Genomic DNA, 57,671 nt, shown 5'->3' on the forward strand with positions numbered 1-57,671 from the left:
AGGCGTTTTTTATTTTTTAGTATTCATCTTCATTGAAGAAGAAATCGTCTTTTGTTGGATAGTCGGGCCAAATTTCTTCGATATTTTCATATGGCTCGCCATCATCCTCAAGAGATTGTAAGTTTTCAATCACCTCAACAGGTGCACCCGAACGAATAGCGTAATCGATTAATTCATCTTTTGTTGCTGGCCACGGTGCATCTTCTAGATGCGAAGCTAATTCTAATGTCCAATACATATAAAAACAATTTAAGTTCTCTATTTTCGCAAAACTATGATTTAATTTAACTTAAGCAAGTAAATTGCATGTTATTTTTGAGGTTTTAATGTAAGTTGTTGATTTATAGTTTTATAATATTTTTAAATATTCTCGAAATCACTTCCCTTTTCATTTAAAGCATTCAATCTTGGGGACACTGATTTAATATCGGGGTTAGGATAATCATTTTCAATCAGCCCATCCCGCATACGTACAATACGGTGTGCATGTAACGCGATATCTTCTTCGTGTGTGACTAGAATGATGGTATTACCTCTAGAATGAATTTCTTCAAGTAGGCCCATAATTTCAATGGACGTTTTGGTGTCGAGGTTTCCTGTTGGCTCATCGGCAAGAATAATGGATGGATCGTTAATTAGTGCTCTTGCAACAGCAACACGTTGTCGTTGTCCTCCCGAAAGTTCATTGGGCCTATGGTCCATACGATGTCCTAAGCCCACGCTTTCTAGTGCAGCAGTGGCTTTTTCTTCCCGCTTAACCTTAGTATACCCCGCATAAATAAGCGGGAGAGCTACGTTTTCAAGTGCTGTATTCTTAGGTAAAAGATTAAATGTTTGAAAGACAAAACCAATTTCTTTATTTCTTACTTCCGCAAGTTCATCGTCAGTCATCTCGCTAACATTAATTCCATTGAGGATGTAATCTCCCCGGCTTGGTGTATCCAAGCAGCCAAGAATATTCATTAACGTGGATTTTCCTGAGCCCGAGGGCCCCATTAAGGCGACAAATTCTCCTTTATGGATATTGAGCGTTACAGAGCTTAAGGCATGAATTGTTTCAGCGCCAATCTGGTATTCTCTGGCAATATCCTTGATTTCGATTAAGATCTTTCCTGACATATTTTTTGGAGATTCTCTAGGTTATGAAAATACGATTTATTCTTCATAATCCAATGGGATTGCATTTTCTCATAGACCACTTTCTCCAATTCTGCTGCATTATCATCGTTAAAATCTTTGGTCTCTATCGGATTGAACACATGTATTTTAACAATTCCTGGTCGAGATCCCCTTTTCGAACCGTCATCGAAGAAGATATCCCAGGCATTTTCGATAATAATTGGAACTGTGGGTACATCGTTCTGAATCGCGATACGAAAGGCACCAGATTTAAATTTGTGTATCTGAGGTGGAAAACTATCGTCAATTTTTCCTTCTGGAAAGATAACGACACTTCGGCCATTTTGCACAAGTTCATTGGCGCGCTGGAATGCCTTGAATGACGATACTTTACTTCTTCTAGTGACGGGGATGTCTATTGTTTTGAAAAAAATTCGTGTCACCGGATTTTTAAGTAGTGAAGCTTTTCCGATAAATGAAAAAGGGGCGGGGCACAAATAGGTGAGGGCTGTTATATCCAGGACTGAAGTATGATTGGGACACAGTACCATGGAACGGTTCCAATCTATTTTTGATTCATAGCTGACTTTAAAAAATACACCGGCCAGCGCCGACCCACCAACTGATACCCAGCGCCTCATCCGCGCAATTTTGGCATAGTTTATTTCGGGACGCAGTGCTAAAAAATAGATATAAGGGAAAAATAAGACGAAAACAAGGAGAACACTGATAAAGTACCAATACCGATGGATTTTTTTAAGCAATAGGATCATACAAGTCAACTAATTTTGACCTAAAGTAAAGAAAGAAAATGGATAATTAATTACCCATTTTCTTTTTTAGTCTACTGTGAAGCCGTATTTTCTGTAAATGAACTTCGCTGTCGGCGATTTCATGAATTTTAAAAAGTCATCGGCAGCCCGGGGATGTGGCGCATTTTTTAACTTAGCAGCAACGTAGCTTGCATTGGTGTTGTAAGCATCCGGAATGATAATTCCTTCAACAGGATGACCAATGAGTTTTTGGTATACTACTTCTGAAGTCCAGACTGGAGCCGCGTCTGCCTGATTGTATAATATCCGCATAGGGCTCTCGCGATGGTGAATCTTGGTTAGGTAAGTACTGCCATCTTTGACCTTATCTTCCATGATTTTCTTGACGAGCTGTTCGCCGCCCGCTTTTTTATAGGATGCTTTGATCTGTTCATCGATTCCTTCCCATTGAGGGTTAGGCATGCTAATACGAATATTTTCCTTTCCCAGATCATTCAATGTGCTGACATTGCCAGGATTTCCTGCTGGAACCATTAAACAGATATTGTTGTAGCAATAAACCTGTGTATAGCTGAAATAATCTGCCATTTCATTGATCGCTCTTTTACTTGCGGTATAAACATCTGGCTTATGTGTAAGACGTAGATTACCTATCGTGATTGATCCGCCTTTAATCTGCTTAGCTAAAATGCCTGGTGGGAGAGTTTCAACAAAAATACGCTCGTATTGTGGGTATTCTTTTTTGAATGATGCAACTAGATCATCGACCACCATAAATTGATTGCCCGCGAAAAAAACGGTAAGCTGCGGATTTTCGATATCACCATATAAGTCTGGAATATTGTCTATCCCGGGTACCGTAAAATTCAGCGCTGATTCGGGTGGATTATTCCAAGGTGGGTCAAAACGATGCTCTTGTGCTTTAATTTCCTGGGCTCCCAATAATGCGATTGTTAGACCAAGCAGTAGAAAATTTTTCATTATACTTATGGTTTAACGATAACCCAACCTTCATTTGCTCGTAAGATTAATTCACCATTGCCACTGGGTACGTAGCCTATAAAATCAAATAGCTCTTCTTTGGCAATATGTTTCTCTTCCAAAGTATTTAAGCATTGGGCTATGATAACACCTTTCTCTACCAGATCCTTCAATGGTTTCTCATACTGACTGTTCTTTTTTAAGTAAGCTTCTGTACCACCAGAAAATGCAACTAATTCAACCTGCAAGTGCCCCTTTAATCGCGGGTCTTTTAATACATTGTTAATATTACGGATTGCTTTTTCAATTGTTTTTGGATCATTACTGTCCAACTGATAGATCGCTTTATACGTTTTTTTCTTTGCAACAGCACCAGTGTATTGCTGATTATTGAGCAACAATTTGTTTTCCTGTGCTTTCGCTTGTATAGTCGTTATCGCTAAAAGAATACAAGCGATTGTAAATTGTTTTTTCATATTTATTATTGATTTAATGGGGTGTCTACGGTTAGAAATTATAAGGACCGCGTTTATGTTGTTCTATGCTTATGTTATCGGCGTACGGGGGGTATGGGCTGTCTTTGGGCTTTCTGTTTAGATTGGGATAGTCCAATTGCTTATTTGATTTTTGGGGCCTATCGAAAGAATTGATATATGCTGCGACATCATAGGCCTCATCGTCCTTCAATTGCGGTGCGTCATAAGTTGCGCCCAAAGGCATATTAGCTTTGATAAAACGGGTAGCGGTAAGTAATCGTGCCATTCCAGCACCATCATTGTAGCTATCTTTTCCCCATAAGGGAGGATATTGATATCCTTTTCCAGCCACTTGCGGAAGACCTTGTCCATCCTTTCCATGACAGCTTGTACACTTGTTCTCAAAAACCAGCTGACCATGTTTCAAGTTTGCAGCGCGGTTGGGAATATCCATTTTAATAAATCCTTGACCTGCCAGCCGACCCTTGTTAACGGTATTTACGCTAATATTCTTAATATAGGTGACGATAGCTCTCATCTCTTTGCTGTTTTCTGGTATGGCTCGGCCGTTCATGCTTCGCTCAAAACAACCATTAATACGTTCTTCGAGTGATTCAATCTTATTTTCCCGTGCGATATATGTTGGGAAAACATTCGTGAGACCAACATATGGAGCCGCAAAAGCTTTTGTGCCACCATTGAGATGGCAGCTGCTACAGGCAAGCTTGTTCCCTATTTTGACTTCCCCATCATAAAAATAATCGTAGGTTCTTTTAATTAGATGTTCACCATAACGGGCCATTTCGCCCTCGGGATTATCATTGAAGGAAATTCCTTTGAATTGGGAAACGTGGGTAACAAGCGAGTCGTTGCGTATTTCAAGAGAATCTGGTTCTCTTTGATGTCCCTCATATTTTAACGGAAATACACATAAAGTTGTACACGTAATGATCAATGCGACAATGATCCAGCTTAGGGCTTTTAAATAATTTGTCAGACTTTTATAATCCATTACACTAATTTATTTGTACAAATCTAGTTGCCTCAACCCCGAAATTAAAACCCCGTTTTTTTATGAGATATAACCTTTAGTTATAACCCGAAGTTTTGTCGCAGGCAGAATTGTAGAAACTGATTAGGCGTGCCCGAAAGACCTCCATACAAATGGGTAAAATAAAAGTAACGTTCTATTTTCAGTTGTGGAATATCGATAATGGTCAGCAAATTATTTAATACTTCTTTTTGAACCGTATGAATAGACAAAAAAGCGAAGCTGTCGCGACGGGCTAGGTAGCCTTTTATACTCTCTGTTGAAGGTAAGATCATTTCTATATGTACTGCTGATAAGTTAATGCGATTATCTTTTAGTGCGTTCTCAATAATTGTTCGTGTCCCCGAACCTTGTTCGCGTAGTACCAAAGGCAGTCGTGTCATGTCTGACAATGCAGGTTTTTTTAATTGTGCTAATAGTGGGTTTTTGCTATTTGTGACTAGGACGAGCTCATCCTTCATAAAAGGAATATATTTCAGGGCTCTATTGTCTGTAGAACCTTCAGTAATACCTAGGTCCAATGTTTTATCGATAAGTTGTTCTTCAATGCTGCGGCTATTGGATTGAAAAGACTCGATGCGATTGTTAGGATATTGCGTTAGAAAGTCGGCAAGTAAAGCTGGTAAAACGTATTGAGAAATAGTTGTACTAGCCCCTAAAATAAGTTTTCCTTTTCGGCCTTCCTGCAATTCTTGTATTTCTTGGCCAGCCTGATTATACAGCGTAATAATCTGTTGGGCATATTTATATAAAATTTGACCTGAATCAGTGAGGTTGAGGTTGTTTCCCTTTCTTTCGAAGAGCGGTACTCCGAGTTTCTTTTCCAGTTCTTGGATATTTTTGCTTACTGCAGGTTGCGAGATGAAAAGTGCCGAAGCAGTTTTGGTGAAATTAAGGTGTTGAGCTGCAGTATAAAAAACAATTAAGCGAAAATCAAAATCCATAAAACGATAAAAGGTTATTTCTAAAATTTAAAAATAACCCTTTATCTAATGAAAAACTAAATTATTTACTTAGTTCTGCGTAATATTTATGAAATAATGGAATTGTTGAAATTCCCATGAGATAATTCTCAATACCATATTTTTCATTTGGCGAGTGTAGGTTGTCGCTATCCAAGCCAAAGCCCAAAAGCACTGTTTTTAAACCTAGTACTTCTTCAAAAAGAGCAACGATTGGAATAGAACCGCCGCCACGGGTAGGGATAGGCTGAACACCAAATGTTTCATGCAGGGCTTTTTCTGCAGCTTTGTAAGCGACGCTGTCAGTCGGTGTCACAACTGGTTCACCACCATGGTGAGGTTTGACCTCTACCTTCACATAATCTGGGGCAATAGCTTCAAAATGTTTTTTGAAAAGTTCTGTAATACGTTGGGAGTTTTGGTTTGGCACAAGGCGCATGGAGATTTTTGCATTCGCTTTCGAAGGCAATACGGTTTTGGCTCCTTCACCAATATATCCACCCCAAATACCATTTACTTCTAAGGTTGGGCGAATACCGGTACGCTCTAGTGTCGTAAAGCCTTTCTCTCCCCAGACATTTTGAATACCAAGGTCTGCTTTGTATTCTTCAATGTCAAAAGGCGCTTCATTTAATGCTTTGCGTTCTTCGGCAGTTAATTCGACAACGTCATCATAGAATCCTGGAATAGCGATATGATTGTTCTCATCATGTAACGACGCGATCAGTTTTGCTAATATTGTCGCCGGATTGGCAACAGCTCCTCCATATACGCCGGAGTGTAGATCTCTGTTCGGACCAGTAACTTCCACTTCGACATAAGAAAGCCCACGTAAGCCAGTTTCTAAGGAAGGTTGCTCCATGCTAATCATCGATGTGTCCGAAATAACGATAACATCAGCTTTCAGTCTTTCTGTATTTTCTTTAACGAAGGTACCTAAATTGACTGAGCCAACTTCCTCTTCACCCTCAATCATAAATTTGACGTTACATGCCAAGGCATTATTTTTAATCATGTATTCGAAGGCTTTTACATGCATATAAAATTGACCCTTGTCGTCGGCAGAACCACGTGCATAAATTTTGCCATCACGGACTGTCGGTTCGAAAGGAGGGGTATCCCACAACTCATATGGATCAGCAGGTTGTACGTCGTAATGCCCATAAGTCAATACAGTAGGTAGCGCCGGGTCAATAATTTTTTCTCCATAAACGATTGGATTACCAGCAGTAGGACAAACTTCTACATTGTCGGCTCCTGCTTCACGCAATTTCTGAGCAACAAATTCAGCGGTCTTCTCCACATCTCCTTTAAATTTAGGATCAGCACTTACTGACGGTAAACGCAATAAATCAAACAACTCATCTAAAAAACGTTGCTTGTTTGCTTCTACATATTCTTTAATGTTTTGCATATTGTTTGTGTTTGAAACAAATTTACACAAATGAACACATTTAACTCAATTTGTTGTAACCTTTTCGGGAATGACGGTGACTAATGAGTAAACTAATTCAAATAATTATGGAAAAGCAATCAGTAGCAGCCGTTTTGGGCGTCGGATTATTTACGTGTATTACCTTGTGTGTTTATTTTATTATGCGTTATCGGAGTACCGCAGTACATGTTCCCGGCGAGAGCAGAAAAAGGGAGCCTATAGATTGGCAAAAGCCGGGGATTTTGGTTCTAGGTATCGGAATTGGTTTATTCATTGTCGGTGTATTGGACAATTATATCAAGACTGATTTGCCGGATTCACTCGCCGTAGCAATTTTGATTATTTCTGCAGGGCTTGCAATGATAATTGCTAACCGATTGGATAAAAAACGCGATATTTAACCCACCAATGGATGAGATCTATATTCGGAAAGTTCTGTCAGGTGACGTGGAGTCTTATCGTTATTTTATAAAAACGTATCAGGATATGGCATTTTCTGTCGCTCTTTCTATTGTAAAGGAAGAGCATTTGGCAGAAGATGCCGTTCAGGAAGCATTTATAAAGTGCTATCAATCGCTGTCATCCTTTAAAGGAAAATCCAAATTTAGTACCTGGTTTTACCGGATTGTGGTGCATGTGGCTTTTAATGCCATTCGCCATAAGAAACTAGACATGGTCAATTTTGATCTATCCCATCATGACACGTCGCATGAGGATTCCGTATTGGATGAAATCATCGAACATGAACGAAAAGAAATGATCAACGATGCACTCACTATCCTGCCTGCCCGGGAGTCTGTTGCGTTACGCTTATTCTATCTCGAAGAACAGTCGATGGATGAAATTCAGGAAATTATGGGGTGGACATTAGCAAATACAAAAGTGATCTTGCACCGGGGCCGTAAAAATATGCACATCATATTGAGTCAGTTAATTAAAAAAGCAGAATATTATGGATAAGCAGCATGAAAAATTCAGTAAGGTTATGCAAATGAGCAAAGTAGAAGTGCCATTCGGCGATTTTGAACAACGGATCATGGGTAGTATCGCAGCACTTGAGAAAAATAGAGAGAAAGCGCTGTCAAATAAAAAATATGCAATTACATTTTTTCTCCTGGGAACCGTTTGCGGAATCATGTTGAATAACTATCTCATGGCCAAAATTGAACTGGCAGACATAAACCCAAATATTAAAAATTATAGTGGGATAGCTTGCCAAATATCTTTTGCCGTGTTGATATGTTTCTTCTGTCTCCAGTTGTGGCAGTTGATCTATATGCAACAGAAGAAACATTATCCATTATCGTAAAAAGTCTTTTTTTGGTGGAATATACAGGATCTGAGTTTTTGCGAAATGGACTTTCTTGTTTCCGTCGATTACTAGAGCTAGATGCGAGAATCCATCTTTCAAGAAATAAAATTAAATTTACTGTAACAAAACATTGGTTTTATCTACTAATGTTATATTTATAATAATTCACTATCCAACAATTTTATGAGAAGAGTTTTACAAATGCTCTTATTTTTTATTTTTGCTATTCCTGGTCTGGCCTTAGGTCAATCCAAGATTGCTGGAAAAATAAGTGATGTAAAGGACCAATTAAAGTTATCAGACGCAACAATCATGCTGTTGACTGCTAAAGACTCTATATTAACAGGCTTTACAAGATCTGACGAAAATGGTCTGTTTTCCTTAGCCAAGCCCGATACAGGATCTTATGTGCTCATTGTGAGTTATCCCAAGTATGGCGATTTTTATACGGAGATTCAACCTGGTGTGGATTACTCCAGATTGGCTATTGGTATGACAAATACAGCTACATTATTACAAGAGGTTATTGTTACTGGCCGTATTCCGATTACAATTAAAGGCGATACCACAGAATATGATGCCGGTAGCTTTAAAGTGGAAAAAAATGCCAAGGTCGAAGATTTGCTAAAAGCTTTGCCCGGAATCACCGTTGATGCGTCCGGAAAGATTACTGCACAAGGTAAAACAGTGAAGAGAGTATTGGTAGACGGAGAGGAGTTTTTTGGCGACGATCCGACCTTGGTGACGCGCAATATCCGATCGGATATGGTGGATAAAGTTCAGGTTTACGAGAAAAAATCAGAACAGGCCGAGCGAACTGGGGTGGATGATGGTCAGCGTGAGCAAACCATCAATGTTAAGTTGAAGGACGGTTCCAAAAACGGCATGTTTGGGAAAGCACTTGTTGGAGGGGGGACCGACGACTACTATATGGGGCAATTGATGCTGAACAAATTTAAGGGAGCACAGAAAATATCCTTATATGGGCTTTTTGGTAACAATGGTACAACGAGCATGAATTGGCAGAATGCACAAAAGTATGGTGGTGATTCGGGGGTATCTTATGGTGAAGACGGATCGATGAGCTGGTCCAGTTTTACAGATCCTTTTTCAGGAGAAGGGGTAGTTGGTGTACCTAAGGCTATAAATTCGGGCGTTAACTTCTCAGATAAATTTGATAAGGATAAACATACAGTTAACATGAATTACAAATATGGACGATTGAGCAGCGATGGAAATGATGAAACGATTATGAGCGGTTTGATCAATAACAAATCAGTGAAGAATGTTGATACTGAAAATGACCAGCATCGTGCCAATCTGAAATATGATCTGAAATTAGATTCATCAAATCTGCTGACCATACGAGGTGGAGCATCCAGAAAGAATCTTTGGTCAGATAACAAACGTGAAGCTTATCAGTTTGGCCAAGACGCAGATACAACCATTGCCGAGAATACAAGGGAATTGGTGAAAAATAACATCAACGAGTTCAACTTTAGCGCCTATTTTACCCATAAATTCAAGAAAAAAGGACGCTCTTTTACATTTGATGGTCAATGGAAAAGAAATGAGATGAAAGGTACTGGGCATCTCAACTCCGATCTGAGAAATTATGGACTAAAAACAGATTCATTGACAGATCAAAGTAAGGTGCGCAATAATACAAGCGATGTGCTGAGTGCTTCAATTTCCTATACCGAACCCTTATCCAAAATTTGGAATCTTGTTGTCGGAACAGGAATTGAGCAGAGCAACAGTAGTTCTTTAGTGGAATCTTTCAATAATGATGGACAGGGGAATTATAATCAATTGGACCGCCGGTTCAGTAATAACTATGATTTTGATCGCAACAGTAGTCAATACAAATTAGCCATAGTTCATACCACTGAAAAATTTAAGTTCACGGTTGCTAACAATTTCAATAATGACAAACTGAAACAGTTCAATAACTATACGATCCAAGGGATTACGAGAAGCTACTTTACGTATAATCCAAATGTAAGTGCAGGCTATTCTTTTACGAAAAGTAAGGGTTTATGGCTGAACTATACCGGTAAAAATCAATTGCCTTCCATGAGTCAAATTCAACCGATCTTAGATAACTCAGATCAGATTAACCGTTATTTAGGGAATGAAAACTTAAAACCATCATTTAGGAATTCATTGAATTTGAATTATAACTCTTTCCGTGTATTGAGTGGAAATTATCTCTATGTCGGAGGTAATATTTCTACAGAAAAGAATCCAATTACGCAGAATATTGATACGCTAAAAGGAATAAACACTTATACTTGGAATAATGTGGTGGGCAAAACAAATACTTCCCTGAATGTCTGGTCTGGAGTTTACTTCAAATTGAGTAAAAAACTAGGACTGTCAAATTCACCACAGTTTTATGTGAATATGAGTGACAACTATAATATGTTCAATCACCAATTGAATAAAGTAAATACGACGAATTTCAATTTTACGTATAATTTCAAGAGAGATACCAAAACTGGTCTAAATTTCGATCTGAACTTTAGTCCACAATATCGTTTGATGAAATCAAGTTTGGAACGCAATACCAACAGCAACGGTTTTGTATTTGCTTCCAATGGAAGTGTGGAGTATTTTTTCAACAAAACATTTAAGGTTTATACCAATTATACTTACTCCTATGAAGCCGCTACAAAAGCATTTGACGAGAAGTTTGAGCAGTTTCTGTTGCATCCGGGTGTGAGTAAGAAATTCTTGAAAGACGAATCATTGGTCTTGGATTTTATGATCAACGATATTCTTAATCAGAATAAAGGCTTTAGCCGCTCGGCATCGACTTCTGTCTTCACCCAACGCCGGTATGATACGATACGCAGATATTATATGCTTAAACTATCATGGGATTTTACAAAAATGTTTTTATAAAATATTAAGCAAGATACAATGTTAAAATATATCTTTTTTCTCCTTTTCTGTTGTTCTGCCCTAGGTTTAAAAGCACAGTACGTGCTATTTGGACGAGCTGGGACAATTTCCTACGACAAAACGATGTACATGAAGAATATCGTAACTAAAAAATTTATCAGTAAGGCCGATAATAACTCAAAGCAGTTTTTTGAGCGTATAGTACCTAGGTTGCCGGAAAGTGCGATATTGAAGAAATCTCTGAAATTCAATACTACAGAGACTTTATTTGAATCTATAAAAGATGATGGGCTGGACGCTGAGATTAAACAGTACATTATGATGCTTGCATTGGATTTTGATGCAACAACACTTTCCAATATGCTTAACCGATCGTTTTTGAGATATAACGATATAGTAGGTGAGAAGATCATCGTTCAGGACTCGATGAAGCGTATCAAGTGGAAAATCACAGATGAGTATCGCGAGATTGCAGGGTATAATTGTAGGAGGGCCAATGGTATTACACCAGACTCTATTTATGTCATTGGCTACTATTGCAATGAAATTCCCATCAGCGGCGGTCCCGAATCTATCAATGGTCTGCCTGGGATGATTTTAGGGTTAGTGGTGCCAAGTCAGCACGTTTCCTATTTTGCAACAAAAGTCGAATTTAGTAACACCGTTGTGATGGATAAAAAGAAGTTAGAGAACACTAAAGTGAAACGTTTGTCAAGAAAGGCGATGACCGATCAGTTTACAAGTGTACTATCTGAGCACATGAATAAAGAAACTGTTCAATTTATTATGGAACTTGGCAATTTATAAACATTGCAAAATGCTGTTCCAATGATAATTACCTTTTTGTCAGCTAACTTGTAATACAAAGTAAAAACGATGGAGGGGAAAAGGTCTATGAGAGACTGCAGCCTTCTAAAAAAAGGCCTTTCATTTGAAAGGCCTTTTTTATGTTAACTCCGAAAAAGACTATTTTCCGTCGTTTTTCTTAGCAGTTACTTCGTTACGAATTTCTTGTGCTAAAGTTTTGATTTCTTGTAATCCTTTACGTACACGTGTACCAGCTGCAGAATTACCATTGTTGAAGAACTTGTCTGCGTCAGCTTCGATAGAAGCTACTAACTCTTTTAATTTTACGTAGTTTTCCATTTTTTTATAATTATAATTTTAGTTTTTATGGTTTTTCCTAAACACTCCTTAAATATACAAAAACGAATCAAATAGAAAATAAATTTCGTTTTTTTTATTCGAAAAAGCTGAAAAAACTATTCAACAATCTTTAGTTCGTCAATAATGTTGGTCGCCCCTGCAAATTTATCGATGATAAATAATACATAACGAATATCCACTGAAATTGTACGTTGTAGCTTATGGTCAAAGATTACATCACCAGCCATTGCTTCAATATTACCATCAAAAGCTAGGCCAATTAATTCGCCATTACCATTTATTACTGGCGACCCGGAGTTTCCGCCTGTTATGTCGTTGTCACTTAGGAAGTTTACTGGTAAATATCCTTTTTTGTCCGCATAGCGACCATAGTCCTTATTATTATACAGGTCAATTAAACGTTGTGGTAAATCAAACTCCTCATCACCTTTTTTGTACTTTGCAATGGTACCTTTTAATGTCGTGTAAAAGTTCTTGTCAGCATCGTTACGCGGATCGTTTGGTAAGCCTTTTATCGAACCGTAAGTTAACCGCAAAGTACTGTTGGCATCCGGATAGAATTTACCTTTTGGATTCGAGGCCAATACCCCGGCAACATACTTACGATAAGCAGCTTCAAATTTGTCGTCCTGGATTTTCCAGTTAGGATCGGTTTGACGATATCTATTGAGTAAAGCTGAAGAAAGTTTATACAATGGGTCATTTGCCAAGATTTCAGCATTCGGAGTGTCCAAGTAATTGTTCAGGCGTTCAGCCGAAGCGAAGATGCTGTTCTTCACAGCTTCTTTGACAAAAGCTGTAAAGTCGCCATTGTTCTTAGCTGCCAATTCTGCAATATATGGTGCAATATTTCCAGCCTTTTTAGCATACAGGTTCAATTCGTCAATCAATACTTGCTCTTCAAGAGGCATGTACATCTTTTCATAACCCGCATCTATGGCAGATTTTAAACGTGGGAGAATTGCATTCCTTTGGGCTTCGTCTCCAGCAGTATATACTTCCAATCCGGATCCGATTGAATAGGGAAGAGCTGCAATCGCACTGGAACGCAACATGCCCATTAAATAGTTGTCATGTCTAGCTTTATCGTTCGTTGCTGCATAAAACTCATTGATTGTCTTGATGACATCACCATATTCGGCTTTATTTGCAGTTTTATTGGCCCATTTGTCAAATTTAGCCTCGTCTTTTGCTTTTGCTTCCGCCGTTTTATGCAATGTCAAAGCGTCAATCATCCCTTGACGATTTTTCCAGTAATTCGCTACTTGAGAGTATTTAGACGCGTAGTTCAATTTGACCGCTTGATCTTGATCCATAAATTTTTTCATCGCATCCATACCAGTTTTAGACGCTTCTACCCATGCTGGATAGGCGAATTTCACATTCTGATTGATCCCTCCTGAAGGCATCCAACGGTTTGTACGACCAGGGTAACCTAAAATCATCGCAAAATCTCCTTCTTGAACACCTTTTAAGCTTACAGGAAGGAAATGCTTAGGTTTCAAAGGAACATTGTCTTGTGCATACTCTGCTGGATTCCCATTCTTATCAGCGTAGACACGGAAAATTGAGAAGTCACCAGTATGACGTGGCCATTCCCAGTTATCGGTATCACCACCAAATTTTCCAATGCTATTTGGAGGGGTTCCTACCAACCGAACGTCATTGTAATCTTGGTATACAAAATAATAGTACTCGTTGCCTTGGTAGAATGATTTTACCTCAACCACGTACTTCCCGTTTTCGCTATTTTCCTTTTGGATTTTAGCCGTCTCAGCTGCGATGATCTTTTTACGTTCATCTTCAGACATTTTGTTGTTCACCAGACCTAAGATTCGCTTGGAAACATCATCCATACGAACGAAAAAGCGAACCGACAGAGATTTTGGCTTTAGTTCCTCAGATTTGGATTTGGCCCAAAAGCCATTTGTCAAATGATCATTTTCCGGCGTAGAAAGTTCGGCAATGGCACCATATCCACAATGGTGGTTAGTAAATACCAAGCCTTGGTCTGAAACGATTTCTGCTGTACATCCGCCGTTGAATTGTACAATTGCATCTTTTAGACTAGAGTTGTTAATGCTGTAGATTTCTTCGGCACTTAAACGAAGTCCTTTTTTCTGCATATCTGACTCATTCAGACGCTTCAAATACATTAAAAACCACATCCCTTCGTCGGCAAATGCAGTAAAGCCTGTTGTTATGAACAACAAACACATCCATAATTTTTTCATATCAACCTGATAAAAAGTTTGTTTATACAGTACAAAAATGCTTTAATTCTCTTAAAAACCAAAATATTAGACTTTATAATGTGCTTTTCGCCAATTTTTATGTCAATTAAAAGTAAATGTGTGTGGTATTGATCGCCAAGGAAAGCCAAATGGACTCTTTTCCTTATCTTTGCAAGATGCAGCAATCATTTGAAAATTTTAAATTCAATAAACAGATCTTAAATGCGATAGCGGAGGCGGGGTATCAACACCCGACCGAAATCCAAGAAAAGGCAATTACCCCCATATTGGCCGGACAGGATGTGATGGGAATCGCTCAAACGGGAACTGGAAAGACGGCGGCGTTTGTGCTGCCTATGCTGATGAAGCTAAAGTATGCTCAAGGAAGTGATGCACGGGCGTTGATTTTAACACCGACAAGAGAGCTAGCCATGCAGATAGACGAAAATATCAAACTATTTTCTACTTATCTCGATTTGCGTTCAGTGGTTCTCTATGGCGGATTAGGACCAAAAACTCAGATAGAGACGCTCGAAAAAGGAATAGATATAATCGTGGCGACACCAGGTAGATTTTTAGACCTGTATCTCGAGGGGCATATTGTTGTCAAATCGCTCAAGTTTTTGGTCTTAGACGAAGCAGATAAAATGATGGATATGGGCTTTATTAGTAAAATCCATCGCGTTTTGGAAATCGTACCCCGCAAACGTCAAAACTTATTGTTTTCGGCTACCATGAGTGAACTCGTACGGAAAATAGCAGGTGATTTCTTAGCATTCCCGACCGTAATTGAGGTGTCAGAACAAGCCACACCAGCAAAGACAGTTAGTCAGGCATTGTATGTTGTTCCCAACCAAAAGACAAAATTGAATTTACTTCAGCATCTTCTGAAAGATGATGAAGCCTTTAGCCGATTGATTGTTTTCTGTAAAACAAAGCAAGTTGCGGACAACGTCTTCCACTTTTTGGAGCGTAAATATGGTAAAGATGAGGTTCGTGTTATTCATGCCAATAAAGGTCAGAATACACGTATCAATTCTATCAATGCATTCAAGGAAGGAAATGTTCGTATTTTGGTCGCAACTGATGTCGCTGCGCGTGGGCTTGATGTTTCGAATGTGAGCCATGTGATTAATTTTGAAGTCCCTATTGTTATTGAAGACTATGTGCACCGTATTGGACGCACTGGACGCGCCTTTAATGAAGGTGATGCAATTACGTTTTGTAATGAGGCTGAGAAGTATTACGTTCGTAAGATAGAAAAGTTAATCAAGCAAAGTATACCTGTATATCCAATCCCTGAAGATGTCTTTATAGAGAAGACACCTTTTCATGAAAAACAAGACATTGCGCGCGAGATTGACAATCAGAAGCGAAAAGACAATCCAGATTTTCAAGGTGCTTTTCACGAGAAAAAATATGTTATCAAACAGAAAGAGGTCCGAGATGCACAGCGCGCTTCCGGATTTAAACCAAAAGCAAAAAGTAAAAGTAAGTCTGCAGGCGGAAAATCGGGAGGAACTAATCGTAATTTTAAAAAACGCTAATTTATTAAGTCGTGCGCTTTACTCCACTAAATATCGCTAGTGCAAGCCTTGTTGCCTGGTTTGTCATGGAAAATTCCGCTGATGAAAAGGCGCTGTTTACTTGGGGTGCATTTATCCTACTGTTGCTGATATTCACCCTAGTTGATATCGCATTTAGGGTCTTTGTAAAGCAAAATAAAAAGATGTGGTTATTACAATTAGCTTTTTTGGTAGTTGTTTGTGTGACCAGTTTAATTGTCAAAGTAACCTTTGCGTAAGAAATCAAATTAAAAATAATAGACAGGTTATGTCTTGAATTAATGGAGAATATCACCATATTACGAAACATAGCTCAATATAAATAGTTCAAATAATATTTAAGATGAAAAAAGCTGAAATAAAACTACAGGTAGAATTAGATGAAAACAACGTGCCTGAAAATATCATGTGGTCGTCTACAGATGGCAATAGTGCAGAGGAGTTACCTGCAAAAGCCATGTTTCTAGCCTTATGGGATTCACATTATAAGAATTCAATGCGTATCGACCTTTGGACTAAAGATATGCCCTATGATGAGATGAAGCGCTTTTTCTATGAGACTTTGCAAACATTGGGAGATTCTTTTATCCGTTCTTCAGGAGGCGATCCGATGGCGGAAAAAGTTATTGGTGACCTACGTGACTACTGTGCGCATTTTGCCGATAAAATGGAAGTTTTAATGCCGCAACAATAGGTTATAACATTTAATAATAATATTTGACCATGCAGTACTTCTTAGTAAAATCTGAACCATTTAAATATAGCTGGGAGCAATTTAATAAAGATGGACGCACCTTCTGGGATGGTGTCCGCAATTATCAAGCTAGGAATAATATCAAAGCGATGAAAGAAGGGGATCTGGTTCTATTCTACCATAGCAATGAAGGAAAGGAAGTTGTGGGAATAGCCAAAGTAGTAAAAGAATTTTATCAAGATCCAACAACAGATGATGAGCGGTGGGTTGTAGTTGATCTGGAACCTGTAGAGACACTGAGTACCCCAGTTACACTAGAAACTATTAAGGCAGATGAACAGTTGCAGGATATCGCCTTGGTGAGACAGGGACGTTTGTCTGTTATGCCGCTTAAACCTGAAGAGTTTGATCGAATTTTGGCACTTGGCAACGCGTAGGCTATCGCGAATGAACAAGACCAACATATGCGATATAATTAAAAAAGGGAAAACGTTGCGTTTTCCCTTTTGCTTTTTTAAACAGTATGTGAACAAACAAATTTAGGCATCAGTTCTTTTGGCTAAAAAGGTTGACCAATGCTTGTAATTTTTTTGCATTTTCCGGCTTTAATTTCCCTGCAAGAATGAGACGCAGTTCTCTTCGCTGTAATGCATCTTCATATGCTTTGCGTTCTGAATCTGTTTCTGGAATTAATAGCGGTACCGCTTTAGGATTATTATCCGAATCAACAGCAACAAAGGTATAATAGGCTTCGTTTGTTTTTACACGGGTGCCTTCCGGTAAATTAGACGCGAAAATTTCCATGCGTACTTCCAAAGAACTATTAAACGCACGTGTTACTTGAGCTTGTATCGTGACGACCTCACCCAGTCTAATGGAGCGCTTAAAAGATACATTGTCAACAGATACTGTTACGACGACATTGCTACAGTGTTTTTGAGCAGCAATGGCCGAACAGATATCCATCCAATACAATAAACGGCCACCCATCAAATTTCCAAATGTATTGGTATCGTTGGGTAATACCAATTCGTTCATCTCTGTGTATGACTCTCGCGCAAATTTCTCTATCATATCATTATTTGTCATTATCGTCCAAACGTTTTGAATTGATTATCTATGCTAGCCAAAGCATCCGTAAATGACGTCGGCACATAACCCAATTCAGCGTTAGATCTAGTCAGATCAAAGCCTGTGTGCCGTGGCCTGTTTTCTGCCTGTCCAATGCTGGCAGCGCTGATCTCCGAAATCAATCCTTTATCTAGCTGCCAGTAGTCCGCAATTTGGTAGACAGCCTCATGGATTGACATCAGCTCAGCACCTGAAATGTGAAACATTCCCTGCGCCTCTCGGTCAATTGCGAGTTGACAAGCATAAGCCAAATCATCCACAAAGGTAGGCATTCTCCATTGGTCATTGACTACTTTTATGGGCTCATTTTGTGACAACTTACTTTTAGCCCATAATACAAGATTGGAACGGTTGGGGTCAGCATTGATTCCGTAGACTAATATCGTCCGTAGGATAGCATATTTACAGCCAGACTGCGCAAGCACTTGTTCGGAAGCATATTTACTCTTGCCATATTGACTTTGCGGATTGGGAAGATCTGTTTCAATGTAAGGTGCATTTTTTTTCCCATCAAAAACAAAGTCTGTAGATAAGTGAATCAATTGTGTTTGTTGCTCAGCACAATAGGCGCCGAGATAGCCAACAAGATCGACATTAAGCAATTGACAAGTCGCTTGATCTGCTTCACAAGCTTCTACACTCGTCATGGCTGCAGTATGGACAATTGTATCAAAAGTTTGCGCAGACAAAAAATCTGTTAACTGTGTACGGTCCAATAAGTCTACTTGAAAGAAAGCGTAATCCGCTTGATTCGGGTTTCGGTTTGGACCTTTTGAAAGAGCAACAACATCATATTTGTCATTGCTAGCAAGTAAATCAACGACTTTTTGACCAAGGAATCCATTGGATCCTGTCACTAGAATTTTTTTCATCAACAATAATTAAATGATATCCAAGCACCTGTTCATAGAGACTCATTTACGCTATCTCAAGTGCGCTGTTTAGTTTATTTGTGTATATCTACAAAGCGGCTTATCTATTCGTGATGTAGCATTTGTGCAGACAAAAAGTTAAAGTGTCACATTTCGCTAAACGTCAGTCCGCTTTTTATTGTTTAATTGGTCCATACAAAATCCATTTTATTGGATTGTTTCATAATATTTTCAACTACTGTTTTTTCAAGATCTAATATGGATTTTAAAGCGTTGTAATCGATTTTATCGGCATCATCAGTCGGCATATGGTAGTCTGGGTGTCCGCCCGTATGGAAAAACAATACCGGTATATTCTTTTTGTAGAATGAAGTCTGGTCAGAGCCGCCATTCCCATCCCGGCTTAGATTAAATTTTATAGGTGCCTGAATATCTTCGAATATCGCTGGCCATTGGCTACTTGTTCCGTAACCGATTACAGCGAGACCATTGCTGGGATTATAGCGACCAATCATATCCATATTGAGCATGGCTGTGATTTTTTCCAAGGGTAGGGTAGGGTGTTCCGTAAAATATTTAGAACCAACTAAGCCCAGTTCTTCTGCGCCGAAAGCAATAAACAGTAAGTTGTAGGCTTCTTTTTTATTGTTGCTGCTGAAATAACGTGCGAGCTCTAATAAGCCAGCAGTGCCAGAAGCATTATCGTCGGCTCCGTTATGTATTTTGCCTACCCCTAAGGAATCTTTTGAACTTCCTTGGCGGCCTGTTCCAAGATGATCGTAATGTGCGCCTATAACCACAGTTAAAGCTGCGCCATTATCAATAAAACCAATGATATTATCTGCCTGACGAATGCTGTCATCAACTTTTACTTTCCATACTTTCGCCTTGAAGGATTGGCGATACCCTTTTTCACCTTTGGGCTGAAGTTTGTATTTTTTAAATTCCTTTTCAATGTAATCTGCGGCTTTAAATACTTCCTTACTGCCTGTTCCCCTGCCTTTCATTTTGTCGTCGGCGAGGAAGTAGATATGTTTTTTTAAGTTGGAAACTTCAATCTGTTGTGCCTGCGCCGTTTTGATTCCGATTAAGCAGCAGAGTATCAGAAGTAGGCTGATGTTTTTCATGTTAATAGCAATGTTTAAGTAGTTTCGCGTATTATATATACAAAAATAAAAGCCTTGAGATTAACAAGGCTTTAGGGATATTTCGTTAATCTTCAACGATTTCACTATGGATGCTCGATTTCTCTTCTTTTTCCGTTTTAAAATACCGTTTTTGAAATAAAAGAATCAAAATAACCCCTACAGAAATCGCAGAGTCTGCAATGTTGAATACAGGTCGGAAGAACAAGAATTCTTCACCGCCCCAAAACGGCACCCAGGAAGGGAAGTTGCCCTGAATCAAAGGAAAGTAAAGCATATCAACTACTTTTCCATGAAGAAAGGATGAATATCCACCTCCTGCCGGAAATAGACTCGCTTTATCATACCAGGTGCTTTCACTAAAGATCACACCATAAAAAGCAGAATCTATGATATTTCCAAGCGCACCAGCAAGAATTAAGGCCACATTTAAGATAAAGCCTCGATTATATTTATTCTTGATCATGTAATGTAGGCCGTATCCAATCCCTGCTACGGCAAGAATGCGAAATACCGTCAAAAACAATTTGCCATAATCGCCGCCAAATTCCATGCCGTAAGCCATTCCATTATTTTCAATAAAATGAATCTGGAAAAATTTGCCCAAGATATGGTGGCTTTGCCCAATTGTCATGGTTAGCTTAACCCAGATCTTCGACAATTGATCTATTAAAAGAATCGCGACAATAAGTGCGATCGGTTTTGTATAACCCTTCATTGTGTTATAAAAATGGTCTTTGCCTAAGCAAAGACCATATATTTAATGCCTAAAATTAATATTGTTTGTTTTTCGCTTCGATGCTCAGAGTCGTATGTGGAACAGCTTTCAAACGTTCTTTTTGAATCAGTTTTCCTGTTTCTCTACAGATACCATACGTTTTGTTCTCGATGCGCACCAACGCTGCTTCAAGGTTGTCGATAAATTTCTTTTGACGAGCAGCCAGCTGATTAGTTTGCTCTTTTTCTAAAGTAGCTGAACCGTCTTCCAATGTTTTGTACGTTCCAGCAGTATCGTCAGTACCATTAGCATTACTGTTATTAAGCGTTGCGGTCAACGAGGAAAGCTCTTCTTTTGCTATTCTAAGCTTGTCTAGGATAATATCTTTGAATTCTTGTAATTCTGAATCGCTATAGCGTGTTTTCTCGTTGTTGTTTGCCATAATTTAATTTTTTTGGATTAATGCCTTAAGTTCTTTGCCATCGATCTCGATGGTCTCTCCTTCAGTTAGTGAATCTTCAAATACCAATGAATCGGCCAGAATTTCGGTGCAAATATACGATAAATTTTCGTTGGCAGCATTGATCACTTCAGTAGCAGCTGTTAACTTTACGTTAATTCTATCCGTTACTTCCAATCCCTTTTCTTTCCTTAGATTTTGTAGACGGTTAATCAGTTCTCTTGATAGACCTTCTTTTTTCAATTCTTCAGTAATATATATATCTAATGCTACGGTCAATTTGCCTAAATTTGCTACCTGCCATCCCTCAACGTCTTCAGCTATAATTTCTACATCGCTCAGTAGAATCGTATATGGCGTACCTGTTAGGGCTAATTCGCCTGTTGATTCCAACGTGCTAATTTGATCTATAGTCAACGATTGGATAGACGAAGAAACTAACTTCATATCCTTACCAACTTTCGAGCCAAGAGCTTTGAAATTTGGTTTTATTTTTTTCTTGATAATACCAGTAGTATCTGTTATGAACTCGATATCTTTAATATTGGTCTCAGAAAGTATTAGATCTTTCACTTTTTCTACCTTCTCTTGGAAAGCACTATCAAGTACCGGAACCAAAATTTTATTTAATGGTTGACGTACATTGATGGAGGTCTTCTTACGCAGCGAAAGTGTCAAAGAGGAGATGTCTTGTGCTAAAGACATACGTTCTTCCAATTCTTTATCGACCAAAATCTCGTTGTATACTGGGAAATTGGCTAAGTGCACAGACTCAACCTGCTCCTTGTTCGTGGCTGCATTCAAATCCAAGAATAACCGATCCGAAAAAAATGGCGATATTGGCGACATCAATTTCGCTATCGTATTAAGACAGGTATAAAGTGTTTGATAAGCAGAAATTTTATCTTCTGAGTAATCGCCCTTCCAGAAGCGACGACGGCAAAGCCGAACATACCAGTTGCTGAGATGTTCATCAACAAAGTTTTGGATAGCTCGTGCGGCTTTTGTAGGCTCGTAATCAGCCAAGTATTCGTCTACTTGTTTTGTCAAGGAATTTAATAAGGAGATAATCCAACGGTCAATTTCAGGACGTTTTTCCAAAGCAATATCTGGTTCTGAATACGAGAACTTATCGATATTGGCATACAATGCAAAAAAGGCGTAGGTATTATATAAAGTACCAAAGAATTTACGACGGACTTCATCTAAGCCTTCCATATTGAATTTAAGATTGTCCCAAGGCGCGGCATTACTGATCATATACCAGCGAGTCGCGTCTGCACTGTATTGATCGATTGTCGAGAATGGATCAACACCGTTGCCTAAGCGTTTGGACATCTTGTTACCATTTTTATCCAATACCAAGCCGTTGGAAACTACATTTTTGAACGAAACCGATTTGTACATCATCGTTGAAATCGCATGCAAGGTAAAGAACCAACCCCGTGTTTGATCAACTCCTTCAGCAATAAAGTCTGCAGGGTAGGCATGATCAAATCCAGCTTTAAAAGGAAACTCTTCCCCTTTAGCTAATTTTTCGTGATCCAATCCCCATTGTGCATAAGGCATTGCTCCCGAATCAAACCAGACGTCGATTAAGTCAGGTTCACGGAACAACTTTTGGCCAGCGTCGGAAACAAGAACGATGTCATCCACATAGGGACGATGTAAATCCAATTGTTCTGTGCCAAACTTATCCAAGTAAGCTTTGTTTTTTGCTTTTTCTTCATCAGACAAAATAGCTGAGGTCAAAGAAACTTCCAATAAGGATTTTAATTCAGGTAAGGAGCCTATACAGACCTCTTCATTTTCGTCTTCTGAACGCCAGATAGGAAGTGGAGTTCCCCAGTAACGCGAGCGTGAGAGGTTCCAGTCTACCAGGTTTTCCAGCCAGTTACCAAAACGTCCTGTACCAGTTGCTTCAGGTTTCCAGTTGATGGTCTTATTTAATGCAACCAAATCTTCCTTCACTGCGGTTGTGCGAATAAACCAGCTATCTAATGGATAGTATAGAACGGGTTTGTCTGTACGCCAACAGTGTGGATAGGTGTGCTCATATTTTTTAACATCGAAGGCTTTATTGTCCTCTTTTAATTTGATAGAGATCAATACATCCGTTGGTTTAAAATCTTCTTTTGAACGTTCCTCTGGACTATAATATTCCTCTTTAACAAATCTTCCGGCAAAATCTGTAATTTCACTTACAAAACGGCCCGTACGGTCAACGGTAGGAACTTCTTTTCCATTTTCATCTTTTACCAAGATGCCCGGTACACCATGTTCTTTCGCTACACGAAAGTCGTCCGCACCATAAGTAGGAGCAGCGTGGACAATACCAGTACCATCTTCGGTGGTGACAAAATCACCTGGGATAACGCGGAAGGCATTTTCTTGTAAGTCCTCGTTGGTGATATAAGGCAACAATTGCTCATAGCGCAGGCCTACAAGCTCTTCACCTACAAATTCAGCGGCAAGTTCCCAAGGAATTACTTTGTCGCCCAATTTATAGTCCTGGAAGGATGCATTTTCTCCTTCTGCTTTAAAATGCTTACCGATTAAATCTTTCGCCAATATAACAGATACAGGAGCGCCGGTATATTTATTGAAAGTTTTAACCTTAACATAGTTTATTTTCTTGCCTACAACCAAAGCCGTGTTGGATGGTAAAGTCCATGGTGTGGTCGTCCAGGCGATAAAAGCGACATCTTCGGCTTCATCGTCAACTAACTTTTCTATCGCTGGATGAAGCTGACTTTTGATCAGTCTAAATTCGGCAACGATGGTCGTATCCTTCACATCTTTATAGGTGCCTGGTTGGTTAAGTTCATGTGAACTCAATCCAGTACCTGCGGCAGGGGAATATGGCTGTATCGTGTAACCTTTATACAAAAGACCTTTCTTGTAAAGCTCTTTCAATAAATACCATAAGGTTTCGATATACTCATTTTTGTAAGTAATATAAGGATGTTCAAGGTCAACCCAATAGCCCATTTTGGTAGTTAGGTCATTCCATACATCGGTATATTTCATTACTTCCTTACGGCAGGCATCATTATATTGTTTTACGGTGATTTTTTTACCGATATCCTCTTTAGTGATACCAAGAGCTTTTTCGACCGCAAGTTCAATGGGCAGGCCATGGGTGTCCCAGCCGCCTTTTCGTTTCACTTGGTAGCCTTTCAAAGTCTTGTAACGGCAGAAAATATCCTTAATCGTACGGGCCATCACGTGGTGAATCCCTGGCATTCCATTTGCAGAAGGTGGACCTTCAAAAAATGTATAGGTCTTGCTCTCAGGACGGTTATTGATACTTTTTTCGAATATTTTTTCCTGTTCCCAACGGGTCAAAATCTCTTTACCTATCTCGGGTAAATTTAACTGCTTATATTCTTTGTACATCAGACTGTTGTATGCTTCTTTTCTAAAGGTCGCTAATTTAGTGATTTATGATGGAAAATGAAAGAGGGCTTTGTAGTGGTAATATCATTAAGTTGCAGAGAACTTTATAGCATCTAACGTCTGTCAAATGGCAAACAGGATGGCGACAGCTGCAACAACAAAGGGACTACCCATGGCAGTCCCTTTGTTGTTGCATTCGTCAATAAATGCTGTTATGCAGAGAAGCTGCTTCCGCATCCGCAAGTGCTGGTTGCATTCGGATTATTGAATGTGAAGCCCCGTGCATCGAGCCCTGATTTAAAGTCGATTTCCATACCTGCAAGATATAAGCCATGTGCTTTGTTCATAAAGATGCGAATTCCTTGGATTTCGTATTCGTTATCACCATCCTTTTTTTGATCAAAGCCCAAGATATAACTCATTCCCGAACAACCGCCACCTTCGACACCTACGCGTAAACCAAAATCATCAGAGATTTCTTGTTGATCCTTTAATTTATTCAGTTCCTTGATTGCCCCTTCTGTCAACGAAACAGGAGCAACTGCTGTATGTTCTGTACTCATTATAATAATTTTTTTAGCCAATCCAATACAAAAATACACTTTTTTAGTGGCAAATCGCTTGATATGGATTTTTTGACATTTTCGAAACATTCAGTTTTTCGTGTGCATATTTAGCCCATCGTGCCGTATAATGTTCCTTGCCTAATTAGGTAATTTGCATAAATAAGTTGATTTCGCTAAGAACATTTAATAAAATATGGCTTTTTGTCGATATTCTTTATGGAATATGCTATCTTTGAGGCATTAAAATAAACTACAAAATTTACTTTACAACATTTAAAAACAATGGAAAGAGATCAAGCCATTTTTAATTTAATAGCTGATGAGCTTAAACGCCAAGAAGAAGGTATTGAATTAATTGCTTCAGAAAACTTTGTTTCAAAACAAGTGATGGAAGCTGCTGGTTCAGTGTTGACAAATAAATATGCAGAAGGCCTCCCAGGAAAACGTTACTATGGAGGTTGTGAAGTTGTGGATGAGATTGAAACCATCGCAATTGATCGCGCAAAGCAATTGTTTGGTGCAGAATGGGTAAATGTTCAACCTCACTCTGGTGCACAGGCAAATGCCGCTGTTTTTTTGGCAACCATCAAACCTGGCGACAAAATCTTAGGCCTTGATTTATCTCATGGTGGTCACTTGACACATGGTTCACCAGCTAACCTATCTGGTAAGATCTATCAACCATTATTTTATGGTGTAAAAGAAGATACTGGTTTAATCGACTATGAGCAATTGGAAGAAACAGCACTTCGCGAAAAACCTAAAATGATCATCTGTGGTGCTTCTGCGTATTCTCGTGATTGGGACTATGCACGTATCCGTAAAGTTGCAGACGAAATTGGAGCTATCGTGATGGCTGATATTTCTCACCCTGCTGGTTTGATCGCGCGTGGTTTATTAAACGACCCACTTCCACACTGTCATATCGTTACGACAACGACACACAAAACGCTTCGTGGTCCACGTGGCGGTATGATTATGGTCGGTAAAGATTTTGAGAATCCTTGGGGTATCAAAACACCTAAAGGTGAAATCCGTACAATTACGCAACTATTGGATCTGGCTGTATTCCCAGGTACACAAGGTGGTCCTTTGGAGCATACCATTGCTGCGAAAGCAATCGCATACGGTGAGGCTTTATCTGATGATTATATGGAATATATCGTTCAGGTGAAGAAAAATGCAGCGGCATTGGCACAATTCTTTGTAGAAAGAGATTACAAGATCATCTCTGGCGGTACAGACAATCACTTGATGTTGGTGGATCTTCGCAACAAAGATATTTCTGGTAAAGAAGCAGAGGCTGTATTGGGCAAAGCAGGTATCACGACAAACAAAAACATGGTTCCTTTCGATACACGTTCTCCTTTTGTGACTTCAGGGGTACGTTTTGGTACAGCTGCCATTACAACACGTGGTATTAAAGAAAATGAAATAATACAGATCGGCGAATTGATCGATGAGGCATTGAAAAATGCATCTAACGATGCCCAACTGGATTTGATCCATGGTAAAGTAAGAGCAATGATGGCTGAATTCCCATTGTATAAATAAGACATTCCCCTAGGAATAAAAAAAGCGGAATTACCGATAAGGTGGTTCCGATTTTTATTCCTTTTTCTAAAGCTATTCTCAATGTCATGTTTACGATATAAGTACCTATCAACTTAACCTATCATAGGAATTTTATACTTATCTGAGCCGTACTTTAAACAGTTCTTATAGGGATTCCGAATGAGGTCCCTATTGGCTCCCTACAAAGCACCAATTATATAACGCACTGGCACCGTGTTGTCCTTCTTATGTGCTACTGCTATTTTTAGTTTGTTTTGTGGTGGAGGAATTGCCGTAAGAGCGGCGTTTTGGAAATGGGGAGAGGAAACTTATTTTTAAATGTTAAAAAGTCTTAAAATAAAATGTAATAATTTGATTACTCATTTATTTTGCTGTAATTTGATTCGTGATTAATTAATTGTTTTACAATAAGAAAGGATAGGTTATACGACAAACATTTACATTTTAACACAGAACTGATAATTTATTTGCGAACTGCTAAAAAAGTAAGTGACGTATGAGACTTTTAAAAAGTAAAAGCGATCAAGAGTTGATCCAAATGTATGTCGGTGGCCAAGAGTCTGGCCTAGAGGCATTGTTGAATCGATATAAATCGAAAATTTATACCTCTATATATATGAAAGTGAAAGATGAATATCTTGCTGAAGATATTTTTCAAGAAACTTTCATTAAAATCATTAACACACTAAAATCAGGTAAATATAATGAGGAAGGGAAGTTTTTACCTTGGGCTATCCGTATAGCACATAATATGATTGTTGACTTTTTTAGAAAGGCAAAGCGTGCTCCGAATATTGTAAATACTGATGGGTTTGATATTTTTGAGGTTCTCGAATTTAGCGACGAGAGTGCTGAGTCAAAGATGCTAAAAAAACAGGTCGATGTGGACCTCAAGAAAATGATTCAAAAGCTTCCCGATGATCAAAAAGAAGTGCTCATTATGCGGCACTTTTGTGATATGAGCTTTAAAGATATCGCAGAAATCACCGAAGTAAGTATCAATACAGCTTTGGGAAGAATGCGTTACGCACTGAGTAATTTACGTAAGATGATCGAAGGTACTGATCTTACATTACAAATGGGGTATTTGTAATAACTAAGGGCGTTAATCGCCCTTAGTTATTATCCCCTTTTTCTATCCTCTGCTCAATTATACGGCTATAGTTCCAGCCTGCAAAAGTAGTTTTTTAAAAAGCATTCGTTGTATAATTTTACCCGCCAATTGATTTAGTCTATTTCCGAAAGGCATACTGTAAGAACGGCTTCTTGTGTATTGTTAGAACGCGAGGAGGTTAGTTGAAACCTAATATGATGGTAACTTATTTAAAGTCATGAGGTAAATATGTCATGTGGAGATCAGAAGAATATGTTCTTTTTGTCAGGTCAAAGAGTTTTTTTATCTTAGAAGTTTATGTAAATGCCTTTTTTCAAGAACTGGAATAAGGTTTGATAGTCATATAATAACTATAAAAACGATTAAATAGCTATGTACTTGATTTTATTCATTGGGATAATGGTGGTGAGCCTGATTGTCCAAACAAGATTCAAAAACAAATTTAAGAAATACGCTGAGATGCCATTGAATAATGGGATGTCAGGAGCTGAGATTGCGCAAAAAATGTTAAATGATAACGGTATATATGATGTAAAGGTATTATCTATCCCAGACCGTTTGGGAGATCACTATAATCCGTCAGATAAAACCGTGAATTTAAGTCCCGAAGTTTACAGTGGTCGTAGTGTTGCAGCTGCAGCAGTAGCGGCGCACGAATGTGGTCACGCTGTACAGCATGCTAAAGCTTATAAATGGCTGGGATTTCGTTCGGCAATGGTGCCCATGGTAAATGCTGCCTCCAAGCTGACATCTTGGGTGTTGATGCTTGGTGTTATGTTGTTTGCTTTTTCTAAAGGTGGTAATCCATGGCTTTTAGCGGTCGGTGTAGGCGCATTGGCTATTACGACTATATTTTCTTTTATCACCTTACCTGTAGAGTTTGATGCTTCAAACCGTGCATTGGAATGGTTAAACCATGCTGGCGTGACTTACAACGGAGAAGAGCATGAGGGGGCAAAAGATGCTTTGAAATGGGCAGCGATGACGTATGTGGTAGCGGCATTAAGTGCGTTGGTGACACTTTTGTATTATGCCTCAATTTTATTTGGTGGCCGTAGAAGTGATTAAATAGAGGTAGTGTACTTTTTTTACATAAATGCGATTATTTTTTATAGTCGCATTTTTTATGGCGTGTTAATGAGGTTACTATAGACAATTTTTTTAACTTTGCTGTTTATATAGAATAAGATTCAGATTTTATGTTTTCAAATCTTCAAGATAAGTTAGATAGGGCCTTTAAAGTATTAAAAGGACAAGGTAGTATTACCGAGATCAACGTTGCAGAAACGATGAAAGAAATTCGTAAAGCGTTGTTGGACGCCGATGTGAATTATAAAACTGCCAAGACTTTTACCGACGATGTTAAACAAAAAGCTTTAGGTGAAAATGTACTGACAAGTATATCGCCGGGCCAATTGTTGACAAAGATCATGAACGATGAGTTGACTGCTTTGATGGGCGGGTCTGTTACGGAGCTTGAAACTGGGAAAAATCCAACAGTTATTTTAATTGCGGGATTGAATGGTGCTGGTAAAACAACGTTTTCAGGTAAGTTGGCGTTGTATCTTAAAGATAAAAAAAATAAAAAACCATTGTTGGTTGCCGGTGATGTTTACCGTCCCGCTGCGATCGATCAATTGGAAGTACTTGCAGAGCAAGTGGGGGTACCAGTTTTTGTGAATCGTGAATCTAACGATCCTATTGCTATTGCAAAGGCCGGTGTTGAGGAAGCTAAACGTAATGGAAACAATGTTGTAATTATTGATACAGCTGGTCGTTTGGCAATAGATGAGCCTTTAATGGTAGAAATTACTGCTGTTAAGGAAGCTACAAAGCCTGATGAGATCTTATTTGTTGTGGATTCAATGACTGGTCAGGATGCAGTTAATACAGCAAAAACATTTAATGACCGTTTAGACTTTACAGGAGTAGTCCTGACTAAGTTAGATGGAGATACACGTGGTGGTGCGGCATTATCTATCAAATCTGTCGTGAATAAGCCTATTAAGTTTATTGGTACGGGTGAAAAGATGGATGCGCTGGATGTATTCCACCCGGATCGTATGGCTTCCCGTATTTTGGGAATGGGTGATGTCGTGTCCTTAGTAGAGCGGGCGCAACAGCAATTTGACGAGAAACAGGCTGCAGAACTTCAAAAGAAAATCCGTAAGAATAAATTCGATTTCAACGATTTTAAATCCCAAATTCAACAGATTAAGAAAATGGGTAATATGAAAGACCTTATGGGAATGATCCCAGGTGTCGGTAAAGCAATGAAGGATATTGAAGTCGATGATAATGCATTCAGACCCATTGAAGCAATTATCGATTCTATGACTCCCTTCGAACGTGAAAATCCAGATGTCATTGATCAAAAACGTCGTTTACGTATTGCAAAAGGATCAGGTACTGATATTAATGAAGTGAATAAATTATTGAAACAATTTGGTGATATGCGTAAAGTCATGAAGCAGATGTCTAATCCAGCGATGGCCGCTAAATTGATGCGTAATATGCCCAAAATGCCGGGAAAAATGTAATTTTTTAGAGAATAGTTACATCATAATGGGGCATCGTATCAATACGGTGCCCTATTTTTTTGTGCCTTAATTTTTGGATGATTACGCTGTTCATTCATCCGATTGTGTGATTACATTGTGAGCCGCATTAGGCGGATGTTGTGGTATACTTCTGTTTATTTTGTAGGATACAAACGGTTTTTAAAGAAATAATTTGTAATTTCAAGTTCCTCACCCGAGTGAACGAAATATTTGTTAAATTTGTAATCATTATGGATGACCCCGCGCAATTATCGGAATACGGCAAAATCCTTATCATTCTTCTGATAGGGGCGCTGTTAGTCTGTGCGACCATTTTTCTGGCACGTCTAATCTCTCCCAAAAAGAATAATCCGATAAAATCCGGTACTTACGAATGTGGAGAGGAACCAATTGGTTCATCTTGGGTTCAGTTTAATCCGCGCTTTTATGTTATTGCCCTCGTTTTTTTACTTTTTGATGTAGAGCTTATCTTTATTTTTCCATGGGCTACTGTATTTGGACAATCGGAATATATTGCAGCAGATGAAAGATGGGGGTGGTTTACTATGATCGAAATGGCCATGTTTATTGGTGTTTTAATCCTAGGATTGGTGTTTGTATGGAAGAAGGGGGATTTGGAATGGGTTAAACCGCAAGTATCGCCGCCGAAAGTCCCCGTATGTATTCCAGATAGCGCCTATGCGAGCTTAAATAGTAAAACATATCAGCTGCGCGATTATGTAGTGGTAGCAGATGAAACAGTAGTTGGAGAAGTAGTAACGGCAAACGAAGTCGTCTCTGTTCCTAAGCCAGCTTTTAAACCGCGATTTAAAAAACCTGAATAAGCATGAGTCTAGATAGTCAATTGCAAAATGATGGTGTTATTGTTGCCAAATTAGATGATTTACTCAACTGGGCAAGGCTGTCGTCCATGTGGCCGATGAGTTTCGGTATTGCCTGTTGTGCCATAGAAATGATGGGAGCAATGGCATCTACCTACGATTTGGATCGGATGGGCGTCTTTCCAAGACCTTCTCCTCGGCAATCCGATGTGATCATTATCGCCGGGACAGTCACCTTCAAGATGGCTGATCGCATTAAGAAATTGTATGAGCAAATGCCTGATCCCAAATATGTTATTTCGATGGGGTCATGTTCAAATTGCGGTGGCCCGTATTGGCAACATGGGTATCATGTCGTCAAAGGAGTGGATAAAATCATTCCTGTAGATGTGTATGTTCAAGGGTGCCCACCTCGGCCCGAGGCGCTGATCGGAGCTTTTATTGAATTGCAAAAGAAAATAGACAAAGAAAGCTTACTTGGAGAACAGTTGTTCAAAGAAAAAGCTTAAAAAGATAAAATTTATAAGATTTAAATCAATTATGGCAAAAGATTTTTATGGCGAACTGCAATTAGGTATTCTTGGCGGTGGACAACTGGGAAGAATGTTAATCCAGGAAGCCATTAATTACAATGTAAACGTTCATGTATTGGATCCCGATAAGAATGCTCCTTGTCGCAAGTTGTGCAATAGATTTGAATGTGGATCATTGGGCGATTTTGAAACGGTCTATAATTTCGGTAAGGATTTGGACATGATTACGATCGAGATTGAGAAGGTAAACGTTGATGCGCTGGAAAAGCTGGAAGGTGAAGGAGTGATCGTTTATCCGCAATCACGTATCATTCGTCTAATTCAGGATAAAGGTTTACAAAAGCAATTTTTTAAACAAAATGATATACCGACATCTACATTTCAATTGATATCCAATAAGGATAATATGATGAATGCTCCATTGAACCTGCCTTATATCCAAAAATTACGTCGGGACGGATATGATGGCAAGGGGGTAAAGAAGATTGTCACACAGCAAGATATTCAAGATGCTTTTGAGGAGCCAAGTTTAATTGAAGAATGGGTAGATTTTGAAAAGGAAATTGCTGTTATTGTTGCCCGGAATGATAAAGGAGAAGTTTCTACCTTTCCAATGGTGGAAATGGAATTCAATCCACAAGCAAATTTGGTTGAATTTTTGATCGCTCCTTCTTTGTATGGTGTGGAAATACAACAGCGAGCGGAGATGATTGCAAAGAAGATCGCAGACGATCTACAAATTGTCGGAATATTGGCCGTAGAGATGTTTCTAACAAAAAACGGCGATATTTTAGTTAATGAATTGGCTCCGCGTCCACACAATAGTGGCCATCAGACCATTGAGGGTAATTATGTGTCGCAATTTGCACAACATTTAAGAGCCATATTTAATCTACCACTGGGGGATACGCGCTGCAGGACGAATACAGTTATGATTAATCTATTGGGTGAAGCGGGCTATGAAGGGTTGGCTAAATATGAGGGTGTTGAAGAGGTACTTGCTATGGAAGGTGTATATATCCATCTCTATGGCAAGAAATATACGAAGCCTTTCCGTAAAATGGGGCATGTCTGTATTATCAATGACGATCGGGAGAAAGCCATTTCCAATGCGAGAAAAGTACAAGAAATATTAAAAGTTAAAGCTTAAAAAATACTATGTCAGTCAATAATAAGGCCCAAGTTGGCATTATCATGGGAAGTAAATCGGATCTTCCGGTCATGCAGGATGCTATCGATGTTCTGAAAGTCCTCGGTGTAGAGTTTGAAGTAACGATTGTTTCAGCACACCGTACACCTCAGCGGATGTTTGATTACGCTAAAAATGCTGCAGTTCGTGGTTTGAAAGTTATTATTGCTGGTGCAGGCGGAGCTGCACACTTACCAGGAATGGTGGCTTCTATTACACATTTACCGGTCATAGGGGTACCTGTCAAATCTTCGAATTCAATTGACGGATGGGACTCTGTGCTTTCTATCCTTCAGATGCCCAATGGCATTCCTGTAGCGACAGTGGCTTTGAATGCAGCTAAGAATGCGGGTATATTGGCCGCTCAGATTCTAGGTACAAGTAATGAAGCAATCGGCAATAATATTATTGATTATAAAGAAGAGTTAGCGAGAAAAGTAATTGAGACAGCTGTGCAAGTAGAGGATACAGAATTCTAAGTTGAAATCTTACTAAATAAAGAAGGGNNCCCTTCTTTATTTAGTAAGATATGCTTGAACATAGTCATAGCTCTTTTTAAGGCTCTCCATTTTATTTGGCATATCAATATTATCCTGTTCAACAAAGGCATATTTAAGTCCCGATTTGTTTTTTTCTTTGACAATTTCAGGGAAATTGATGCTGCCTGTTCCCACCTCAGTATACTTAATATCCTTGAAAATTTGCTCGATAGGCAAATTCCCATCTTTAGGCCACTCAATAGGATTGGATTTTGTTTTGTCCATATCTTTGACATGCCACAGTTTAAAACGATTTGGAAACTTTTCGAAGAGCGCTATCGGGTTTTTACCAGCTTTCTCTGCCCAGAAAAGGTCTAACTCAAAATCAACCAGGTCTGGCTCGGTAAATGCAAGCATTACCTCTTCTCCGGTTGTATTATTTCCAAGATCCCTGAATTCCCAGAAGTGGTTGTGATAAGCTATATTTAAACCTAATTTTTTAGCCTGCTCACCAGCTTTATTCAATTGCTCCGCAGCATAGAGATAATCGTCTTTTTTCAATGCGTTAAGATCGAACATCGGGGTTACAGGAGCAATTACATATTCTTGACCAAGTTCTTTTGCCGCATCAAAATAAACAGCTATGTCCTCTTTGTCTGTATGTACTTTACTCAGGTATTTGGCCATGTCGTAATGACCTGAATGTGTTTTGAGACCATTGTCATCCAATATTTTCTTCAACTCTTTGTAGGGCAATTTCCAAAACTGCTTAGCCGTAGGGTCGATCCCATAGAGCTCAACGTGTTTGTACCCAATTTTGGCAATTTGTTCTAAAGATCCTTTTGGGTCTTTATCCATCAAATCACGAATGGAATAAAGCTGTACGCCTATATTCTGTAATGGATTGTCGCTGATTGCCCCAGCTTTATTTTGACAGGATATAAAGTTGGGCACCAGATAAGCTGCCGAAATACCTATTCCAGCTTGCTTTAAAAATTGACGGCGAGAATTGTTCATCATATAATTGATTACTTGTTAGTGTACAATGTACAATTATTTGTTTAAAAATCAATGGTGCAACAAGGAATATTTTGAAAGATGCGTTGAGTTTAAAATACTAAATATTTGGAAAGCAATAGTTTATAAGTGGATAAGTATGGTCTTTGGAGAGTTAAGGTGGATCACTAGTGTCGGATGACTTTATAAAAAAAAAGGTCTGAATACTTTCAGACCTTTTTTCTATTTAAGTAGGAAGACTTAAACAGTCATGATATCTTTTTCTTTTAGTTCAGCCAATTTATCAACTTTTACAATGAATGCGTCCGTTAACTTTTGGACTTCACCTTCGGCAGTTTTAATTTCATCTTCTGACGCACCATCATTTTTCAATTTCTTGATGGACTCATTGACATCCTTACGGATGTTACGAATACCGATACGGCCTCTTTCAGTTTCCTCTTTTACCTTCTTAACTAGATCACGTCTCCTTTCTTCTGTTAAAGGGGGAACATTCAGACGAATAACGATACCATCGTTCTGCGGGTTGATGCCTAGGTTAGCGTCTGTGATAGATTTTTCAATTGCGTTGATAAGCGATTTCTCCCAAGGCTGAATAACAATAGTCCGTGCATCAGTCGTATTGATGTTTGCCACTTGTGAAAGTGGAGTGGCGCTACCATAATAGTCTACTGAAATACCATCTAACATAGATGGAGAAGCTTTACCGGCACGAATTTTAGTTAATTCGGATTCGGTGTGAGCAACTGCTTTGGACATCTTGTCTTTACAATCGTCCAATTCAATTGAAATTAGTTCGTTCATATAAGATTACGTTTTTAACAGATTTAAATTATTTAACCACAGTTCCAACATGTTCACCATTAGCAAGTTTTAATAAATTGCCTGGTTTGTTCATATCAAATACGATGATTGGTAATTTGTTTTCTTGACAAAGGGTAAAGGCAGTCATATCCATGACATTTAATCCTTTCTCATAAACCTCTGTGAATGATATTTCCTCAAATTTTGTTGCACTAGGATCTTTTTCCGGATCAGCAGTGTAAATACCATCTACACGTGTTCCTTTCAATACTGCATCTGCATTGATTTCGATCGCACGTAAAGATGCAGCAGTATCCGTTGTGAAGTAGGGATTTCCAGTACCAGCTCCGAAAATAACAATACGGCCTTTTTCCAAGTGGCGAACGGCTCTTCTACGAATAAAGGGCTCACATATTTGCTCCATTTTGATCGCAGTAAGCAAACGTGTCTTTTTCCCAACTTTCTCAAGTGCATCCTGCAGTGCCATGCTGTTGATGACTGTGGCAAGCATGCCCATATAGTCTGCTTGAACACGGTCCATTCCTGATTTTTCAGCACTTAAACCACGGTAAATATTACCGCCACCGATAACAATTGCAATTTCTAAACCTTGATCGTGAATTTCTTTGATATCATTAGCGTATTGTGATACGCGGTTAATATCGATACCATAGCTTTGGTCACCCATTAAGGATTCACCGCTAAGTTTTAATAAGATACGTTTGTATTTCATAATTGTTTTTTTGGAAATTTTCCAAAGGTCAAAGATAAAATATTTTTTTTATCCCCTAGGACTTAAAGTGATATTTATTGTGGTTTTATTGTTTCACTAATGACTTTTTGGTAATATTGTTCATAAAGAGGCATAATATTAGACAATTGGAATTCTTTGGCGTGATTTAATGCTGCTTCTTTAAATTTATCTAGACGCTCACCATCTTCGAGAATATAGATTGCATTTTTTGCCATGTCATCCACATCGCCTACCGCACTGAGAAATCCAGTTACACCATTTTCATTCAGCTCAGGTAAACCACCGGTATTGGAAGAAATCACCGGAACTTGACAGGCCATGGCCTCTAGTGCTGCGAGTCCGAAGCTTTCCGAGCTTGAAGGCATTAGGAAAAGATCCGATACAGACAGTATTTCTTCCACTGCATCTTGTTTACCCAAGAAACGTATGTCTTGACATACATTAAGTTCTCTCGAAAGCTCTTCTGCGTTTCGACGCTCAGGACCATCTCCTACCATTAAGAGCTTCGAAGGGATTACATCATGTACTTTCTTAAAAATACGAATGACATCTTCAGTATTTTTAACCTTTCTGAAGTTGGACGTATGAACCAATATCCGTTCATTGCCCGGAGCAATGGCTTTTTTGAAATGTGAACGGTCTTTATTGCTGAACCTGTCCAAATCAATAAAGTTTGGGATCACCTTGATGTCGCGGGTAATGTCAAAGTATCCCAGCGTCTGATCTTTTAGATTCTGTGATACAGCAGTTACGCCATCTGATTGATTGATGGAGAATGTAACAACGGGACTAAAACTCTTGTCCTTACCTACAAGTGTAATATCTGTGCCATGTAAGGTTGTTACTACCGGAATATTAATGCCATAGGTAGTAAGCAAGATCTGTTTTGCCATAAATGCCGCTGATGCATGTGGGATTGCATAGTGGACGTGGATCAAATCCAACTTTTCGAAACGAACAACATCTACCAGTTTGCTGGCTAATGCAGATTCATAGGGTAGAAAGTCAAAAAGCGGATATTGCGAAACAGCTACCTCATGGTAGTATAGGTTTTCAGAAAAGAAATCCAGCCGTGCAGGTTGTCGATAGGTAATAAAATGGATCTCATGTCCATTAGCGGCCAAAGCCTTTCCTAGTTCGGTTGCAACTACACCACTTCCACCAAAGGTGGGATAACAAACAATTCCTATTTTCATCTGCGTAATTATGTCTGAGCGTATATTTAACTGCATCTCTAGTATGCACTGTTCAATTTTGTTTAAAGGCTAACGTGAACCTCATGTTAGTATTCCGACTATTTTCGTCTAAACACATGCGATGTTTATCGCATATTTAGTACATTTATTCATCAGACAACGAAGAAGCAATTTTAGTCTAACGATTGTCTTCTTCAATCATTTCAAGAAAACATGAAAAATTTAGCATGCTTATTCCTAAATTTTGTGCTGCAAATTTCGACTATTTATGCGTAAAATAACAAAAACCAATTGCCATAGTTTTGTGAATTTTTTGATTGGTTAAAAAGCGCTATCTTTAAATAGACATTTAATCGGTATATGGATAACTTTATAAGTGATATTTCAGGACAGCAGTTTCCTTCTGAACAACGTATTTTGGGGGCTTCAATTCGACAGCCAATTTTTAAACTGATAAAAAAGGAGTATCCGAGCTTTGGTAAAGATAAATACATCGCTTCCACAGAGTTGACACGGTTCAAAGAAGCTTATATATCCGAATTTTTAAGGGATGAGTCGGGACAGTTAAGTCAACTCGATCAACAGGTAATTGATAGCTTCAAGGAAAATAAGGTAATCAGCGCGAGTCTGGATGGGGATACAAATGAACCGATCAGCTTAGGGGACAAAGTTGCAGATAAAGTGGCGGAATTTGGTGGAAGCTGGGTATTTATTATTTCTTTTATCTTTTTTTTGATCGTTTGGATCTTAGCCAATATCTATTGGTTAAATAATAAAGGTTTTGATCCCTATCCCTTTATTTTACTTAACCTGATTCTGTCCTGTGTGGCAGCGTTACAGGCTCCCGTTATTATGATGAGCCAAAATAGGCAGGAAGATAAAGATCGCGAACGGGCAAGAAATGATTATATGGTTAACTTAAAAGCCGAACTCGAAATTAGGGAATTGCATGAGAAAATTGATCACCTCATTATCCGCAAAGAGCAGGAACTTGCCGAAGTACAACGGGACCAAGTGGAAAAATTGGGTTTTTTACTAAAGAAAATGGAAAAGATAGAAGAAGCATTTAAAGAAAAATGAATTTAGAAGGAGTAATAGGCGAACTGACGTTTAAGTTTTCCAGGTCAGGCGGAGCAGGTGGACAACACGTAAACAAGGTGTCATCCAAAGTATTGCTGCAGTGGAATGTCGAGGTTTCCACAGCTGTTTCTGTTGAAGAAAAAGCGATGATTTATACAGTTTTGGCAAATCGCATAAATAAATATGGAATATTGCAACTGGAATGTGATATCGATCGATCACAGATTCGGAATAAAGAAATTGCAATCGATCGCTTTAGGCGTATTTTGGAGTCCGCGCTTGTACCAATAAAGGCCCGAAAGAAAACAAGAATACCTTATTCAAGTATTTTAAAAAGGTTAGACAGAAAGAAGCAACAAGCTCAACTGAAAGCTTCACGCAAGAAGAACTTCGAAGATTAAATTCGAATCTTTAATAATAAGCATTGTTTATCAGTTATTTATTTTAAAACTAAAAATACAGTTGTGAAACTAAATATTTAGTTTTAACTTAGATAACGTATTATTATTACAGTATTTTTTTATTCTATAGAGGTTATGGAAGATTTTAAAGAGTTAACGAAAGCTGAAGAGCAAATTATGAAAGAGCTCTGGGAGATGGAGCGTGGCTTTGTCAAAGAGATTATTGATCGGTTGCCAGAACCGAAACCTGCCTACAATACAGTGTCGACTATCGTTCGTATTCTCGAAACGAAGGGTTTTGTGACGCATGAATCTTTTGGAAAAAGCCATCAGTATTCACCGAAGATTTCAAAAGAGGAATATAAGAAAGGTCTTACAGGAAAATTACTAACCAATTATTTTGATAATTCCCCCAAAAGTATGCTTTCTTATTTTTTGGAAGAGAATAGATTAGACGTTAGGGAACTTGATGAAATCCTGTCTATAATTGAACGTAATAAGTAACAACCAAAACCTTTATAAACTTTTTGATTATGATTTATTTATTGATTGTCAATGTTTCATTGATTATCAGTTTTGTACTCTATAAACTGATTTTTAGAAGGCTCACTTTTTTTCAATGGAATCGGATCTATCTCATCGGAATGTCCATATTTTCGCTATTGGCTCCGGTAGGTATTTTTATTGAATTACCAAAGACTGAGCTGATTTCCAAACATCTTGTAAAGATCGATCTGGGAACATATGTGGATATAGGAATTGGAAGCTCAATTGAACAGCCCTTATTTTTTTTAGATATAATTGTAAAGATTTATTGGATAGGGGTGATACTCGCCTGCCTTTTCCTAATGGTCCGAATCAGCTATCTTTTTCGGGTATTGCGTTCTTCGCCTGATCACCTAAGTTTTTCCTTTTTTAATAGGATTGTAATCGGGAGATTGACCTACAACAAGGAAAATATTGCATGGCATGAACAGATCCATACTGAACAGGGGCATTCATACGACTTGCTATTGATTGAGATCCTGAAAATTTTCAATTGGTTCAATCCTGTTGTCTATTTTCTTCAAAGAGAAATACGGTTTCAACATGAATATATTGTAGATGAAATTTGTTCTGCCGATAAGGTGGCCTATGCAGAAATGTTGGTCGCTCATGCATTGCGAACAGACCAATTGGTTTTTTCACAAGAATTTTCGAATCATTCGTTTTTAAAGTTGCGCATCAGGATGTTATTTAAAGATAAATCGAACCCGAGACAGCGCCTGTTATATGTAACGGTGTTACCCATGCTATTTTTGATAACCTTATCTACTTTAGTATTCAATACGAGTAGGGCAAAAGGAATGGTTTTAGCTGTTGAGTCAGGGGTTAAGCAGGTGGCAACATTCGATCATCAGACCTACCCGCCTAAACAAACAAAGCGTAGCCACATACAGTCCAATGAACAATCGGATACGATGCCTTTTGATCAGGTCGAAGTGAAGCCAGTTCCAGAAAGAGGAATGCAGTCATTTATGATTTGGGTAGGCAATAATTTTCAGTTTCCAAAACAGGCTGTGGAACATGATGTCAGTGGTATGATTGAAGTCAATTTTATTATTGAAATAGATGGTAGCTTATCCCATATTAAAGTAAAAAAGGATCTCGGTTATGGCACCAAAGAAGCAACGTTGAAACTCATGGAACGTGCAAAGCGATGGAAACCGGCGCTCGTCGGCGGTAAACCAGTACGAGTTGCCTATACATTGCCCATTCGTCTTAATCTAGCAAAATAAAACATCAAGTATTATATTATGCACACCATAATCATCCGAGTCTTCTATGTCATTATCGCCTTTGCGACGCTCTCTTCATGTAAATCTTATCAGGTCGTTCCTAACGGTTTTGCTGTCGAGGGAGACGAATATTTTGTTAATCTCAATAAAGAGCTCACCGTATTTTTAGGGGATGATATTATGGAGGATAAAAATTGGCAAGGCAATACGAGTCCAATCAATGCCGATAAAGTTACGCGTAGGTTTCGCAAGGTGTTACGCCACTTGCGATATTCGGACACTGCTTACAGCGTGCTATTTTCTGGACATTTAGCGGGGAAATATAGCTATGATATGCTTGCCATAGTGAACAATTCACCAAATGTAAAAGGAAAGAAAAACCATCTGCTGAATCTAAGTTCTTTTCAACGTGAGCAGCATAAAGAAGGTCGATATTTTTATAACATCACAACGTTTAAAAGGCAGAAGTTGCTTCATTTTGTCATCCCTTTTAACGGCCGCCTTTGGCAAGAAAAAATGGTGTCTTTGATTTTTCTCGTCCCCGAGAATTTTACCGACGTTGCATGGGCTAAGGATATCGTAATGTCGAATGTGGCCATGTATCGCGATCGTTATAAGTTTACACCGAGCCGTACCGAAATTTTATGCCCAGATGACGGTATTAGCCGTTCACATTTGGATTATAAAATTCCTGAAGAAAAGATAAACAAAACAGGCTTTATGTTAATGAAAGCCTATGGTGTGGTTGAGGGGAAAAGAAAATTGGTTGTTTATCGTGTGATGAAGCCCAATGATTTTTATGGATCCTTTGTCACCTGTAAAGGAGATTATGAAATTCTGTACACGACTTTGAAAGATAAAATTGTTTGGCAGACCAAAGTAAATACAGAGCGAGATGTCGAATTTTAAAGAATAAATTAAAATCNNGATTTTAATTTATTCTTTAAATGCCAGATTTCATTTTGAAGCTGCTCCACTTTTTCCAATAAATGGCTGGCCACCTGAATTCCGGCAGGATTCACTTCTAGCTCGTAATAGAGATTTGAAAAACGTTCCAGTTTCTGAAGATCGTCTTCATCGATATATTGTTCTTCCTGTTGAATGACGATGTGTATGAGGCCATATTCCACCATGGTTTCCAAAAAGGTTGTTTCAACCTTTCTAGACTGACAGAAGTCTATGACTCTTATAAGTGTCGTTTCCATAATATTATTTCTTTAGATCCTTCAATTGTTGAAACAATGTTTTTTCTTCGGCAGTCAGATTACTCGGCATTTGTATATTCAATGTAACATATAGATCTCCAAATTCGCCCTCCTTTCGATACACAGGAAAACCTTTTCCTTTAAGACGCATTTTTGCACCATTTTGACTTTCAGCTTTTATTTTTAATTTTACTTTTCCACCGAATGTATCTAGCGTAGCCTCGCCGCCTAAGATAGCGGTGTAGAGATCGATGTCAAGTGTTGTATACAAGTCGCTTCCCTGACGTTTAAAACGACCATCGGGCGCGATGTTGATTGTTATGTAGAGATCTCCCTTTGGACCACCATTTATACCATCGCCTCCATAACCTTTAAGTTTGATTTTTTGTCCATCCTCGACTCCCGCATGAATCGTGATACGGATATTTTTTCCGTTGATATTAAATGTTTGTGAATGGGTGGTGTAAGCCTCTTGTAAAGATAAGCTGAGTTCGGCATTAAAATCCTGTCCACGGAATGTGCTTTGCCGTCCGCCACCACCTCTGCTCCCAAACATCTGTTCAAAGAAATCAGAAAATTGGCCGTCGTCAAAGTTTCCGGTATATTCGTAAGAACCGCTGTTTCCGCCAAATGGATTGCCTCCAGCCGACTGGGATTGGCGGTATTGCTGTTGCGCTTTTTCATATTCCTCCCCATGTTGCCAGTGCTCACCATATTGGTCATACTTTTTACGCTTTTCAGGGTCAGATAATACCTCATTTGCCTCATTAATCTCCTGAAATCTTTGTTTGGCCTCATTGTCGTTAGGGTTGACATCAGGATGGTATTTGCGGGCTAGTTTTCGATATGCTTTTTTGATCTCATCAGCTGAGGCTGTCTTATCAGTGCCAAGCACTTTATAGTAATCTACAAAAGCCATAAATTATACTTGTTTTTTGTATTAAAGTTAACAATAATTACCCATAAAATGTTTATCCTAAAGGTCATTTTACCGTATAAAAAAAGCAAGTAAACCTTTGTTCACTTGCCTTTTTTTATACGGTAAAATAATTTTAATTGCTGCGGATAATTCGGTCTTATTCCTTATTGGTGTCAACAACGAGGCGATTTTCCCGATTGGCAATTTGCCATGCAGTAAAGAATGCAAGTTGCTCGCGCTTTACCATCAAGGGAAAATCGATCTTGTCATAGGTGTCCGCAGGTGTGTGATAGTCCGGATGCAATCCCGAAAAATAAAAGACTGAGGGTATACCTTTTTTTGCAAAGTTGTAATGATCTGAACGATAATACAAACGCATGGGATCCTTTGGATTGTCATAGGTGTAGTCGATCTCCATTTTCGTATGCATCTCATTCTCATTCTTATTGATTTGATACAACTCCGAGCTCAATTTATCCGAACCAATCGCATGGATGTAATTGTGATTTCCTTTGAGATGCTTATCGTCGACACGACCAATCATATCAATATTAATGCAGGCTACAGTATTTTTCAATGGGAACACTGGATTTTCGGTATAAAATTTGGATCCTAATAATCCTTTTTCCTCTGCAGCGTAGGTAATGAACAACATACTGCGCCTAGGGCCATTTCCAGCAGATTTAGCCTTTGAAAAAACACGTGCCAACTCGAGAACAGCCGTTGTGCCCGAGGCATTGTCATCGGCCCCAAAGAAGATATTTCCTTTGGAATCTATTCCATCGTGGTCATAGTGGCCTCCAATCACCACGACTTCATCTTTTTTATCTGTTCCTTCCAGGTAACCAAGAATATTTGGGTCAGTTAGAGTAGTGGCATTGGTGCCAAACTCGGCTTTAAAATTAGTAGGAATAACAAAAGAACTTGGCTGTCCAGATCGATTAATCTTTGAAACTATAGCGGCAAGGTTAGTTCGCGCTAGATTCAAAACATAGTTGGCTGCATGATCAGTAATATTGACAACAGGGATCATAGGCGACTTCTCCGGTGCGGGTTGATCTATCGCTAAATTATAGCGTCCTTCTGTAGCCCGGTCTCCAGCATCTTCCAAAAGTTGAGATAATTGACTGTTAATAGCCAATATCATCTTAGGATTGTGTTTAAGGATTTCCTTAACTTTTTTATTTCTGGTTGTCGACCAGTTAGACGGAGTCTTTGTGCTGCTAATCCATGAATTACCCTTTTCATCCGTTGGTTCATGCTCATTGATTAGCATAACAATCTTATTATGGAGATCCATACCAGCGATATCCGAATATTTGGGATCATCAATACCATAGCCAATAAAAACAATTTCACTACCCTCGAAAAACTTGTTTTCATTGTTGCCAATGACAAAAATATCTTTGCCATGTTGAAAAGGTCTCTCATTAATACTAAATTGCTTTACCTTGAAGCTATTTCGAATAAGCTGCAAGGGTTGGAAATAAGATCCATTGACAGGTGCAGTAAGGCCATATTTTTTAAATTCATTGGCAATATATTCTGCAGCCAGGCGTCCGCCTTTTTGCCCCGTTCCTCTGCCTTCAAAATCAACAGAAGCTAAGGTGCGTAGATGCTTTTGCGTAGATTCTACGGTGATTTCCTCCGCATATTTACTGTTTACGTCCTGTGCTTTAGCACAGCTCATCAGCACGCATGCGATCCAAAGCAGGTTGTATATTTTTTTCATTGTTTATTTTTTACTGTTACTAGTTTGTAAGCTTTATCTTGAGTTTTCAGTTGGCTCCACCGCCGCTATCTTCTTACAGATAGATGTAAGTACGTTCAGTATCTGCACAATATATAAAAAAAAGCGGATGAAAAGTATTGTTTACCTTTCATCCGCATCTTAAAATATGTTAATTTATTAACAGCTACAAGCGATTTTGTCTACCCGATTAGCGTGACGGCCACCTTCGAATGCTGTGTTTATAAATGTATTGATAATCTTTTTAGCAAGCTCAAGATCGATAAAACGTGCTGGGATACACACTACGTTAGCATCATTATGCTGACGGGCCAAAGCAGAGATTTCCTCTAACCAGCAGATAGCAGCACGAATATTTTGGTGTTTATTGGCTGTGATGGCAACTCCATTTGCACTGCCACAAATTAAAACTCCGGCATCTGCTTCTTTATTTTCCACTGCTGATGCAACTGGGTGTGCGAAATCTGGATAGTCAACTGAGTCTGGAGAATTTGTCCCAAAATCTGTTACTTCATAACCCAATTCTTTCAAAAAGCTTACCAAAGCTGTTTTGTAGTCAAAACCCGCGTGGTCACTTCCAATTGCAATTTTCTTTACGCTGCTCATTTTTATTGTTATTTTATTTTTCTTGTGCTAATTTTTTTCTTTTAACATCCGCAGAAACCATAATACTGATTTCATATAATAGGAACATTGGTGCCGCAACTGTCAGCATGGTGATTATATCTGCCGAAGGTGTAATAACCGCAGCTATCACTAAAATAATGACTGTTGCATAACGACGGCTGGCTCGCATAAATTCCGGAGTCATAATACCGATTTTAGAGAGAATAAATACCAGTATCGGAAGTAGGAAGACAATACCACAGCCCAATGTTAAAGTTGAAATGGTCGAGAGGTAATTATCAATGGTAATCTGGTTGACGATTTCATCACTCAGCGATACATTTGCTAGAAAGTTGATGGATAATGGTACAACAATGTAGTATCCGAAGAGTGCCCCTAAAATAAACAATAGCGAAGCATAAAATACAAACCCACGGGCAGATCGTCTTTCTACGTCTGTTAAAGCTGGTTTTACAAATAACCAAATTTCAAAAAGGAGATAAGGAAAGCCCATCATCAAAGCCATCAATAAACAGGAGTTTATCTGAAGCATAAATTGACCTGCTAGTTCAGTATTGATGATATTAAAAGGAATTTTTTTTACACAAAAGTCTGCCAGATTAAAAGCGTCGGCTGCTTTACACATCATGCGATAAGTCCAAAAATTTAGATTCTTTGGCCCCATGATGATATCGTTAAATACGAAATCATAGAATGTAAAAGCAATACCTGCAAAGATACAGATCGCAATTGCCGAACGGACCAAATGCCATCTTAAAACCTCAAGGTGGTCAAAGAACGACATCTCTGCTTCTATGTTCTTCCCTTTATCTTTAATAGCTTGTATAAGATCTTTCGAATTAGGTGTACTCATAAAAATTGTTTGGAAACAAAAATACCATTCTTATTGTAAAGAATGGTATTTTTTATGTGTGTAAAGATAATTTTATTTAATCTTCTACAGGATATTCAGTTAGGTCAAAAGTTTCCATAAACTTCGTTGTGAAATTACCTGCTCTAAAATTAGGATCACGCATCAATCTTAAGTGCAAAGGGATGGTTGTTTTGATTCCTTCAATGACAAATTCGCTTAGTGCTCTTTCCATAGTGCTGATTGCTTCCTCACGCGTTTGTGCCACAGTGATTAATTTCGCAATCATCGAATCGTAATTAGGCGGAATGGTGTATCCTGAATATACATGGGTATCTACACGTACTCCATGCCCACCTGGTGAGTGAAAGTTCGTGATCTTACCTGGAGAAGGGCGGAAGTTATTAAAAGGATCTTCTGCATTGATACGACATTCAATGGCATGCATCTGCGGTTCATAATTTTTTCCCGAGATAGGAATTCCTGCTGCCACTTTAATCTGTTCTTTGATCAAATCAAAATTGATGACTTCTTCCGTTACTGGATGTTCTACCTGGATACGGGTATTCATTTCCATAAAGTAGAAGTTACGATGTTTGTCAACCAGGAATTCGATCGTACCAGCGCCCTCATAGTTCACCGCTTTGGCACCTTTGACAGCAGCTTCACCCATTTCGGCTCTCAACTCAGGAGTCATGAATGGAGATGGAGATTCTTCGATCAATTTTTGGTGACGGCGTTGAATTGAGCAGTCACGTTCAGATAGGTGACATACAGTGCCAAATTGATCACCTACAATCTGGAATTCAATATGACGAGGTTCTTCTACATATTTTTCAAGGTAGATTCCATCATTACCGAAAGCCGCAGCTGATTCAACACGTGCAGAATCCCACGCCGGTTCGAATTCTTCATCTTTCCAAATGATACGCATTCCTCGACCACCACCACCAGCAGTTGCTTTGATGATAACAGGATAACCGATTTCATTGGCTAATGAAATGCCTTCTTTTACATTTGAGATCAAACCTTCAGATCCGGGCACTGTAGGAACACCAGCTTTTTTCATGGTATCCTTAGCACGGGATTTATCACCCATTTTCTCGATCTGTTCGGCTGTAGCACCAATAAATTTGATGCCATATTCTGCACATATTGCTGAAAAGCGCGCATTTTCGGATAAGAAACCATATCCTGGATGGATTGCATCAGCATTTGTCAGTTCGGCAGCAGAAATAATATTCGGAATGTTTAAGTAAGAGTCTCTACTTGGAGGAGGACCGATACAAACGGCTTCATCCGCAAATCTTACGTGTAGGCTATCTCGGTCAGCAGTAGAATATACTGCAACACTTTTGATACCCATTTCACGACAGGTACGGATAATGCGCAGGGCAATCTCTCCTCTATTTGCAATTAATATTTTTTTGAACATTGTCTTGAATTATGAAGTTTGCAAAAAAATGTAGCCCTTTGGAGGCTACATATATTCATTTACACAATTGTAAATTATTTAGGCTCAACTAAGAATAATGGCTGGTCGAACTCAACAGGTTGAGCATCTTCTACCAAAATCTTAACGATTTTACCTGAAACTTCAGATTCAATTTCGTTGAATAATTTCATTGCTTCAACGATACATAATACAGAACCTGTATTGATATCATCACCAACATTGATGAAAGACGGTTTGCCAGGTCCTGCCGAACGGTAGAATGTACCGATCATTGGTGATTTGATTGTAATCAAGTTTGCATCTGCATTTGCGGCTGGCGCTGCAGGACTAGCTACAGGAGCTGGTGCCGCTGCTTGCGCAACTTGAGGAGCAGCGATAGGGGCAACAGCAGGAACAGAAGCTGTTACATACGTAGGCTCTTGATTTGTTTTTATTGTAATTTTAAAATCTTGCTCTTCAATCGAGACTTCATTCACACCTGATTTTGAAACGAATTTAATCAAGTCCTGAATTTGTTTGATATCCATACCCATAGTATTCTAGGTTTTGTTTGTTTCTAAAAAATTCTAACTGTCAAAAGTAATAAATTATACCATAAAATGGACAATTAATACGCCCATTTTAAATAGATGGATCCCCAAGTGAAACCACCGCCGAAAGCGGCAAGGATAAGATTATCTCCTTTCTTCAATTGCGATTCCCATTCCCATAAACACAAAGGGATTGTACCACTTGTTGTGTTACCATATTTTTGAATGTTCACCATGACCTTCTCATCCGGCAATCCCACGCGCTCTGCTGTAGCATCAATGATACGTTTATTGGCCTGATGAGGTACCAACCACGCGATATCTTCCGATTTAAGATTGTTTTTGACCATCACTTCGTGCGCAACATCTGCCATATTGGTTACCGCAAATTTAAATACTGTGCGGCCTTCTTGATAGGCATAGTGCAATCCGGCATCTACCGTTGCATGCGAGGCTGGGTTAAGTGATCCACCACCTTTGATATTCAAAAATTGTCCCCCAGAACCATCGGTTTTTAAAATTGCATCTTGTATACCTAAACCCTCTTCATTAGGTTCCAATAGGACACAACCACAACCATCACCAAATAGGATACAGGTATTGCGGTCTTGATAATTGATGACCGAAGACATTTTGTCTGCACCGATAACGAGTACTTTTTTGTGTGTACCGGCAATGATAAATTGCGTTGCCGTGTTCAAACCGAATAAAAATCCTGAGCATGCAGCCTGAAGATCAAATCCCCAAGCATTGGTCGCTCCAATTTTATCGGCAAGAATATTAGCTGTGGCAGGGAACAGCATATCTGGAGTACTGGTACAAAAGATGATGAGATCAATATCTGTAGCAGCTATGCCTCTTTTTTTCAATAAACCTTGAACGGCAGGTACAGCAAGATCTGAAGTAGCAAGCCCTTCGCCTTTTAAGATGCGACGCTCTTTGATTCCCGTTCTGGAAACGATCCACTCGTCGTTAGTGTCGACCATTGTTTCCAATTCTTTGTTGGTTAGGATGTAATCCGGAACGTAACCATTTACAGCCGTAATTGCGGCGTGAATCTTTGACATAAATATTCTAATTGAAAATAGATCTGATGCTGTCAATGAACTTAGACTCGATCATATCTCTTGAAAATAAAACCATATTTTTAATGGCCTCAGGTGTCGAAATACCGTGGCCAATAATGACAGGAGCATTTACTCCCAGGATGGGGCTACCGCCGTACTGTTCGTAGTTGAATCGGTCGAAAAAATCATCTTTAAAACCCTTTTTCAACGTTACTACATAAAATGATTCTGCAAGTTTCAAGACGACATTTCCTGTAAATCCATCACAGACATATACGTCTGCATGGTCACTGAACAGGTCGCGACCTTCTGCATTTCCGATAAAGTTAATTTTGTCGTTGGCTTTTAGTAGGGGGTAGGTAGAGGTTGTTAGGATGTTTCCTTTTTCTTCTTCTTCTCCGATATTCAATAATCCGACTTTAGGGTTGGATACATTGAACACATGTTCGGCAAAGACACTTCCCAAGATTGCAAATTGGTTCAACATCTCTGGTTTACAGTCCGCATTTGCGCCGACGTCCAATAAGATCCCGAAGCCTGATTTCAATTTGGGAACGATGGATGCTATAGCAGGACGCAATACGCCTGGGATAGCTTTAACGCTGAACATCGAGCCCACGAGCATAGCGCCGGTGTTACCAGCAGAAGCGAATGAGTCGATTTCTTTGTTTTTTAAATAGTCAAATCCCTTCGCAATACTTGAGTTGGGTTTTTGAGTTATTGCTTTGGTTGGATGTTCACCCATCGCAATAATTTCTGGAGCCTCAACATATTCAAAGTCAGATGAATTTCCTCCGGCTTGATTGATTAATTGTTTTGTCTCTTCAGTTTTACCAAAAAGGACTATTTTTTGGTCTCCAGTAAGCTGCTTTTGTGCTTCAATAGCACCTGTTATCGTTGCTTTAGGAGCATAATCTCCTCCTAAAATATCTAAACCAATCTTCATCCGTTATTATTTAGTAAATCAATAATACGCAAAAAACATCCCAAAGTAAAGCAAATTTCTAAAATAGTGCTTGTCTGGGATGTTTTGGCGTTATGAAAGGTTTACCTTAGACAACAGCTGTATTTTCAATGATCAATTTACCGTTGTAGTACAAATTTCCGTCTACAGTATATGCACGGTGAGGTAAATGAACTGCGCCAGTTTCTTTACATACTGTCAAGCTTGGAGCTTCAGCTTTATAATGTGTTCTTCTTTTGTCTCTTCTTGATTTAGAAGTCTTACGTTTTGGATGTGCCATCTCGTATTCTTGTTTTAGTTATTTTTAATATTTCTCAATGCTTCCCAACGTGGGTCGATAATTTCTTCTTCTTTTTGTTCCTCTGATTCTGGCTCGCTTGTGAATAATGCGAGCATCTCAGGATCACATTGTATGCCTTCTCCCTGCTCTTCACATTTGACGATATAGGGAACAGCTAAATTAATGTATTCATACAATAGCTCAGCTATATTCAACTCATGGTCGCTTTTGGATAAAATTAACACCTCTTCGGTGTTATCTGTCCAATCTTCATCCGTGAATTTGACTAATATCCGCTCTTGAATTGAAATCGGTGACATAAACTCTTTTAAGCAGGTATCACAAGTCAACTGAATTTCACCTTGGATATCAAAATGCAATATCAACAGGTTCTCCTGTTTTTGCAACTCAACTTCTGCTTCCAGATTGCCATCTTTTACAATCGAATGTTCGTAGCAGTCAAAGAACTTTTTATTAATGTCAAACTCAAAATTGTGCTTTCCAGCGTTGAGCCCCGAAAAGGGAATTCTATATTGTTTTAGATGTTTCACAATCTTGCATTTGAGCCTGCAAAGGTATGTATAAAATCATTAGGATCGAAATATTTTTTTAAATATTCTAAGGCCAAGCTTTATACCTACCAATGATAGGGCTTATTCATAATAATTTTTGCCTAACTCTATCTTTTCGCGCCCATTTGCCATGCGCCATTTATTCGTGTCGCGCAGCGAATAAGCGCAGCCGCAATACTCCTGCATATAGAATTTCTCCTTCTTGGAGACTTCCAACATACGGGCCGATCCACCTTTCTTACGCCAGTTGAAGGTCCAATATTCCATACCTTCATGCCGCGAAGCCGCACGTAAGCCGCAATCGTTGATTTGCTCCATATTTTTCCAGCGTGAAATGCCCAGTGAACTAGAAATCACATCAAAGCCATTCGCCGCTGCATACTCCGCTGTTTTTTCAAAACGCATATCAAAACACATCGTGCAGCGAATACCTCTCTCCGGCTCTTGTTCCATCCCCTTGGCTAAATCAAACCAATGGTCTACATCATAATCTGCATCAATAAAAGGAATATGATGTTTTTCTGCAAATCGAATGTTCTCGTCTTTGCGTAAATCATATTCTTTGCGTGGATGAATATTGGGATTGTAAAAATAAATCGTAAAATCGATATCTGAAGCAATGAGTGCTTCCATTACTTCTCCAGAACAAGGAGCACAGCAGGAGTGTAAGAGTAATTTCTTGCCTTCTCCAGGTAACGTCAATGTCTCCCTTACAAATTCCTTATTTTCCATAATCGTATATGCTAACAAAAACAAAGGCAATTTTAATCAAAAAGTAGCGAATTGACAAATATTTCCGTTTTACTTTGAAGGGGCTGCCCTTAAAAGAATCATATAAATTCATTTATTTTCTACATATATTAGTAGATTTGTATGTTTAACGCAATACGCTATTTTTAATAAAAAAAATATGAAATTTTCGTTTCAATCCTGTATTATTATAGTATTCATCAGTATTATAGGTTTTGTTTCCTGTAAGAAATTGGATGATGAACCAACAAACGAAGGACGAATCACGCAGATATCGAGATTGTATATCTCTTTTTTAGATTATGATCCGAATAATTCTTCCCTGAAAAATATGATGATTGTTGATCCAGCAGATACCAACAATTTGGATAATATCTATCAATATCTATCTCCGGCTAAAGGGGGCGGGCCAATTCTCTTTGATGCGAATGCCAAGGCTGTTTTCCAGGCAAGTATTACTCCGCAGGATACATTTATACAGGTTATCCCATTTGCAAATGATATCTATGGTATTCCCGGTACTTCTGGTGCAATTGGATACCGAGGTTTTACAAATGTCAGGGGCTTGGCCTACTACACTTTTTCGCAACAAAATAGTGCTACTTCCGCTACAACCATTCCGTTTCTTTTAGCCGTGACAAACCGTGGAGCCGGTAGCTCCATGTTGTATGCCGTAAGTACGCCTACTGGGAAGGTCGGCTCGAAGGGTGGAGCCCCTATTATTGATAAGCAGATAAATCTGGGAACTGTTGTCCCGAGTTCGCTGACGTTGCTCAATGGCAGCAATAACAATGATAAGTTAGTAGTTATAGGTTTTAATAGTGATGGCTCGAGTAAGGGAAGTGGATTTGCAGTTTATGCCAACCTCCAACAACAATTGATTAATCAGGCGCGTGATACGATTGTCGATTCAGATAAATTCAAGCCTATGATGAAAGTCTATATCAAAGGAAGAACCCAATTGGGCCCCGTATCTTATGCACCCAATAAGGGCTTATTAGCGGTAACATCGGGTAAAGAAGTATTATTTTTTAAAAATCCTGCCGCTTTGTTTAGTGGGACTACAGACAAAGTAGATGTTGAGCCTGATTATGTTGTCGGTGGAGCGAATACTGGATTAGTAGAGCCTTGGGGAGTAACAATTGATGACCGGCGCGACGAAGGAAAGTTTTTTTATGTTTCTGATCTAACGAATAATACGATTTCGCGGTTCCCATTGTTAGAAGAAGGTAACATACAACCAGATATTGCAGCAAAAACATACGGAAATCTGCGTCCAAATTATATCTTTTTGGATGGTCGGTCGACTACAAACTTTTAATAAATAGTTTAAGCAAGCAGTTCAAACAGTGTTTTGATTTCCTGTTGCTTGCTTGAACTTTCATGCTCTTCGTAGGCAGACATCAAATTTCGTAAAGCACGTTTAATGATTGTGACATTATCGCAGGGATAGGTAAACGCGCTATCTGGATATAGGTTCAGTTGCTTCAGAAATGAATTTACATCACTTTTTTGCATTACCTGACCCCGGTTAAATGCATTGATGTAAAATAAAACTTGTTCATTCCCTTCTTCGTCCATATCCATATACGCCAACACAAAATGCTTTGGTAAATTAATCCCATAGATTGGAATGTCCAGTTTCTGTGCAATGATGCTGTAGATGCAGGATAAGGTTAGGGGATTTCCTTTTTTTGTGTCCAGTACCTGGCCAATATAGGAGTTCTGTGGGTGATGATAGTCCTTCGTATTCCCTGCTAAGCCGAAAGACCCAAAAAGAACATGATTCATCAGGTTCACTTTTTCCAGCGGAGTCATGTCGTAATGAAGACCTCGCCATACCTCAGTTTTGAGGTCTTCTATCGCCAAAACAATTTTATGGTTTTCATAGGAAGGATATTGATAATTATTGAGGATAATTAATCCTTCCAGTAGGTTGAATGAGTTGCTCAGGTTCCAGATTTGTAACTCATTTTTGGTCTGATCAAACTGAATTTCATGAATGATATTTTCTAGACGCCCCTGTACATGGGGATCAAAGCTCGATTCCCAAAATCTTTCCAAATGGGGTATGATCTCAGGACCTTGACTTTTTAATTGGTGTTCAACTTCCTGAACAATCTGTTGGTCGGTGTCGTCCAACAGTGATACTAGCGATTTCAACTCTCTCTCATTCATCCTAACGAAGTTAAAAAATTGATTCGAGAAATAATATAAAAAAATCCCCCCAGTAATTTGCTTACCGGGTAGGGATTATTCAGGTTAATTTGGCGTACAATTATTTGAGCTGACCATCCAGCATATTCACAATTCTTTTGCCGTATTCTGCATTCTTTTCCGAATGCGTTACTTGTATGATCGTCACACCGTCATCGTTGAGCTGTTTGAATAGATCCATGATTTCTTCACCCTGTTTGGAGTTTAAATTCCCTGTAGGTTCATCGGCCAGTAATAATTTAGGCGAACCTGCTAATGCACGTGCAATACCGACAATCTGTTGTTGACCTCCGGATAACTGCGCTGGAAATAGGTCTTTCTTTCCCACGATGCCAAAACGATCGAGCATATCGGCCACAATAGCTTTTCTTTCTTTGCTTGAAATGTCTTTATAAATCAAGGGCGTTTCGATATTTTCGTATACAGTCAATTCATCCAAGAGATGATAAGCCTGAAATACATAGCCAATATGGGACTGGTAAAGCTGCGTTCTTTTTTTCGCTTTCATTTCCAATACATTCTCGCCCATAAAAAAATACGCCCCCTCGTCAGGTTCATCAAGCATGCCGATAATATTCAGCAGGGTCGATTTTCCAGACCCCGATGGCCCCATGATGGAGATAAAATCGCCTTCAGCAATATCGAGACTTACATCTTTAAGGACGAATGAGCGTGTGCCACCTACATTATACCACTTGAATAAATTTTTTAATTGTATCATTTTTTAATATTGAGATCTTAGATATTCGTATTTATATTTTTTCTAGTAGCCACAATTGGTATTCGATTGCAGCGTATGGACTGGCATTGGTTCTCTTCATGTTCTATTATTCTTCCCGCAGACTGTCTACTGGATTTGTTTTTGCGACTTTTATAGATTGAAAGCTGATGGAAAATAATATCAACATAAATATGCAAAATATTGGAATCAAAAACGACCACCAGGATAGCTGTATATGATAGGCGAAATTGGAAAGCCATTTGTTCATAAGCATATAGGCTATTGGAATTGCGATCCCGATTCCGATCACAAAGAGCTTGAAAAAAGGCTTGTTTAGTTGAACAAACAGTAAGTGTACCGATGCTCCCAGTACTTTACGGATACTCATTTCCTTTTTTCGTAATGCCGCCTGATACGCTGCCATACTGAATAGCCCTAAAGCCGCGATGATAACCGAAAGGGTTGTGAAACTATTAAAAGCAGTCTGCAATTCTTGCTGCTTTTTGTGTTGTAAAGCATATTGCTCATCCATAAAGGAATAATCAAGGGGCAGATCTTTTGCGGCTGGGTTTTTCGCCCATTCTGCTTTGACCGTTTGAATTGCCCGATCGACCATTCCCGATTTTGTTTTGACCATGAGTGTGGTTTGAAAGCGCGTACTGCCACATTCACTTTTAAATGAATATATCGTCGGTTGAACTACATTTTCAAAGCCGTAAGCTTTACTGTCTTTGACCAGGCCAACAATTTCAAAGTTAACATCACAGCCCTTAATTTTTACGCCTATGGGGTTTGCAAGTCCTAAATTTTTGGCAGCAGATTCGTTGATGACCGCATAGTTCGATAGCGAGTCGCGGAGCAACTGGTCCATGGACAGGTTGATATTTCCCGCTAGATGAGGGATATTTAATGTCTTGAAATATCCAGGATCAATACCGACATGTGCAAATGAAACGGTTTTTTGAATATAGGAAAAATCCTTTTTCGGAGGCTGTTCGCCTTCCCCTGGGATATTTGTCGCTGATGCGACTGAGGCAATACTGGGATCATTCTCTAACCGACGTTTTAATTGTTGATAAGAACCATCGATTTTATTATCGTAATACATACCGACACCTCTGAAATTGACGACCTGTGCAGGTTCAAATCCTTTATCCGTCTGCTGCATATAATTTAGCTGTGCTCGAATAACTAGCATGCCCGAAATAAATAGGATGGCCATACTGATTTGGAAAGTTAGCAATGCGTTGCGAAATGTGCCTTTTTTGAGATTAGAAGTCAGTCCACCTTTTAGGAGATTGACAGATTTGAAGCCGGAGAGTACGATAGCTGGATATATTGCCGATAGAACCGTTGTCATTAGTACGGCAATAGCAAGTTGGGCAATTGTTTCCGAACTCAAAATATAGCCTTTAAGGTCATCATTGAACCATTTTTGAAGGATATTTCCTGTGAGGGCCAAAGCGACGAAACTTAGGCCTGCCGCACTGAATGTCAGAATAAATACTTCGAGCGCCAATTGTCTGACGATAGCCCAGCGGGAGCTTCCCAATATTTTTTTGAGTGCAAGTTCCTTAATGCGTTGATCCGCCTGTGCCATAATCATGTTGGCAAAATTGGCTGAGGCGAGTAAGAGAATCAAAACGGAGAGAATACCAATAATCCACGTGATGATATAAGCCGTGTTACTTCCCGTTTTTGGCCGAAGGTGAAGGTTGGTCAATGGATCCAGATAGATTTTCCCTTTGGCATAACTAGAGGAGCGAATTTTATCTTTCGGTGCGATTTCTTTCTGGTAAAGCGCATTGATGCGACCCGTCAAATTCGCGATATCCGTACCGGGCCGAACCTGAATAAAAGTTTGATACAAAAAAGGATTATTATCGGCAAAGAGATCCTGCGGTTCACGGATAAAAAGGAGATCATAATCAATTATGGATAGACCTTTTTCTTTGATGGTGCCATAAATCGTCTCGTGCACACCTAGAGCAAGGCTTTGAGCTGGAATCGAATGGGGACTGTCGAAATTTAGGCCCTCTTTTTTGAATAGTTGTTCGGCGATATGGCTTTTGACCATAGTCGCTTCCTTTTGTTCCTTGTTTTTGTAGAGTGGCCCAGTTGCATTTTCGATTTGAAAGATGCGTGCCGCAGAGGAGTCAATGAGCGCAGCATTTTTAATAAGGACTGTATTTTCACCAAAAAGGGGATAACTGCCGTAGTTGTAGACTATTTTTCGACCTGCATAGATGATTTCAGGTAAATTTTGTTTTAACAAAGGAGCCATAGCAGGCGAGGTCTCATCTGTAAAAGCGCCTTCGGCTTCCAAACCAATTTGATAGATATCCTTGAAATGTGGATTCCATGTATCGTAACTCGTTTCGCGATTGATGTATTGATACGAAAGGATAAAACCTGTAAAACCAAGGGTCAGTCCGATAATGTTCAAAAATGTGAAACCCTTATTTTTTAAAAGTTTACGCCATGCCAGTTTGAAATCATTTTGTGCCATTTTACGCTGGATATGTATGTTTAAACCAATTCGAACTATTTCACCTAATTAAAAATGCAATCCCCTTGCCATTGTTGTAATTGTTTTGCTATAAGTGTCTTATGTTGTGTTTATCTTGTTTTTGGATGTCCGATTTCGGACAGTTTTCGTTCGCAATCGAACATTCATCCCCCTTTAGCCATTGGCATTGCCCTCCACGCAACAGGCAAGCAATGACCAAGGCAACAAGCACTAATTTTTAAGATCTTCTGACTTTATTCATCTCTTAGACTATCGACGGGGTTGGTCCTGATAGCCTTCCAGGTCTGATAACTAATGGTACCTAAGGCGATGAGGACAGCGGCCATGCCCGCCAGAAAAAAGTATATCCAGTTGATATCTATTTTATAGTTGAAGTCTCTGAGCCATTGGTTCATTGCCCACCACGCAACAGGTGAGGCAATAACCAAGGCAACAAACACCAATTTTATAAAGTCTCCGGACATCAGTTTCAGTAATCTCATCGTACTTGCGCCAAGCACCTTCCGCACACCGATTTCTTTTGTCCGCTGTTGTGTCACATAGGTGGCTAGTCCAAAGAGACCGAGGGCAGCCACAAAAATGGCGACGATTGCAAAACAGCTGAATATATTTTTCGTCCGTTCAACATCTTGATAAAGGGAAGCAAAGCCCTCATCCAAAAAACTGTAATTGATCTTTTGATTGGGTGAAAATTTATTCCATACACTGTTAATTCCGTTCAGGGTCTCCTGTAGGTTTTCGGGTTTAACTTTAATGGATAAAAGTGAGGGATAACCCCGTAATACCATACATAAGCCAGCGTACCCTTTACCTTTCAGCGACTCAAAAATAAAATCGTTCACAACACCAACGACTGTCCAGGTATCGCCATTGGTTATTTTTGCTCCGATGGGATTTTTTAATCCCAGGTCATTCGCCAATTTTTGGTTGATGATGGCAGCCGTGCTGTCTGTGGCCATTTTGG

Annotated in this window: 60 protein-coding genes (1 of these 60 running past the window's edge); 23 read left to right on the forward strand and 37 right to left on the reverse strand. The window is 39.0% G+C overall.

Annotation, left to right across the window (positions count from 1 at the left end):
- Positions 1-16: 16 nt before the first annotated feature.
- From B3139_RS02540 to B3139_RS02575, 8 genes are all read right to left on the reverse strand, one after another.
- Positions 17-238 (reverse strand): DUF2795 domain-containing protein, encoded by a 222-nt coding sequence (locus B3139_RS02540; protein WP_028072584.1) that lies wholly within the window; start codon positions 236-238, stop codon positions 17-19.
- A 122-nt stretch (positions 239-360) separates the two neighbouring features.
- Positions 361-1,119 carry an ABC transporter ATP-binding protein gene (locus B3139_RS02545; RefSeq protein WP_209578591.1) on the reverse strand — a complete coding sequence of 253 codons (759 nt, stop codon included), beginning with the start codon at positions 1,117-1,119 and terminating at the stop codon, positions 361-363.
- The gene (locus tag B3139_RS02550; RefSeq protein WP_293879604.1) at positions 1,101-1,760 is read right to left on the reverse strand and encodes a lysophospholipid acyltransferase family protein; all 660 of its coding nucleotides are present in this window, start codon (positions 1,758-1,760) and stop codon (positions 1,101-1,103) included. Before B3139_RS02550 ends, B3139_RS02545 begins: the two co-directional genes overlap by 19 nt.
- Before the next feature lie 198 nt (positions 1,761-1,958).
- Positions 1,959-2,873 carry a substrate-binding domain-containing protein gene (locus B3139_RS02555; protein ID WP_293879605.1) on the reverse strand — a complete coding sequence of 305 codons (915 nt, stop codon included), beginning with the start codon at positions 2,871-2,873 and terminating at the stop codon, positions 1,959-1,961.
- Between the two features lie 5 nt (positions 2,874-2,878).
- Positions 2,879-3,349 (reverse strand): DsrE family protein, encoded by a 471-nt coding sequence (locus tag B3139_RS02560; protein WP_209578588.1) that lies wholly within the window; start codon positions 3,347-3,349, stop codon positions 2,879-2,881.
- Between the two features lie 31 nt (positions 3,350-3,380).
- The gene (locus B3139_RS02565) at positions 3,381-4,361 is read right to left on the reverse strand and encodes a c-type cytochrome (protein WP_209578587.1); all 981 of its coding nucleotides are present in this window, start codon (positions 4,359-4,361) and stop codon (positions 3,381-3,383) included.
- 80 nt (positions 4,362-4,441) lie between these two features.
- Positions 4,442-5,344, reverse strand: a complete 903-nt coding sequence (locus tag B3139_RS02570) for a LysR family transcriptional regulator (protein ID WP_209578586.1) — start codon at positions 5,342-5,344, stop codon at positions 4,442-4,444.
- 61 nt (positions 5,345-5,405) lie between these two features.
- A complete protein-coding gene (locus B3139_RS02575; RefSeq protein WP_293879606.1) occupies positions 5,406-6,776 on the reverse strand; it encodes a dipeptidase in 1,371 nt (456 codons plus the stop codon).
- Between the two features lie 107 nt (positions 6,777-6,883).
- On the opposite strand from B3139_RS02575, the gene B3139_RS02580 reads away from it, so the two are divergent.
- The 5 genes from B3139_RS02580 to B3139_RS02600 all read left to right on the forward strand — a co-directional run bounded on the left by B3139_RS02580 (position 6,884) and on the right by B3139_RS02600 (position 11,823).
- Entirely contained in the window at positions 6,884-7,198 is a 315-nt protein-coding gene (locus tag B3139_RS02580; protein ID WP_293879607.1) for a hypothetical protein, read from the forward strand.
- 7 nt (positions 7,199-7,205) lie between these two features.
- The gene (locus tag B3139_RS02585; RefSeq protein ID WP_293879608.1) at positions 7,206-7,757 is read left to right on the forward strand and encodes an RNA polymerase sigma factor; all 552 of its coding nucleotides are present in this window, start codon (positions 7,206-7,208) and stop codon (positions 7,755-7,757) included.
- Positions 7,750-8,106, forward strand: a complete 357-nt coding sequence (locus tag B3139_RS02590) for a hypothetical protein (protein ID WP_293879609.1) — start codon at positions 7,750-7,752, stop codon at positions 8,104-8,106. The genes B3139_RS02585 and B3139_RS02590 overlap by 8 nt, the downstream gene beginning before the upstream one ends.
- Before the next feature lie 186 nt (positions 8,107-8,292).
- Positions 8,293-11,016: an outer membrane beta-barrel protein gene (locus B3139_RS02595; protein WP_293879610.1), complete on the forward strand. Its 2,724-nt coding sequence runs from the start codon at positions 8,293-8,295 to the stop codon at positions 11,014-11,016.
- An 18-nt stretch (positions 11,017-11,034) separates the two neighbouring features.
- The gene (locus tag B3139_RS02600; protein ID WP_293879611.1) at positions 11,035-11,823 is read left to right on the forward strand and encodes a GLPGLI family protein; all 789 of its coding nucleotides are present in this window, start codon (positions 11,035-11,037) and stop codon (positions 11,821-11,823) included.
- A 159-nt stretch (positions 11,824-11,982) separates the two neighbouring features.
- Here the strand turns inward: B3139_RS02600 and B3139_RS02605 are convergent, their stop codons facing one another.
- A complete protein-coding gene (locus B3139_RS02605) occupies positions 11,983-12,162 on the reverse strand; it encodes a hypothetical protein (RefSeq protein WP_046674057.1) in 180 nt (59 codons plus the stop codon).
- 116 nt (positions 12,163-12,278) lie between these two features.
- A complete protein-coding gene (locus B3139_RS02610; RefSeq protein ID WP_293879612.1) occupies positions 12,279-14,417 on the reverse strand; it encodes a S46 family peptidase in 2,139 nt (712 codons plus the stop codon).
- 176 nt (positions 14,418-14,593) lie between these two features.
- Here B3139_RS02610 and B3139_RS02615 point away from each other — a divergent pair, with 176 nt between their 5' ends.
- The 4 genes from B3139_RS02615 to B3139_RS02630 all read left to right on the forward strand — a co-directional run bounded on the left by B3139_RS02615 (position 14,594) and on the right by B3139_RS02630 (position 17,113).
- The gene (locus tag B3139_RS02615; RefSeq protein ID WP_293879613.1) at positions 14,594-15,964 is read left to right on the forward strand and encodes a DEAD/DEAH box helicase; all 1,371 of its coding nucleotides are present in this window, start codon (positions 14,594-14,596) and stop codon (positions 15,962-15,964) included.
- A gap of 11 nt (positions 15,965-15,975) precedes the next feature.
- The gene (locus B3139_RS02620; RefSeq protein WP_293879614.1) at positions 15,976-16,221 is read left to right on the forward strand and encodes a hypothetical protein; all 246 of its coding nucleotides are present in this window, start codon (positions 15,976-15,978) and stop codon (positions 16,219-16,221) included.
- A gap of 104 nt (positions 16,222-16,325) precedes the next feature.
- Positions 16,326-16,676, forward strand: a complete 351-nt coding sequence (gldC, locus tag B3139_RS02625) for a gliding motility protein GldC (RefSeq protein WP_293879615.1) — start codon at positions 16,326-16,328, stop codon at positions 16,674-16,676.
- Between the two features lie 29 nt (positions 16,677-16,705).
- Entirely contained in the window at positions 16,706-17,113 is a 408-nt protein-coding gene (locus B3139_RS02630; RefSeq protein ID WP_293879616.1) for an EVE domain-containing protein, read from the forward strand.
- A 109-nt stretch (positions 17,114-17,222) separates the two neighbouring features.
- Here B3139_RS02630 and B3139_RS02635 read toward each other — a convergent pair whose 3' ends face one another.
- The 7 genes from B3139_RS02635 to B3139_RS02665 all read right to left on the reverse strand — a co-directional run bounded on the left by B3139_RS02635 (position 17,223) and on the right by B3139_RS02665 (position 24,964).
- Positions 17,223-17,750 (reverse strand): acyl-CoA thioesterase, encoded by a 528-nt coding sequence (locus B3139_RS02635; RefSeq protein WP_293879617.1) that lies wholly within the window; start codon positions 17,748-17,750, stop codon positions 17,223-17,225.
- A 14-nt stretch (positions 17,751-17,764) separates the two neighbouring features.
- Positions 17,765-18,679: an SDR family oxidoreductase gene (locus B3139_RS02640; RefSeq protein WP_293879618.1), complete on the reverse strand. Its 915-nt coding sequence runs from the start codon at positions 18,677-18,679 to the stop codon at positions 17,765-17,767.
- A 182-nt stretch (positions 18,680-18,861) separates the two neighbouring features.
- Positions 18,862-19,806 carry a M20/M25/M40 family metallo-hydrolase gene (locus tag B3139_RS02645; protein WP_293879619.1) on the reverse strand — a complete coding sequence of 315 codons (945 nt, stop codon included), beginning with the start codon at positions 19,804-19,806 and terminating at the stop codon, positions 18,862-18,864.
- Between the two features lie 85 nt (positions 19,807-19,891).
- Entirely contained in the window at positions 19,892-20,542 is a 651-nt protein-coding gene (locus B3139_RS02650; RefSeq protein ID WP_293879620.1) for a lipoprotein signal peptidase, read from the reverse strand.
- A 55-nt stretch (positions 20,543-20,597) separates the two neighbouring features.
- Positions 20,598-20,984, reverse strand: coding sequence for a TraR/DksA family transcriptional regulator (locus tag B3139_RS02655; protein WP_046674049.1), 387 nt, complete (start codon positions 20,982-20,984; stop codon positions 20,598-20,600).
- A gap of 3 nt (positions 20,985-20,987) precedes the next feature.
- Complete coding sequence (gene ileS, locus B3139_RS02660) at positions 20,988-24,401, reverse strand: isoleucine--tRNA ligase (RefSeq protein WP_293879621.1); 3,414 nt, start codon at positions 24,399-24,401, stop codon at positions 20,988-20,990.
- A 212-nt stretch (positions 24,402-24,613) separates the two neighbouring features.
- Positions 24,614-24,964 carry a HesB/IscA family protein gene (locus B3139_RS02665; RefSeq protein ID WP_046674047.1) on the reverse strand — a complete coding sequence of 117 codons (351 nt, stop codon included), beginning with the start codon at positions 24,962-24,964 and terminating at the stop codon, positions 24,614-24,616.
- A gap of 285 nt (positions 24,965-25,249) precedes the next feature.
- Between B3139_RS02665 and glyA the strand changes: the two genes are divergently transcribed.
- The 8 genes from glyA to purE all read left to right on the forward strand — a co-directional run bounded on the left by glyA (position 25,250) and on the right by purE (position 33,239).
- A complete protein-coding gene (glyA, locus tag B3139_RS02670) occupies positions 25,250-26,521 on the forward strand; it encodes a serine hydroxymethyltransferase (protein ID WP_209578569.1) in 1,272 nt (423 codons plus the stop codon).
- Positions 26,522-27,038: 517 nt separating this feature from the next.
- Positions 27,039-27,635, forward strand: a complete 597-nt coding sequence (locus B3139_RS02675; protein WP_293879622.1) for an RNA polymerase sigma factor — start codon at positions 27,039-27,041, stop codon at positions 27,633-27,635.
- Between the two features lie 393 nt (positions 27,636-28,028).
- Positions 28,029-28,724, forward strand: coding sequence for a zinc metallopeptidase (locus B3139_RS02680; RefSeq protein WP_209578567.1), 696 nt, complete (start codon positions 28,029-28,031; stop codon positions 28,722-28,724).
- A gap of 131 nt (positions 28,725-28,855) precedes the next feature.
- Entirely contained in the window at positions 28,856-30,196 is a 1,341-nt protein-coding gene (ffh, locus tag B3139_RS02685) for a signal recognition particle protein (RefSeq protein WP_293879623.1), read from the forward strand.
- 251 nt (positions 30,197-30,447) lie between these two features.
- Positions 30,448-31,041 (forward strand): NADH-quinone oxidoreductase subunit A, encoded by a 594-nt coding sequence (locus tag B3139_RS02690; protein ID WP_293879624.1) that lies wholly within the window; start codon positions 30,448-30,450, stop codon positions 31,039-31,041.
- 2 nt (positions 31,042-31,043) lie between these two features.
- On the forward strand, positions 31,044-31,547 hold the full coding sequence (locus tag B3139_RS02695) for an NADH-quinone oxidoreductase subunit B (protein ID WP_209578565.1): 504 nt from the start codon (positions 31,044-31,046) through the stop codon (positions 31,545-31,547).
- Between the two features lie 31 nt (positions 31,548-31,578).
- Complete coding sequence (locus B3139_RS02700) at positions 31,579-32,721, forward strand: 5-(carboxyamino)imidazole ribonucleotide synthase (RefSeq protein WP_209578564.1); 1,143 nt, start codon at positions 31,579-31,581, stop codon at positions 32,719-32,721.
- 8 nt (positions 32,722-32,729) lie between these two features.
- Positions 32,730-33,239 (forward strand): 5-(carboxyamino)imidazole ribonucleotide mutase, encoded by a 510-nt coding sequence (gene purE, locus B3139_RS02705; protein ID WP_293879625.1) that lies wholly within the window; start codon positions 32,730-32,732, stop codon positions 33,237-33,239.
- 36 nt (positions 33,240-33,275) lie between these two features.
- Here the strand turns inward: purE and B3139_RS02710 are convergent, their stop codons facing one another.
- The 4 genes from B3139_RS02710 to bshA form a co-directional block, all read right to left on the reverse strand.
- Complete coding sequence (locus B3139_RS02710; RefSeq protein ID WP_293879626.1) at positions 33,276-34,259, reverse strand: sugar phosphate isomerase/epimerase family protein; 984 nt, start codon at positions 34,257-34,259, stop codon at positions 33,276-33,278.
- Positions 34,260-34,496: 237 nt separating this feature from the next.
- On the reverse strand, positions 34,497-35,060 hold the full coding sequence (gene frr / locus B3139_RS02715) for a ribosome recycling factor (RefSeq protein WP_209581773.1): 564 nt from the start codon (positions 35,058-35,060) through the stop codon (positions 34,497-34,499).
- A 28-nt stretch (positions 35,061-35,088) separates the two neighbouring features.
- The gene (gene pyrH / locus B3139_RS02720) at positions 35,089-35,793 is read right to left on the reverse strand and encodes a UMP kinase (protein ID WP_075991132.1); all 705 of its coding nucleotides are present in this window, start codon (positions 35,791-35,793) and stop codon (positions 35,089-35,091) included.
- A gap of 74 nt (positions 35,794-35,867) precedes the next feature.
- Entirely contained in the window at positions 35,868-37,010 is a 1,143-nt protein-coding gene (gene bshA, locus B3139_RS02725) for an N-acetyl-alpha-D-glucosaminyl L-malate synthase BshA (RefSeq protein ID WP_209581770.1), read from the reverse strand.
- Between the two features lie 360 nt (positions 37,011-37,370).
- On the opposite strand from bshA, the gene B3139_RS02730 reads away from it, so the two are divergent.
- The 5 genes from B3139_RS02730 to B3139_RS02750 all read left to right on the forward strand — a co-directional run bounded on the left by B3139_RS02730 (position 37,371) and on the right by B3139_RS02750 (position 41,178).
- A complete protein-coding gene (locus B3139_RS02730; protein ID WP_209581766.1) occupies positions 37,371-38,090 on the forward strand; it encodes a DUF1003 domain-containing protein in 720 nt (239 codons plus the stop codon).
- Positions 38,087-38,491: an alternative ribosome rescue aminoacyl-tRNA hydrolase ArfB gene (gene arfB, locus B3139_RS02735; protein ID WP_209581763.1), complete on the forward strand. Its 405-nt coding sequence runs from the start codon at positions 38,087-38,089 to the stop codon at positions 38,489-38,491. The genes B3139_RS02730 and arfB overlap by 4 nt, the downstream gene beginning before the upstream one ends.
- A gap of 135 nt (positions 38,492-38,626) precedes the next feature.
- Positions 38,627-38,995: a BlaI/MecI/CopY family transcriptional regulator gene (locus B3139_RS02740; protein ID WP_293879627.1), complete on the forward strand. Its 369-nt coding sequence runs from the start codon at positions 38,627-38,629 to the stop codon at positions 38,993-38,995.
- A gap of 29 nt (positions 38,996-39,024) precedes the next feature.
- Positions 39,025-40,269 carry an energy transducer TonB gene (locus tag B3139_RS02745; RefSeq protein ID WP_293879628.1) on the forward strand — a complete coding sequence of 415 codons (1,245 nt, stop codon included), beginning with the start codon at positions 39,025-39,027 and terminating at the stop codon, positions 40,267-40,269.
- Positions 40,270-40,287: 18 nt separating this feature from the next.
- Positions 40,288-41,178 carry a hypothetical protein gene (locus B3139_RS02750; RefSeq protein ID WP_293879629.1) on the forward strand — a complete coding sequence of 297 codons (891 nt, stop codon included), beginning with the start codon at positions 40,288-40,290 and terminating at the stop codon, positions 41,176-41,178.
- Positions 41,179-41,186: 8 nt separating this feature from the next.
- On the opposite strand, the gene B3139_RS02755 is transcribed toward B3139_RS02750, so the two are convergent.
- The 12 genes from B3139_RS02755 to B3139_RS02810 form a co-directional block, all read right to left on the reverse strand.
- Positions 41,187-41,474, reverse strand: a complete 288-nt coding sequence (locus tag B3139_RS02755; protein WP_293879630.1) for a chaperone modulator CbpM — start codon at positions 41,472-41,474, stop codon at positions 41,187-41,189.
- A 4-nt stretch (positions 41,475-41,478) separates the two neighbouring features.
- Positions 41,479-42,393, reverse strand: coding sequence for a J domain-containing protein (locus B3139_RS02760; RefSeq protein ID WP_293879631.1), 915 nt, complete (start codon positions 42,391-42,393; stop codon positions 41,479-41,481).
- Between the two features lie 157 nt (positions 42,394-42,550).
- A complete protein-coding gene (locus B3139_RS02765; RefSeq protein WP_293879632.1) occupies positions 42,551-44,125 on the reverse strand; it encodes a M28 family peptidase in 1,575 nt (524 codons plus the stop codon).
- 177 nt (positions 44,126-44,302) lie between these two features.
- Positions 44,303-44,749: a ribose 5-phosphate isomerase B gene (rpiB, locus tag B3139_RS02770; RefSeq protein WP_209581732.1), complete on the reverse strand. Its 447-nt coding sequence runs from the start codon at positions 44,747-44,749 to the stop codon at positions 44,303-44,305.
- A gap of 13 nt (positions 44,750-44,762) precedes the next feature.
- Positions 44,763-45,623: a twin-arginine translocase subunit TatC gene (gene tatC, locus B3139_RS02775; protein WP_209581730.1), complete on the reverse strand. Its 861-nt coding sequence runs from the start codon at positions 45,621-45,623 to the stop codon at positions 44,763-44,765.
- A gap of 76 nt (positions 45,624-45,699) precedes the next feature.
- Complete coding sequence (gene accC, locus B3139_RS02780; protein ID WP_209581726.1) at positions 45,700-47,055, reverse strand: acetyl-CoA carboxylase biotin carboxylase subunit; 1,356 nt, start codon at positions 47,053-47,055, stop codon at positions 45,700-45,702.
- A gap of 74 nt (positions 47,056-47,129) precedes the next feature.
- Entirely contained in the window at positions 47,130-47,609 is a 480-nt protein-coding gene (gene accB / locus B3139_RS02785) for an acetyl-CoA carboxylase biotin carboxyl carrier protein (protein ID WP_209581723.1), read from the reverse strand.
- Between the two features lie 74 nt (positions 47,610-47,683).
- Entirely contained in the window at positions 47,684-48,673 is a 990-nt protein-coding gene (locus B3139_RS02790) for a beta-ketoacyl-ACP synthase III (protein WP_209581697.1), read from the reverse strand.
- A 7-nt stretch (positions 48,674-48,680) separates the two neighbouring features.
- Entirely contained in the window at positions 48,681-49,619 is a 939-nt protein-coding gene (plsX, locus tag B3139_RS02795) for a phosphate acyltransferase PlsX (RefSeq protein WP_293879633.1), read from the reverse strand.
- 106 nt (positions 49,620-49,725) lie between these two features.
- A complete protein-coding gene (gene rpmF, locus B3139_RS02800) occupies positions 49,726-49,917 on the reverse strand; it encodes a 50S ribosomal protein L32 (RefSeq protein ID WP_046672269.1) in 192 nt (63 codons plus the stop codon).
- A 14-nt stretch (positions 49,918-49,931) separates the two neighbouring features.
- Positions 49,932-50,468 carry a YceD family protein gene (locus B3139_RS02805; RefSeq protein ID WP_293879634.1) on the reverse strand — a complete coding sequence of 179 codons (537 nt, stop codon included), beginning with the start codon at positions 50,466-50,468 and terminating at the stop codon, positions 49,932-49,934.
- Positions 50,469-50,570: 102 nt separating this feature from the next.
- Positions 50,571-51,221 (reverse strand): epoxyqueuosine reductase QueH, encoded by a 651-nt coding sequence (locus B3139_RS02810; protein ID WP_209581691.1) that lies wholly within the window; start codon positions 51,219-51,221, stop codon positions 50,571-50,573.
- A gap of 178 nt (positions 51,222-51,399) precedes the next feature.
- Between B3139_RS02810 and B3139_RS02815 the strand changes: the two genes are divergently transcribed.
- On the forward strand, positions 51,400-52,560 hold the full coding sequence (locus B3139_RS02815) for a hypothetical protein (RefSeq protein ID WP_293879635.1): 1,161 nt from the start codon (positions 51,400-51,402) through the stop codon (positions 52,558-52,560).
- 8 nt (positions 52,561-52,568) lie between these two features.
- On the opposite strand, the gene B3139_RS02820 is transcribed toward B3139_RS02815, so the two are convergent.
- The 4 genes from B3139_RS02820 to B3139_RS02835 form a co-directional block, all read right to left on the reverse strand.
- Positions 52,569-53,417, reverse strand: coding sequence for a transglutaminase-like domain-containing protein (locus B3139_RS02820; RefSeq protein WP_293879636.1), 849 nt, complete (start codon positions 53,415-53,417; stop codon positions 52,569-52,571).
- Positions 53,418-53,517: 100 nt separating this feature from the next.
- Complete coding sequence (locus tag B3139_RS02825) at positions 53,518-54,177, reverse strand: ABC transporter ATP-binding protein (RefSeq protein WP_209581685.1); 660 nt, start codon at positions 54,175-54,177, stop codon at positions 53,518-53,520.
- A 106-nt stretch (positions 54,178-54,283) separates the two neighbouring features.
- Positions 54,284-56,686 (reverse strand): FtsX-like permease family protein, encoded by a 2,403-nt coding sequence (locus B3139_RS02830; RefSeq protein WP_293879637.1) that lies wholly within the window; start codon positions 56,684-56,686, stop codon positions 54,284-54,286.
- Between the two features lie 254 nt (positions 56,687-56,940).
- Positions 56,941-57,671, reverse strand: the final stretch of a protein-coding gene (locus B3139_RS02835) for an ABC transporter permease (RefSeq protein WP_293879638.1). Its footprint extends 1,708 nt past the window's final position; 731 of the gene's 2,439 nt are visible here — the last part of the coding sequence; its start codon lies off the right edge, out of view — the gene reads right to left on this strand; its stop codon occupies positions 56,941-56,943.

The sequence above is a fragment of the Sphingobacterium sp. UBA1498 genome, assembly GCF_002325125.1.
Lineage (GTDB): Bacteria > Bacteroidota > Bacteroidia > Sphingobacteriales > Sphingobacteriaceae > Sphingobacterium.

Excerpts from the sequence above, each read along its gene's own strand:
- B3139_RS02540 (WP_028072584.1), bottom strand. The coding sequence starts at position 238 with ATGTATTGGACATTAGAATTAGCTTCGCATCTAGAAGATGCACCGTGG.
- B3139_RS02545 (WP_209578591.1), bottom strand. The coding sequence starts at position 1,119 with ATGTCAGGAAAGATCTTAATCGAAATCAAGGATATTGCCAGAGAATAC.
- B3139_RS02550 (WP_293879604.1), bottom strand. The coding sequence starts at position 1,760 with ATGAGGCGCTGGGTATCAGTTGGTGGGTCGGCGCTGGCCGGTGTATTT.
- B3139_RS02555 (WP_293879605.1), bottom strand. The coding sequence starts at position 2,873 with ATGAAAAATTTTCTACTGCTTGGTCTAACAATCGCATTATTGGGAGCC.
- B3139_RS02560 (WP_209578588.1), bottom strand. The coding sequence starts at position 3,349 with ATGAAAAAACAATTTACAATCGCTTGTATTCTTTTAGCGATAACGACT.
- B3139_RS02565 (WP_209578587.1), bottom strand. The coding sequence starts at position 4,361 with ATGGATTATAAAAGTCTGACAAATTATTTAAAAGCCCTAAGCTGGATC.
- B3139_RS02570 (WP_209578586.1), bottom strand. The coding sequence starts at position 5,344 with ATGGATTTTGATTTTCGCTTAATTGTTTTTTATACTGCAGCTCAACAC.
- B3139_RS02575 (WP_293879606.1), bottom strand. The coding sequence starts at position 6,776 with ATGCAAAACATTAAAGAATATGTAGAAGCAAACAAGCAACGTTTTTTA.
- B3139_RS02580 (WP_293879607.1), top strand. The coding sequence starts at position 6,884 with ATGGAAAAGCAATCAGTAGCAGCCGTTTTGGGCGTCGGATTATTTACG.
- B3139_RS02585 (WP_293879608.1), top strand. The coding sequence starts at position 7,206 with ATGGATGAGATCTATATTCGGAAAGTTCTGTCAGGTGACGTGGAGTCT.
- B3139_RS02590 (WP_293879609.1), top strand. The coding sequence starts at position 7,750 with ATGGATAAGCAGCATGAAAAATTCAGTAAGGTTATGCAAATGAGCAAA.
- B3139_RS02595 (WP_293879610.1), top strand. The coding sequence starts at position 8,293 with ATGAGAAGAGTTTTACAAATGCTCTTATTTTTTATTTTTGCTATTCCT.
- B3139_RS02600 (WP_293879611.1), top strand. The coding sequence starts at position 11,035 with ATGTTAAAATATATCTTTTTTCTCCTTTTCTGTTGTTCTGCCCTAGGT.
- B3139_RS02605 (WP_046674057.1), bottom strand. The coding sequence starts at position 12,162 with ATGGAAAACTACGTAAAATTAAAAGAGTTAGTAGCTTCTATCGAAGCT.
- B3139_RS02610 (WP_293879612.1), bottom strand. The coding sequence starts at position 14,417 with ATGAAAAAATTATGGATGTGTTTGTTGTTCATAACAACAGGCTTTACT.
- B3139_RS02615 (WP_293879613.1), top strand. The coding sequence starts at position 14,594 with ATGCAGCAATCATTTGAAAATTTTAAATTCAATAAACAGATCTTAAAT.
- gldC (WP_293879615.1), top strand. The coding sequence starts at position 16,326 with ATGAAAAAAGCTGAAATAAAACTACAGGTAGAATTAGATGAAAACAAC.
- B3139_RS02630 (WP_293879616.1), top strand. The coding sequence starts at position 16,706 with ATGCAGTACTTCTTAGTAAAATCTGAACCATTTAAATATAGCTGGGAG.
- B3139_RS02635 (WP_293879617.1), bottom strand. The coding sequence starts at position 17,750 with ATGATAGAGAAATTTGCGCGAGAGTCATACACAGAGATGAACGAATTG.
- B3139_RS02640 (WP_293879618.1), bottom strand. The coding sequence starts at position 18,679 with ATGAAAAAAATTCTAGTGACAGGATCCAATGGATTCCTTGGTCAAAAA.
- B3139_RS02645 (WP_293879619.1), bottom strand. The coding sequence starts at position 19,806 with ATGAAAAACATCAGCCTACTTCTGATACTCTGCTGCTTAATCGGAATC.
- B3139_RS02650 (WP_293879620.1), bottom strand. The coding sequence starts at position 20,542 with ATGAAGGGTTATACAAAACCGATCGCACTTATTGTCGCGATTCTTTTA.
- B3139_RS02655 (WP_046674049.1), bottom strand. The coding sequence starts at position 20,984 with ATGGCAAACAACAACGAGAAAACACGCTATAGCGATTCAGAATTACAA.
- ileS (WP_293879621.1), bottom strand. The coding sequence starts at position 24,401 with ATGTACAAAGAATATAAGCAGTTAAATTTACCCGAGATAGGTAAAGAG.
- B3139_RS02665 (WP_046674047.1), bottom strand. The coding sequence starts at position 24,964 with ATGAGTACAGAACATACAGCAGTTGCTCCTGTTTCGTTGACAGAAGGG.
- glyA (WP_209578569.1), top strand. The coding sequence starts at position 25,250 with ATGGAAAGAGATCAAGCCATTTTTAATTTAATAGCTGATGAGCTTAAA.
- B3139_RS02675 (WP_293879622.1), top strand. The coding sequence starts at position 27,039 with ATGAGACTTTTAAAAAGTAAAAGCGATCAAGAGTTGATCCAAATGTAT.
- B3139_RS02680 (WP_209578567.1), top strand. The coding sequence starts at position 28,029 with ATGTACTTGATTTTATTCATTGGGATAATGGTGGTGAGCCTGATTGTC.
- ffh (WP_293879623.1), top strand. The coding sequence starts at position 28,856 with ATGTTTTCAAATCTTCAAGATAAGTTAGATAGGGCCTTTAAAGTATTA.
- B3139_RS02690 (WP_293879624.1), top strand. The coding sequence starts at position 30,448 with ATGGATGACCCCGCGCAATTATCGGAATACGGCAAAATCCTTATCATT.
- B3139_RS02695 (WP_209578565.1), top strand. The coding sequence starts at position 31,044 with ATGAGTCTAGATAGTCAATTGCAAAATGATGGTGTTATTGTTGCCAAA.
- B3139_RS02700 (WP_209578564.1), top strand. The coding sequence starts at position 31,579 with ATGGCAAAAGATTTTTATGGCGAACTGCAATTAGGTATTCTTGGCGGT.
- purE (WP_293879625.1), top strand. The coding sequence starts at position 32,730 with ATGTCAGTCAATAATAAGGCCCAAGTTGGCATTATCATGGGAAGTAAA.
- B3139_RS02710 (WP_293879626.1), bottom strand. The coding sequence starts at position 34,259 with ATGATGAACAATTCTCGCCGTCAATTTTTAAAGCAAGCTGGAATAGGT.
- frr (WP_209581773.1), bottom strand. The coding sequence starts at position 35,060 with ATGAACGAACTAATTTCAATTGAATTGGACGATTGTAAAGACAAGATG.
- pyrH (WP_075991132.1), bottom strand. The coding sequence starts at position 35,793 with ATGAAATACAAACGTATCTTATTAAAACTTAGCGGTGAATCCTTAATG.
- bshA (WP_209581770.1), bottom strand. The coding sequence starts at position 37,010 with ATGAAAATAGGAATTGTTTGTTATCCCACCTTTGGTGGAAGTGGTGTA.
- B3139_RS02730 (WP_209581766.1), top strand. The coding sequence starts at position 37,371 with ATGGATAACTTTATAAGTGATATTTCAGGACAGCAGTTTCCTTCTGAA.
- arfB (WP_209581763.1), top strand. The coding sequence starts at position 38,087 with ATGAATTTAGAAGGAGTAATAGGCGAACTGACGTTTAAGTTTTCCAGG.
- B3139_RS02740 (WP_293879627.1), top strand. The coding sequence starts at position 38,627 with ATGGAAGATTTTAAAGAGTTAACGAAAGCTGAAGAGCAAATTATGAAA.
- B3139_RS02745 (WP_293879628.1), top strand. The coding sequence starts at position 39,025 with ATGATTTATTTATTGATTGTCAATGTTTCATTGATTATCAGTTTTGTA.
- B3139_RS02750 (WP_293879629.1), top strand. The coding sequence starts at position 40,288 with ATGCACACCATAATCATCCGAGTCTTCTATGTCATTATCGCCTTTGCG.
- B3139_RS02760 (WP_293879631.1), bottom strand. The coding sequence starts at position 42,393 with ATGGCTTTTGTAGATTACTATAAAGTGCTTGGCACTGATAAGACAGCC.
- B3139_RS02765 (WP_293879632.1), bottom strand. The coding sequence starts at position 44,125 with ATGAAAAAAATATACAACCTGCTTTGGATCGCATGCGTGCTGATGAGC.
- rpiB (WP_209581732.1), bottom strand. The coding sequence starts at position 44,749 with ATGAGCAGCGTAAAGAAAATTGCAATTGGAAGTGACCACGCGGGTTTT.
- tatC (WP_209581730.1), bottom strand. The coding sequence starts at position 45,623 with ATGAGTACACCTAATTCGAAAGATCTTATACAAGCTATTAAAGATAAA.
- accC (WP_209581726.1), bottom strand. The coding sequence starts at position 47,055 with ATGTTCAAAAAAATATTAATTGCAAATAGAGGAGAGATTGCCCTGCGC.
- accB (WP_209581723.1), bottom strand. The coding sequence starts at position 47,609 with ATGGGTATGGATATCAAACAAATTCAGGACTTGATTAAATTCGTTTCA.
- B3139_RS02790 (WP_209581697.1), bottom strand. The coding sequence starts at position 48,673 with ATGTCAAAGATTCACGCCGCAATTACGGCTGTAAATGGTTACGTTCCG.
- plsX (WP_293879633.1), bottom strand. The coding sequence starts at position 49,619 with ATGAAGATTGGTTTAGATATTTTAGGAGGAGATTATGCTCCTAAAGCA.
- rpmF (WP_046672269.1), bottom strand. The coding sequence starts at position 49,917 with ATGGCACATCCAAAACGTAAGACTTCTAAATCAAGAAGAGACAAAAGA.
- B3139_RS02810 (WP_209581691.1), bottom strand. The coding sequence starts at position 51,221 with ATGGAAAATAAGGAATTTGTAAGGGAGACATTGACGTTACCTGGAGAA.
- B3139_RS02815 (WP_293879635.1), top strand. The coding sequence starts at position 51,400 with ATGAAATTTTCGTTTCAATCCTGTATTATTATAGTATTCATCAGTATT.
- B3139_RS02820 (WP_293879636.1), bottom strand. The coding sequence starts at position 53,417 with ATGAATGAGAGAGAGTTGAAATCGCTAGTATCACTGTTGGACGACACC.
- B3139_RS02825 (WP_209581685.1), bottom strand. The coding sequence starts at position 54,177 with ATGATACAATTAAAAAATTTATTCAAGTGGTATAATGTAGGTGGCACA.
- B3139_RS02830 (WP_293879637.1), bottom strand. The coding sequence starts at position 56,686 with ATGGCACAAAATGATTTCAAACTGGCATGGCGTAAACTTTTAAAAAAT.